We start from the raw sequence: 56,347 nt of genomic DNA on the forward strand, positions 1-56,347 counted from the left end.
CATCACCGTCGCCGACCACGCCGCCGCCAGCCTGTCCCACGTGGCGGACAACGAGGCGGAACGGATGGTGCTGGACGTGTCCGACCCGGCGGCGCTGCGGCGGGCCATCCCCGGCCATGCCATGGTGGTCTCGGCCCTGCCCTTCTACCTCAACGCCGCGGTGGCGGAAGCCGCGCGGGACGCGGGCGCCCATTACTTCGACCTGACCGAGGACGTCGCCACCACCCGCCGCGTGCGCGCGGTGGCGGATGGGGCCGGCACCGCCTTCGTCCCCCAATGCGGGCTGGCGCCGGGGTTCGTGTCCATCGCGGCGCACGATCTGGCGAAACGGTTCGACAGTCTGCGCGACGTGCAGATGCGGGTGGGGGCGCTGCCCATCTTCCCCACCAACGCGCTGAAATACAACCTGACCTGGAGTACAGACGGGCTGATCAACGAATATTGCAACCTGTGCGAGGCGATCCACGAAGGAGAGGTCCACGAGGTGCTGCCGCTCCAGGGGCTGGAGCGTTTCTCCCTGGACGGGGTGGAGTACGAGGCGTTCAACACGTCGGGCGGGCTGGGCACCCTGTGCGACACGCTGGCGGGGCGGGTGCGCACGCTGAACTACAAGACCGTGCGCTACCCCGGCCACCGCGACGCCATCAAGTTCCTCGCCCAGGATCTGCGGCTGGCGGAGCGACGCGACCTGTTCAAGGACGTGCTGGAAACCGCCGTGCCCATGACCAAGCAGGACGTGGTGCTGGTGTTCGTCACCGTCAGCGGCCACCAGGACGGGCGGCTGATGCAGGAAAGCGTCGCCCGCAAGATCTACAACGCCACCATCGCCGGCGTGCCGTGGAGCGCCATCCAGATCACCACGGCGGCGGGCATCTGCGCCATGATCGACCTTTTGCGGGACGGACGGCTGCCCCAGCGGGGCTTCGTGCGGCAGGAGGATGCAAACCTGAGCGATTTTCTGACGAACCGCTTCGGCCGCCACTATGCCGAGGCATGAGTCTGAGACCATCGCAGTATTGACCGGACACGCACCTCTTCGTCTCCTATCCTCCACCTAATGAAAAACCGGGAGGAATCGGAAAATGAAGCGGGTGTTCATGGCAACCATGGGTGCAATACTGGGGGCGGGGCTGCTGGCGGCCGGACCGGCGGCGGCGGTGGACGAGCCCGCGGGCTACCGCATGGACGGCTACCGCAGCCCGACCCCGGCGGGGCTGTCCGGCGCCACCACCGTGGACACCGCCGCCGCCCGCACCCTGATCGAAGGGGGGCAGGCCATCCCCATCAACGTGATGAAGCTGGACCGCTCCACCCTGCCCGGCGGCCCGTGGATCATGGCCAAGCCGTTCCACCAGATCCCCGGCAGCGTGTGGCTGCCCGGCGTGGGCGTGGGTGATCCGGGGCCGGAAATGACCGCGTGGTTCGCCCGCCACCTGGCCCGGCTGACCGGCGGGGACACCGGCCGGGGGGTGCTGTTCTATTGCCTGGCCGATTGCTGGATGTCGTGGAACGCCGCCAAGCGGGCGCTCAGCCTGGGCTATACCCGCGTCTACTGGTACCCGCTGGGGTCCGACGGCTGGATGGAAGCGGGCCTGCCGACCGAGGAGGGACGCCCGCTGCCCTTCGACTGATCCGCCGATGGCATGGCTCTTGCTGTAACAGCCGGGCTTAACGTTCCCCGGCGAAGACAGGATCGCGGCCATGCTTGGACTGATGCAGCAGAGCGGAAGCTCCTTCTTCCCCTTTGGTAACAAAGCAACGCAGGAGATCCTGGATTATGTCCCGGTGGCCGTCATGCTGTGCAGCCTGCCGGATTTCAGGATCTGCTACGCAAATCCGCGCTCCGTCGAACTCTTGGGCTCGATCCGCCATCTTCTGACGATCGATCCGCAGGCCATCGTCGGCACCAGCATCGATGTCTTCCACAAGGCCCCCGAACGCCAGCGCGCCCTGCTGTCCAACCCCGCCAACCTGCCGTTCTCCACCCAGATCGCGCTGGGGGACGAGGTGCTCGACCTGACCATCACGGCGGTGCACGAGGGCGGGGCCTACACCAAGGCCATGCTGACGTGGAACGTGGTCACCGCCCGCGTCCGCGCCGACCGCGAGACCAGGCGCCTGCTGCGCATGCTGGACGAGATGCCGACGGCGGTGATGGTCTGCGACCCCGCCGACGACTTCCGCATCACCTACATGAACCAGACCAGCCGCCGCACGCTGAAGGCGGTGGAACAGCATCTGCCGGTGCCGGTGGACGGCATCGTGGGGCAGTCGGTGGACATCTTCCACCGCAACCCGTCACACCAGCGCCGCATCCTGTCCGACCCGTCGCGCCTGCCGTTCCAGGCCGACATCCGCCTGGGGCCGGAGGTGCTGAACCTGCGGGTGTCCGCCATCCATGGCGAGAACGGCGCCTATGTGGCGGCCATGCTCACGTGGTCCATCGTCACCGCCGGGGTGCGCCTGACGGAATACGTGGCCACCGTGGCCGACGAAATGGGCAGTGCCGCCAACCGCATGCACGAAGCCGCCCGTGACATGGCCCGGTCGGTCAGGGTTGCCGACGAGATGGCCTTCGCCGCATCGTCCGCGGTGGAGGAGATCGAGGCGTCGGCGGGCGAGATCAGCCGCCAGATGGCGTCGGCGGCGTCCGCAGCGGCCACCGCGGTGCAGGAGACCGAAAGCTCCGAACGGCTGGTCGGCTCCTTGTCCGACAACGCCCAGTCCATCGGCACGATCGTCCAGACCATCAAGCGCATCGCCGCCCAGACCCATCTGCTGGCGCTCAATGCCACCATCGAGGCGGCGCGCGCCGGGGCCGCCGGCAAGGGCTTCACCGTGGTGGCGGGCGAGGTGAAGGCGCTGGCCACCCAGACCGCCGCCGCCACCGAACAGATCGCCGCCGAGGTGGAGGCCATCCAGACGGCCACCGGCAGCGCGGTCGGCGCCTTCCTGCGCGTGGGTCAGGTGATCCGCCAGATCAACGAGGCATCCCTGACCGTTTCATCCGCCATGGAGGAACAGGCCGCCGCCGCCAAGGAGATCGTGCGCAGCGTGGCCGGCGTGAACGACGCCACCCGCGCCACGGAAAACGCGGCGACCACGGTGCTCACCCTCTCGTCGCAGGTCCACGATCATCCCGAAAAGCTGAAGGAGGGCATGCGCAGCTTTGCCCGGTCCTGATGCCTGGGGACGGGACTCCCAGAATGCATGCGTATGGCAGCCTGGTTTGCAAAATGGGAATTCCGGTTGCCGTAAAGAGGTATTGGACGAAGGTAGGATGGCGCGTCTCCCGCCTCGGGGCCTAGGCTGAAGACCGGTCCGTACCATCGGGCCGCAACACGCAACAGATCATTTTAGGGAGACACTCCGATGAAGACCTGGCGCAAGCCCAAGACCACCGAAATCGCCGTGGGCACCGAAATCAACGCCTACGCCTGCGCCGCGCTCTAACCGGCGCTGACGGCGGCGGGCGCCGCGATCCCCCCTCGTGCCTCCCCGTACCCCAAGGGGTGCGGCGCCCGTCCGTTCTTCCCGCCAGCCCTTCTTCAGACGGTGGCCCCATGAAGATCCTGGTCCTGGGCTCCGCCGCCGGCGGCGGCTTCCCCCAATGGAATTGCGCCTGCGACGGGTGCCGCCGGGCACGCTCCGGCGATCCCGCCGCCCGTCCCCGCACCCAATCGTCCATCGCGGTCACCGCCGACGGCGAACGCTGGGTTCTGCTGAACGCCTCGCCCGATTTGGGGGCGCAGCTTCTGGCGTCTCCCCCGCTGCACCCGCCCGCCGGCCAGCGCCGCGGCAACCCGCTGGCGGCGGCGGTGCTGACCAACGCCGACATCGACCATGTGGCCGGTCTGCTCACCTTGCGGGAAAGCCACCCCTTCGCCGTCTATGCCACGGCGCGGGTTCAGGGGGTGCTGGACGGCAACAGCGTGTTCAACGTGCTGAACCGGGATCTGGTGCCGCGCCGGCCCATCGCGCTGGGCACGGCCTTTGCCCCCGCCGACGCCGCCGGCAACCCGCTGGGTGTCGAAATCGAAGCCTTCGCCGTTCCGGGCAAGGTGGCGCTCTATCTGGAGAACGCCGCCGCCGGGCCGAACTTCGGATCGGTGGCGGAGGACACGGTGGCGCTCCACGTCCGGTCCACCATCGACGGGTCGTCGTTCTTCTACATCCCCGGCTGCGCCGCCCTGCCCGGCTGGCTGGCGGACCGCGTGCGGGGGGCGGGGCTGGTGCTGTTCGACGGCACCACCTGGACCGACGACGAGATGGTGCGCAGCGGCACCGGCACCAAGACCGCCCAGCGCATGGGCCACATGGCCATGTCGGGGCCGGAGGGAAGCATCGCCGCCTTCGACGGGCTGGGGGTGGAACGCAAGGTCTTCATTCACATCAACAACACCAACCCCGTGCTGCTGGAGGATTCGCCCGAACGCCGGGCGGCGGAGGCCGCGGGGTGGCAGATCGCCCACGATGGGCTGGAGCTGACCCTATGACCGAGCTGTTGTCCCCCGCCGCGTTCGAGGCGGAACTGCGCGCCATCGGCGAACGGCAGTATCACGACCTTCACCCCTTCCACCAGCTTCTCCACGGCGGCAAGCTGGCCAAGGGGCAGATTCAGGCGTGGGCGCTGAACCGCTTCTATTATCAGGTGTCGATCCCGCGCAAGGATCTGTCGATCATGGCGCGCATGGACGATCCCGCCCTCCGCCGCACGTGGCTGCAGCGCGTGCTGGACCACGACGGGCTGGGCGTTGACGGGCAGGTGGACGAAAGCAAGGTCGGCGGCATCGAACGCTGGCTGCGCCTGACCGACGGGCTGGGGCTGGACCGCGATTACGTGATTTCGCTGGAAGGTCTGCTGCCCGCCACCCGCTACGCCGTGGACGCCTATGTCCATTTCGTGCGCGATCATTCGCTGCTGGAGGCGGTGGCCTCGTCCCTGACCGAGCTGTTCGCCCCGTCGATCCACCGCGAGCGCATCGCGGGGTTCGAGCAGAACTACAGCTTCGCCAACGACGCCACGCTGTCCTATTTCCGCAAGCGCCTGACCGAGGCACCGCGGGACGTGGAGTTCGGCCTGCAATACGTGCTGGACAACGCCCGCACCCGTGAGCAGCAGAACCAGTGCCTGCGCGCGCTGCGGTTCAAGACGGAACTGTTGTGGGCACAGCTCGATGCCCTGCATCATGCCTACGTCACCCCGGCGCTGATCCCGCCCGGCGCCTTCGTGCCGGCGGACATGGACGCGCCGCGCTACACCCGCTGATGGCAGACAGGCAACGATGACGGACTCCCCCACCCCCACCATTTCCGAAGACAGCCGCGTGCGGCTGGCACCCGGCGTGATGCTGCGTCACGACCGGGCGCGGGACGAATGGATGCTGCTGGCCCCGGAACGGGTGTTGGTGCTGGACGAGACGGCCCTGGCCGTCGTCCGCGCCACGACGGCCCGCGATGCCGGCACGGTGGGGGAGGCCATCACCCGTCTGGCCGCCGATTACGAAGCCCCGCGCGCCGACATCGCCGCCGACGTGCTGGAGATGCTGAACGACCTTCTGGCCAAGGGATACGTGGTGCCATGACCTGCATGCTCCCCGCCGCGGGCCGTACCAAGGATGAACCGGCCCCGCCGTTCGCGGTGCTGGCGGAACTGACCCACCGCTGCCCCCTGCGCTGCCCCTATTGCTCCAACCCCCTGGACCTGGACCCGTCCAGCCGGGAGATGGACACGGCGGCGTGGAAGCGCGTGCTGGATCAGGCGGTGGACGCCGGGGCGCTGCAGGTGCATTTCTCCGGCGGCGAACCCTGCGTGCGCAAGGATCTGGAAGAACTGGTCGCCCACGCCACCGATATCGGCCTCTACACCAACCTCATCACGTCGGCCGTGCTGATGGACGAGGAACGCCTGCTGCGTCTGCGCGACGCCGGGCTTCAGCATGTGCAGATCAGCCTTCAGGACACCGAGGCGGCGGGGGCCGACCGGGTGGGCGGCTTCAAGGGCGGCCACGCCCGCAAGCTGGCCGTGGCCGGGATGGTGACGCGGGCCGGGATGGCGCTGACCATCAACGCCGTGCTGCACCGGCACAACATCGAACGGGTGGATGATTTCATCGACCTCGCCCTGGATCTCAAGGCCGGGCGGATCGAGATCGCCAACGTGCAGTATTACGGCTGGGGTCTGGTCAACCGCGCCGCCCTGCTGCCGTCGCACGATCAGTTGATCGCCATGGACACGGCGGTGCGCGCCCGGCTGCCGTCGCTGAAGGGGCGGATCGTGGTGGATTACGTGGTGCCCGACTATTACGCCCGCCGGCCCAAGGCGTGCATGGGCGGCTGGGCGCGGCGGTTCATGAACGTCACCCCCTCGGGCCGGGTGCTGCCGTGCCACGCGGCGGAAACCATCCCCGGCATGAGCTTCGAGACGGTGCACGAGCGCACCCTGTCGGAAATCTGGCGCGACGGCCCGGCCTTCGTCCGCTACCGCGGCACCCACTGGATGCCCAAGCCCTGCCGCGATTGCGACCAGCAGGAGATCGACTGGGGCGGCTGCCGCTGTCAGGCCCTGGCCCTGGCCGGCGACGCCGACGCCGCCGACCCGGTGTGCGAGAAATCCAGCGCCCACGCCGCGGTCGCGGCGCTCCGCGATGCCGACGCCGCGGCCCTGGACACGCCGTTCCGCTACCGGGGAAGCCCCGCGGACTGACGGCTCAGCCGCCCGCGGCCATCAGCACCCCGTTGGCGGCCAGAAGGCCGGCGAACAGCATCCACGCCACGGCCAGCACCCAGCGGGGGGCGGCCAGCCGGCCCATCACGCCCCGGTCGCCGCTGACCAGGATCAGCGGCGCCAGGGCCGCCGGCAGCAGCAGGGCCAGGATCACCTGCGACCCTTCCAGCAGGTCGCCCACGCCCCCCTCCCCCAGCCACAGGATGCCGGCCAGCGCCGGCACCAGCGCCAGCCCGCGGGTGACCACCCGGCGTAGCCAGCAGGGGATCTTCAGTTCCAGGAAACCTTCCATCACCACCTGCCCGACGATGGTGCCGGTGAAGGTGGAACTGAGGCCCGAGGCCAGCAGCCCCAGGGCGAACAGGGTGGCCGCGACACGGGCAGCGGTGCCGCCGCCGGCCTCCCCGCCCGCGATGGTGTGGGTGGCCTCCTGAAGCCCGGCGATGTCGCCGATGCCGTTGGCGTGGAAGGCGGCGGCAGCGAGCGCCAGCAGGCCCAGGTTGACGAACACCGCCAGCCCCAGCGTCACCACCGTGTCGGCGGCGGCCCAGCGGGCGGTGCGCGCGGTGTCGCCCCCCTCGTCCCGCCGGGTGCCGACGACGGAGGAATGGAGGAACAGGTTGTGGGGCATCAGCGTCGCCCCGACGATGCCCAGCGCCAGGAACACGCCCTGCGGCGCCTGCAGCGCGTCCAGCGGGTGGGACGCCTGTTCCAGCGTCTCCCCCCACGGCCCGCCGATGAGGGCCAGATTGACCGCCAGCGCCCCCATGATCATGGCGATCAGCCCCAGGATGATCGCCTCCACCCGGCGGAAGCCGGCGCCCTTCAAACCCAGCACGAGGAAGACGTCCAGGCTGGTGACGATCACCCCCGCGGCCAGCGGCAGCCGGAACAGGATCTGAAGCGCCACCGCCGCCCCCAGCACCTCGGCCACGTCGGTGGCGATGATGGCGGCCTCCATGGCCAGCCACAGCGGCAGGGACACGGCCCGCCCCCACCGGCGGCGGATGGTGACCGCCAGATCGGTGCCGGCGGCGATGCCCAGCCGGGCGGCCAGGAGCTGGAAGCCGATGGCGACGAGGCCGGAGAGCACCACCACCGCGGCCAGCCCGCCGCCCAGCCGGGCGCCGCCCTGCAGGTTGGTGGTCCAGTTGCCGGGGTCCATATAGCCCACCGCCACCAGCAGGCCGGGGCCGAGCGACAGCCGCACCCGCTGCCAGAAGGTGGCCCCGCGGGGGGTGACCACCGTGCCGTTCACCTCGCTGGGGCAGAAGGGCGCGGTCGCCGTGACGGGAAGCCCGACACGGCGGGCGGCGGCAAGGATGGGGGCGACGGCAGCGTCAAACATCGGTGACCGTTATGGCGGCGGCAATGGACGGCGTGGTCCTCCACGATACCGCGTGCCCCGCGGAAATGCGAACACCCCGGCCATCCGGTCTTTCGCGGCATCATTTTCCATGGTACAGCGGGCCATCTCGAAATGAATAACGAGAAAACGTTGTAAATGACAGGATATAACCGCGTCCCGCTTGGGGATTTCATCCGTACCTGGGCACGGGTGGCGGGGTTGAGTTTCGGCGGGCCGGTGGGCCAGATCGCCGTCATGCACCGGATCCTTGTGGACGAGAAACGCTGGGTGGGGGAATCGCGGTTTCTCCACGCGCTCAACTGCTGCATGATCCTGCCGGGGCCGGAGGCGCAGCAGATGGCCACATACATCGGCTGGCTGCTGCGCGGGCCGGTGGGCGGGCTGATTGCCGGGGGGCTGTTCGTCCTGCCGGGCTTCATTGCCATCATGGCGCTGAGCTGGATCTACGCCCTCCACGGCGGGGCGGGACCGGTGCAGGCGCTGTTCGTCGGGCTGAAGGCGGCGGTGCTGGCGGTGGTGGTGGATGCGGTGATCCGCATCGGGCGGCGGGCCTTGACCGGGTGGTGGAAACGCGCCCTGGCCGCTGCGGCCTTTGCCGGGCTGTTCGTCTATGACCTGCCCTTTCCCCTGATCGTGGCCGCCGCCGGGCTGGTGGGGCTGGGGCTGGCGTGGATGGGGGCGCGGGGGATCGGCAACGGGCTGGGCCACGGGGGTGACGGAGCCGCCGGGGGCCTGGCCGATGCCGACAGCCTGATCGGGGCGGACACCCCGGACCATGCCCGGCCATCGCACGCCTGGACCCGGCGGGTGCTGCTGGTGGGGCTGCCGCTGTGGCTGGTGCCGGTGGCGGGGCTGGTGCTGGCGCTGGGGCCGCAGAACGTGTTCGCCGCGGTGGCGGTGTTCTTTTCCAAGATGGCGGTGGTGACCTTCGGCGGGGCGTACGCCGTGCTGGCCTATGTGGCGCAGCAGGCGGTGGATCATTACGGCTGGCTCCAGCCGGGGGAGATGCTGGACGGGCTGGGCATGGCCGAGACCACGCCGGGGCCGCTGATCATGGTGCTGCAGTTCGTGGGCTTCATGGCCGGGTTCCGCGATCCGGGCGGGCTGTCGCCGCTGTGGGCCGGGACGCTGGCCGGGTGTCTGGCGACCTGGGTCACCTTCGTCCCCTGCTTCCTGTGGATCTTCCTGGGCGGGCCGTACGCGGAGGCTCTGCGGCACAGCCGGGCGCTGTGGGGGGCGCTGTCGGCCATCACCGCGGCGGTGGTGGGGGTGGTGCTCAATCTGGCGCTGTGGTTCGCGCTCCACACCCTGTTCACCCGCCTGGACCCGGTGGCGGTGCTGGGCGGGCGGGTGGACGTGCCGGATGTGGGCAGCGTCAACGGCCCGGCGGCGGTGCTGACCGCGGTGGCGCTGGTGCTGACCTTCGGCTTCCGGCTGGGCACGGTGCCGGTGCTGGCGGTGTGCGCCGGGCTGGGCATGGCGTGGCACGGGGTGGCGGGTTAGAGCGTTTTCCGATTAGGTGGAATATCACGAATTTTTGATGCCGTTTGCGCATTCCTGTGGCGGGAAATTTCCAATAATCGCTCTAAGCAGGTTTGCAGAATTTCCGAGCCCGCCCATCTGTGGGCGGGGTTCGGAAATCCTGTTGAGACCCCGGTGAGCAATCCGATGGACAGCACCCCCCGAACCGGACGCGAGCCGGGCGGTCAGAGCGTCATATCGACCCGCACCGAAGCGGCCTGCCTGCTCGCCTCCAGCTCCTTGCGGGCCTGCTGCAGCTCGGACGCCTGGCCGCCGCCCTTGAAAAGGGTGATCTGGCCGATGTCCTTGACGTAGGAGCCGTCATGCACGGACGCCCAGGTTCCTTCGACCCCATGAATCCCCTTCACCAGCAGGTTGACGACCGGATCGCCGCTGTCGAGATTCTCCGCCGTCTCACCTGGATGATCCCGCTGCATCGACGATTCATAGCCGACCTGGGTGGCGGCGCGATTCACGCGCCAGTTGTCCGACGCCCGCTCTTCCGGGCTGGCGGCATCCAGGAAGCGGACCCCGTTCCTGAAGCCGGCCGCCGGATCGCTCATGAAGCTGCCCGTCTCCCCCAACCCCATCGCGGAGGCCTGCTGCTGCGACATGACGGTCTGGGCGAAGGCCTGCTCGTCGTCCGAGAACAGGCCGCCGCTGTTGCTGGCGATGGCATGGAGGGAGCGCCGGTCGAGGCCCTGGAACGCGGCGTCGATGTCCGCCTGGGTTCCCTGATTCTCCCCCATGCCCAGCGTGTGTCCCGCCTCCTTCATCCTGGCCAGATTGGCGTCGAGCGCCGACCGGGAGTCGGTGGTGACCTCGGCGAAGCTCCTTCCGACCGACGCCGCTTGGTTTGATGCGGCCGGCACGGCGCCGGAAAGCGTCACGACGACCGCCGGCTTGCCGATGGCCGCCGTGCCTGCGGTCTTGGGCGCCTCCGCCGGGGCCTTGCCGGCGATGAATGCCCGCGCCTGGTAAACGCCGGCATCACCGACAACCGAGCTGACAACGGCCATCACTCCACCCCCCTGCGATCGGGAAATTTTCGGAAAAAAATATCATAAGGTTGTGCGTGAGGCAACATAGACGTTGCGAAGTACATAAAGACTATAAACTTTCAGTAGCGATATCCCGCCAACCGCCTCCTACTGGCAGCGCCGCGATCGGATCGAAGCGCGCCGCCCGGGCGGCGGGATAGCTTCCAAAGGAAACGCCTCAATCCCGCAAGCCACGATGTCGAAAAATACAAATGGCGTCACCTCGTCGAAAATTTCTTCCAGAAACTCAAGGAATTCAAGCGGATTGCCATGCGGGCTTGCAAGACGGACGAGAGTTTCGCCGCCATGATCCATCTGGCCGCAACCGCGATCCGAACAAGGTGAACGTCAACAGACCCTAGAGCCGTTTTCGGTTGACCGGAAACGGCTCCGGCGGCGACCGCCGCCGCGCGGCACGTGCCGCGGAAGCCAAGCCGCGGATGCGGCGCCGGCGTTTGAGGAAGAGGCAGAGAGACGGCGTGTTTCCGGTCAACGGAAACACGCCCTAACAGGGCGCGGAAAAAGGCTATGCCCGGCTGGCCGGTCGTGATTCTCTCATTTCGTAGAGAATGAGGCCGGCGAGGGGGCGATGCGGGGTTCGGACGAACGCAGCGAGGGTCTGTTCAGCTACGTGAGCTGTGAGGCTCGGGTTCCGGCCAACCACCCGTTGCGGGCGATCCGGGCCATCGTGGATGAAGCGCTGGAGGTGATGTCGCCAGCCTTCGAGGGTCTGTACTCGAAGATCGGGCGGCCGTCGATCGCACCGGAGAAGCTGCTGCGGGCGCTGCTGCTCCAGGCCTTCTACTCGGTGCGCTCGGAACGCCAGTTGATGGAGCAGCTTGATTACAACCTGCTGTTCCGCTGGTTCGTCGGGCTGTCGATGGACGCCCCGGTGTGGGACGTGACGGTCTTCACCAAGAACCGTGAGCGTTTGCTGGCGGGGGATGTGGCGGCCACGTTCCTGGCCACCGTGCTGGATCAGCCGCGGGTCAAGGCGCTGCTGTCGGACGAGCACTTCTCGGTGGACGGCACGCTGATCGAGGCGTGGGCCAGCGTGAAGAGCTTCCGGCCCAAAGATGGCAGCGGTGAGCCGCCGGGGCCGGGCCGCAACGGCGAGCGCGACTTTCACGGTGAGAAACGGTCCAACGAAACGCATGCCTCCACAACCGATCCCGAGGCGCGTCTCTACCGCAAGGGCAACGGGCAGCCGGCGAAGCTGGCCTTCATGGGCCACGCGCTGATGGAGAACCGCCATGCTCTGGTGGTGGATGTCCGGCTGACGGCGGCTACGGGCTTGGCCGAACGCGAGGCGGCGGTGTCGATGGTCGAGGCCATCTCCGGCTGCCACCGCATCACGCTGGGCGCCGACAAGGCTTACGACACCAAGGATTTCGTGGCGAACATGCGCCGCCTGGGCGCCACCCCGCACGTTGCCCAGAACACCAGCAACCGCCGCTCAGCCATTGATGGCCGGACCACCCGTCACCCCGGCTATGCCGTGTCCTTGCGCATCCGCAAGCGGATCGAGGAGGTCTTCGGCTGGATCAAGGGGGCGGGGCTGCGCAAGACCCGTCACCGCGGCACCGCCCGCGTCGGTTGGATGTTCACGCTGACTGCCGCCGCCTATAACCTGATCCGTCTGCCCAAGCTGCTGACAACGGCATAATCATCCCGGAGTCCGCCTGAATGGCGGCTCCAGGAGCCTGAGGGCGCGGAAAAAGGCGCCATCCAGACCAAAACAGGCCCCGAAAACACCATTTCCAAGCTTCAGCGGAGACAATGCCACCGCATCGGTCCGTTTTTCCGCGCCCTGCTAACCCGCCTGCTCCGCCAGCCACGCGCGGAAGGCCAGCGCCGGGGCCGTGCGGGTGCCGGGGCCTTCGAGCAGGAAATACTGGCCGGTGCGCACCCGGCCCGCCGGCCCCAGCGGTTCGGCCAGCCGGCCCGCCGCCAGCGGGCGGTCCACGAACAGCCGCGGCACCACCGCCACCCCCACCCCGTCCTCCGCCGCCTGGATGGCGAAGAAGGTGTGGTCCACCTCCAGCCGGTGGGGGAAGGCGGCAGGCTCCAGCCCCTGGGCAGCGCACCACGCCGGCCACAGGTCGGGGCGGGCGCGGATGGTGATGACGGTGTGGCGGGCGAGATCCGCCGCCGACCGCGGCGCCTCCATCCCCGGACGGCCGATGGGCGCGCTGACCTCCTCCATCAGCGGCACCGGGGCCAAGCCGGCGAAGTGGGCGACGTCGCGGCGGATGGCGTAATCGACACGGGCGCTGCGGTCCACCGGCCCCGTCGCCGTGGTCAGCACCACCTCGATCCCCGGATGGCGGCGGCGGAAATCCGGCAGCCGCGGCAGCAGCCAATGCATGGCGAAGGTGGGGATCACGTCCAGCCGCACGCCGTCCGGCGGCTCCTGCCCGCGCGCGTCCTCCGTCGCCTCCTCCATCTGGGCGAACAGGGCGGCCATGCGGGTGAAATAGCGCGCCCCGGCGGGCGTCAACTGCACCTGCCGGCGGGAGCGGTCGAACAGCGGCACCCCCAGATGGGTTTCCAAGGCGCGGATCTGGCGGCTGACGGCGCCGGGGGTGACGCACAGCTCGTCCGCCGCCAGACGGAAGCTGACGTGGCGGGCGGCGGCGACGAAGGCGCGCAGCGCGTTCAGGGGCGGGAGACGGGACGGCATCTGTTGAGTTTTTCTCAATGATCGTGGGCGTACAAGTCGTTTTCGCCGTCCCCCGCCAAGCGCTACGGTAGGGGCCGCAAACACCATCCCGACCGGACAAACCGCCGCCATGATCGCACCAAGGCTCGTGCTGTGCCTGGGTCTGTCCCAACTCGTCTGTTGGGGAACCACCTTCTATCTCGTCGCCATCTTCGGGGACGCCATGGCCGCCGGGCTGGGGCTGGGGCTGTCGTGGATTCACGGCGGCTTCACGGTGGCGCTGGTGGCCATGGGGCTGGTCTCGGGGTGGGTCGGGCGCACCATCGACCGCCGCGGCGGGCGGGGCGTGATGGTGGCCGGGTCGCTGCTGGGGGCCGCCGGGTGTCTGATGCTGGCCGGGTGCGGCGGGGTGGCGGGGTATTACGCCGCCTGGGTGGTGCTGGGGGTGGCGATGCGCTGCTGCCTGTACGATGCCGCCTTCGCATCCCTGGCCCGGGTGGGCGGGGCGGCGGCGCGGCGGCCCATCTCCCACATCACGCTGCTGGGCGGGCTGGCGTCCTCGGCCTTCTGGCCCATCGGACAGGCCTTGATCGAGCGTGTGGGCTGGCGCTGGGCGCTGGTGGCCTATGCCGGGTTCCTGCTGGCGACGGTGCCGCTGCATATGAAAATTCCCGGCGGGGACAGGACGCCGGCCCCCGCCACCGCCGCCGCCGGGGCGGAGCCGCCGCGCGCTGCCGGGCGGCGGGCGGCGGTGCTCTATGCGGTGATCGTGGCGTCCACGGGCGCGCTCGCCTCGGCGCTGTCGGCGCACATGATCGGCATCTTCGCCGGCATGGGGCTGGGCATGGGGGTGGCTGTGGCGTTGTCGTCGCTGCGCGGGGTGGGCCAGTCGGCGGCCCGGCTGGCGGAGGTGCTGTTCGGCAAACGCCTGTCCCCCACCGGGCTGGCGGTGCTGGCGACAGCGTTGCTGCCGCTCAGCGCCGGGTTCGGTTTCGCGTCGGGCGTGTCGGTGGCGGCGGGGGCGGCGTTTTCCGTGCTGTTCGGGGCCGGCAACGGGCTGGCGACCATCGTGCGCGGCACGCTGCCGCTGGCGCTGTTCGACCCGCGCACCTATGGCGCCACGGTGGGGCGGCTGATCGCGCCGGGGTTCTATGTCTCCGCCGCCGCCCCGCTGGTGTTCGCGCTGGTGATGGAACGGTTCGGGGCAGCCGCCGCCCTGCCCCTGTCGGCGGTGCTGGGGGGATTGGCGCTGGGGGCGGCGGCGCTGCTGCCGCGGAATACCGGACGTGCCTGATTTCCGTTCGGGCCTGGGGGCCGGATGATGCTATCGACGGGGCCGCGCTTGTTGCTGGATAAGGTTGTTTGACGTGTTCGATTCCTCCGTCCTGTTCGCCATGGCCGCCCCGGCGGAATACGGTCCCTGCCTGAAGGCGCGCATCGCCCCCATCCTGATCGGCATCGGCCCGGTGGAGGCGGGGGTGAACCTGACGGCGGAACTGGCCCGGCGCGCCGCGAACGACGATCTGCCCACGCTGGTGGTCAGCCTGGGGTCCGCCGGGTCGCGCACCCTGCCCCAGACCGGCATCTTTCAGGTGACGGCCATCTCGTACCGCGACATGGACGTGTCGCCGCTGGGGTTCGAGAAGGGGTGTACCCCGCTGCTGGACCTGCCCGCGGTGGTCCCCCTGCCCCACCGCATCCCCGGCATCGCCGAGGCGACGCTCTCCACCGGGGCGAACATCGTGTCGGGGGCGGGGTACGACGGCATCGGCGCCGATATGGTCGATATGGAAACCTACGCCGTCTGGCGCGCCTGCCAGAAATACGGCGTGCCCATGGTCGGGCTGCGGGGCATCTCGGACGGCACGGAGGAGTTGACCCACATCACCGACTGGACGGAATACCTGCACGTCATCGACGAAAAGCTGGCGGACGCGCTGGAGCTTGTGAAGCGGGCGCTGGATGGGGGGATCATTGGGCGACCGCCCAAACCCGTTCGGGGCGATGCCCCGAACCCCCTTTGATTTTATTGATAAAAAGGGGGGAGGTTTGGAGGCGTCAGCCTCCAAGCGGGGCCGGGGCGGCAGCCCCGCTCTCCAACATCAGAACTCGATCCCGGCCTGAGCCTTCACCCCGGCCCGGAACGGGTGCTTGACCAGGGTCATGTCGGTGACCAGATCGGCGGCCTCGACCAGTTCGGGCTTGGCGTTGCGGCCCGTGACGATCACATGGGTGTCCGCCGGGCGGTTGCTCAGCACGGCGACCACCTCGTCCAGCGGCAGATGGTCGTTGCGCAGCACGATGTTGAGTTCGTCCAGCACCACCATGCGCACGTCCGGGTCGGCGATGGCGGCCTTGGCGGAGTTCCACGCCGCCGCCGCCGCCGCCATGTCGCGCTGACGGTCCTGGCTTTCCCACGAAAACCCCTCGCCGTGGGCGTGGATGGTGACCAGATCGGGGAAGGCTTCCAGCACCACCCGTTCGCCGGTGTCCCACTTGCCCTTCACGAACTGGATGATGGCAACCTTCATCCCGTGGCCGATGGCGCGCATCACCATGCCGAAGGCGGCGGTGGATTTGCCCTTGCCGGTGCCGGTGTGGACGATCAGCAGCCCCTTTTCGATGGTCTTGGTCGCCATCATGCGGTCGCGGGCGGCCTTGATCTTCGCCATTTTTTCGGCGTGCAGACGGTCTTGTTCGCTCATGCTGACGGCTCCGCCGCGATGATGTGGAAGAACGATCCCGACACCCGGCCCCGCACCCCGCCCAGCATCCCCAGATCGGTGCCGTCAGCGGCGGTGGCGGTGAACAGCGGCGCATCGGTGCCGGGATCGGTGACGGTGGCGTAGTGGAATTCATGCCCGCGCAGGGCATCCCCCGCCCGCCCCAGCGGCCCGTCGGCCTGCAGCACGGCGCGGCGGTAGCCCAGATGCATCCGCCGCCGGGCAAACGAGGTGCGGTGGGACAGCAGCCCGGTCATGGGGTGGATCACCCGCTCGGCATCCTCCAGCGTCTCCCCCAGCACCATGTACCCGCCGCACTCGCCATAGACGGTGCCGGTCCGGGCGAACACCGTCAGCCCGCCGCGGAAAGTGGCGCAGGCCGACAGGCGCCCGGCGTGAAGCTCCGGGTAGCCGCCGGGCAGATACACGGCGTCGGCATCCTCCGGCGGCGCCTCGTCGGCCAGGGGGGAGAAGAAGCGCAGCTCCGCCCCCTCCCGCCACCAGCCGTCCAGCAGGTGGGGATAGGCGAAGGTAAAGGCGGCATCCCGGGCCACGGCGATGCGCTGGCCGATGGGCGGCAGCGCCGGGTCGCCCGGCCCGCGGGCCGTGCGGGTGGGCTGGGCCAGATCCATCAGGGCGGCCACGTCCAGATGGGACATGACGAAATCGCCAAGCTCGCGCAGGTGGCGGTCAAGCTGCGGCGTCTCCCCCGCCTGCACCAGTCCCAGATGGCGTTCGGGCAGCGACAGGGAGGCGTCGCGCGGCAGGTTGCCCAGCACCGGGATGCCCAGCGCGCGGATGGCATCGCCGCACAGGCGGGCGTGGCGGGCGCTGCCCACGTTGTTCAGCACCACCCCGCCGATGCGCACGCCGTCACGGTAGGTGGCGAAGCCCTTGACCAATGCTGCGGCGGATTGCGACTGCCCCTTGGCATTCACCACCAGCACCACCGGCCAGCCGGTGCGGGCGGCGATGTCGGCGGTGGCCCCGCTGCCGAACGTGGGGAATCCGTCCGCCGCCGGCACGCCGTCGAACAGGCCCATCAGCCCTTCGCACACCACCAGATCCACCCCCTGCTCCACCCGGTGGACCAGGGTGTCCAGCAGAGCGGGCGCCATGGCCCAGCTGTCGAGGTTGAAGCTGGGCCGCCCGGTGGCCGCGGCGTGGAAGGCGGGGTCGATGTAGTCCGGCCCGGCCTTGGCCGCCCCCACCTTCACCCCGCGTGCCGACAGTGCCGCCAGCAGGCCCAGCGTCAGCGTGGTCTTGCCGGTGCCCGATGCCGGGGCGGCGATGATGATGCCGCGGGCCGGCCCCGTTCCCCCTTCACTCATGCCTCACCCCCGCCACGCCAGTTGCGACCGCAGGGCCACCACGTCGCCGACCAGGATGATGGCCGGCGGCTCCAGACCGCTGGCGGCCATGTCGGCGGCGCAGGTGCCGAGCGTGGTTTCCAACACCTTCTGCCGTTCCGTCGTCGCCTCGGCGATCACCGCGACGGGCGTGGCGGCGTCACGCCCGCCGGCCATCAGGTCCGCCGCGATGCCCGGCATGGCCCGCCATGCCATATAGAGCACCAGCGGCGCCCCCGTCGCCGCCAGCGCCCGCCAGTCCGGGCCGCCGCCCAGGGAATAGCCGGTGACGAAGATCACCGCCTGATTGTTGTCGCGGTGGGTGACCGGGATGCCGGCATAGGCCGGGCCGGCGATGCCCGAGGTGATGCCCGGCACGATGCGGAAGGGAATGCCGGCCTGGGCCAGCGTCAGCGCCTCCTCCCCCCCGCGCCCGAAGACGAAGGGGTCGCCGCCCTTCAGCCGCAGCACCCGCTTGTTCTCCTGCGCCAGTTCCACCAGCCGGCGGCTGATGTCGTCCTGCTGGGCCGACGGGCGCCCGCCGCGCTTGCCGGCGAATTCCAGCACCGCGTCCGGCCCGGCCAGGGCCAGGATGCGGGGATCGACCAGCGCGTCGTGGACGATCACGTCGGCATCGCGTAGACCTTGCAGGGCCAGCAGGGTCAACAGGCCGGGGTCGCCGGGGCCGGCCCCCGCCAGCCAGACGCTGCCCGGCGCGAAGGGAACCTGGATGCTCTCGGGAATGGGGGCCGCGTGGATCATGACGGAAGGCTCGACGGACAAGAACGGGGACGGGACGGACGGCGGGGACGGCACGGCGTTACGGCGCGGCTGGACCACCGGCACCTGTGCCACCGCGGCCACGCGGGCGGCGGTAGAGGCGCTGTTGACCGGGGCCTTCCCCGATCCGGTGACGGTCACCCTGCCCGGCGGCCAGCGCCCGGCCTTTACCCTGGCCTGGACGGACCGGGGAGAAGGTTGGGCGGCGGCGGGCGTGGTCAAGGACGCGGGCGACGATCCCGACGTGACCCACGGCGCGCTGATCCGCGCGCGGGTCTGGCGGGGGGAGCCCGGCAGCGGCCTGAGCTTCCGCGCCGGGACAGGTGTCGGCACCGTGACCCGTCCGGGGCTGCCGCTGCCGGTGGGCGAACCGGCCATCAACCCCGTGCCCCGCGCCATGATCGCCCGAACCATTCACGAGGCGGCGGGCAATCGCGGGGATTTCGTGGTGGAGATCTCCATCCCCAACGGCGAGGCGCTGGCGAGAAGCACCATGAACGGGCGGCTGGGCATCGTCGGCGGGCTGTCGATCCTGGGCACCACCGGCATCGTGGTGCCCTATTCCTGCTCCGCCTGGATCGCGTCGATCCAGCGCGGGGTGGACGTGGCCCGCGCCGCGGGTCTCTCCCATGTGGCGGCCAGCACCGGCGACCTGTCCGAACGCGCCGCAGCATCCCGCCACGGGCTGGACGAGGTGGCCTTGATCGACATGGGCGATTTCGCCGGGGGCACGTTGAAATACCTGCGCCGCCACCCGGTGCCGCGGCTGACGCTGGCCGGCGGCTTCGCCAAATTCTCCAAGCTGGCCCAGGGGCTGCTGGATCTGCATTCCAAGCGCAACAGCGTCGATCTGGACTGGATCGCCGGTCAACTGGCCGCCCTTGGCGCCGGCGAGGCTCTGGTCGCCGCCGCCCGCACCGCCAACACCGCCGCCCAAGTGCAGGCGATGGCCGAGGCCGCCGGCCTGCCGCTGGCGGACCGCATCGCCGCGCTGGCGCAGGATACGGCGCTGAACACGCTGGAGGGCGCGCCGGTGGCGGTGGAGGTGATCGTCACCGACCGCCAGGGGCGCGTCACCGGGGTGGCGGACTGGAAAGGCCCCCATCATTCCCCCACGGGGAACCCGCCCACCGGGTAACCGGGGCGATAGCGGCGGATATGCTCGGGGTCGTAGAGGGCGCTGCAGCGGAAATCCTCCGCCCCCAGCGCCGGGCCGACGAGGATCAGGGCGGTGCGCTCCATGGGTGCTTCGGCCACCAGGGCGGCGATGGTGGCGAGCGTGCCCTTGACCACCCGCTGGTCGGGCCAGGACGCGCGGTAGACCACCGCCGCGGGGCATCCGGCGCCGTACAGGGGCGTCAGCCGCGCCGCCACGTCATCCAGCACATGGATCGACAGGTGGATGGCCAGCGTGGCGCCCGACCGTCCCATCACCTCCAGCGTCTCGTTGGGCGGCATGGCCGAGGCGCGGCCCGAGGTGCGGGTGAGGATCAGCGACTGGCTGACCTCCGGCAACGTCAGCTCCCGGCCCAGCGCGGCGGCGGCGGCGGCGAAGGCCGGGACGCCGGGGGTGATGGTGTAGGGGATGTCCAGTTCCCGCAGGCGCCGGGTCTGTTCCCCCAGCGCGCTGTAGACCGACAGGTCGCCGGAATGAAGGCGCGCCACGTCCTGTCCCGCCTCGGTCGCGCGGACCATCTCGGCGATGATGTCGTCCAGCGCCATGGGCGCGGTGTCGATCACGCGGGCGTCGGCGGGCGCATAGGCGATGATCTCCCGCGGGACCAGCGACCCGGCGTAGAGGCACACCGGACAGGCAGCGATCAGGTCACGGCCCCGCAAGGTCAACAGGTCGGGGGCGCCCGGTCCGGCGCCGATGAAGTGGACGGTCATGGCCTAATACCCGATCAATGCTCTCAACCGAACGCAATAGCACAGGTGACGGCGGACGTGTTCATCCGCGTGACGGCCAGCCGCCCGTGCCACCCCACCGCGGCCAGCGCCGCCGCTTCCGCCACCGACGGCACGCCCACCAGCGCCGCCACCCGGGCCGAACGGGTGTGGGTGCGCCGCTGGGCCGCCGCCAGCGCGCCATCGCGGACGATGATCAGCGGCAGTGACAGCCGGCGCGCCGCCGCCCGGATGCCCGGCTCGTACCGCTTGCGCGCCGCGGTGGCGAGCACGGCCCGTCCCCATCCCGTGCGGGGCGGAAGGGCCGACAGGGCACGCCGCACCAGCGCCACGATGGCGGCGGCGGGGCAGCCCTTGCGGCAGCCGACACCGATGGCGATCATGGTGCGTCCCACGGTTTCTCCACCGTCCACAGGGTGATGGGCATCAGCGGTTTCCACCCCAGAAAGCTCCCCAGCGGCTGGGCGCGGGCCACCGACAGGCGCACCAGATCACCGCCCAGACGCTTCTTCCAGTCGGTCAGGGCCGCTTCGGTTTCCAGGGTCACGCCGTTGGCGGCCAGCCGCCCGCCGGGCTTCAACGCCGCCCAGCAGGCATCCACCACGCCGCCGTTGGTCAGGCCGCCGCCGATGAACACCGCGTCGGGCCGCGGCAGCCCGGCCAGCGCCTCCGGCGCCGAACCAACCACCAGCTCCAGCCCCGGCACGCCCAGCGCCGCGGCGTTGACGGGAATACGGCCCGAGCGGTCCCCCCGCCCCTCCACCGCGATGGCGCGGCACGTAGGGTCGCACAGCATCCATTCGATGCCCACCGACCCCGACCCGGCCCCCACGTCCCACAGCAGCGCCCCGCGGCGGGGCGCCAGGAACGACAGGGTCAGCGCACGGATTTCCCGCTTGGTGATCTGGCCGTCGTGGTCGAACCAGTCGTCGGGCAGGCCGGGGGCCAGCGGGATCACCCGCGCGCCCGGCTCCGCCGCCACCTCCACCGCGATGCTGTTGAGGTCGGCCACCGCGTCCGCCGGGGCCGCGGCGGCGGGGAAGGACGTGATCCGCTCCCGCGCGCCGCCCATGGCCTCCAGCACCGTCAGGCGGCTGGGGCCGAAGCCGCGGGCGGACAACAGTGCTGCCAGCTTGGCCGGCGTGGTGCCGTCCCAGCTCAGCACCAGCAGCCGGGCGCCGGGGTGCAGGTGGGGGATGACCAGTTCCAGCGGGCGGCCATGGACGGTCAGGCACACCGCATCCTGCAGCGGCCAGCCCAGCCGGGCGGCGGCAAGGCTGAAGGACGACGGGGCCGGCAGCACCCGCATCTCGTCCGCCGGGACCAGCCGCGACAGGGTGGCGCCGATGCCGTACCACGAGGGATCGCCGCTGCCCAGAACGCACACGTCCCGCCCCCGCCGGGCCAGCAGGCCGGGAAAGGCGTCCGCCAGGGGCGAGGGCCACGCCATGCGCTCCTGCCCGTCCTGGGGTGGGATGAGCGACAGGTGGCGCGCACCGCCGATCACCAGCGACGCCCCGGTGACGGCGGCGCGGGCAGCGGGGGACAGGCCGTCCCACCCGTCCTCGCCGATGCCGGCGATGGTCAGCCAGCGGGTCATGAGCGGCCCCCCGGCGGGCGGCTTTGTGCTATGCATCCCCATTCCCACCCCCAGCGGCGGTTACCAGCCCATGATGAAGGCCCTGATCCTTGGCGGCACCACCGAAGCCTCGGCCCTGGCGCGGCGCCTGAACGGCCATGCGGCCATCGACGCCCTGGTGTCGCTGGCCGGGCGCACGGCCCAGCCGGTGCTGCCCCCCCTGCCCACCCGCATCGGCGGGTTCGGCGGCGTGGCGGGCCTGCGCGCGTACCTGACCGCCAATGGCATCGGTGCGGTGGTGGACGCCACCCACCCGTTCGCCGCCCGCATCTCGGCCAACGCGGTCGCCGCCTGCCATGAGGCCGGCGTGCCGCTGCTGGTGCTGACCCGCGCGCCGTGGGAGGCCGGCGACGGCGACCGCTGGACCGGCGTGCCCACCATGGCCGCGGCGGCGGACGCCGTGCGCGGGGCCGCGGGCACCGTGTTCCTGACCGTGGGCCGGCAGGAACTGGCCCCGTTCGAAGCAGCACCCGACGTGCATTACCTGATCCGCGCGGTGGACCCCCCCGATCCCATGCCGGCCCTGCCCCACGCCACGGTGATTCTGGACCGCGGCCCCTTCACGGTGGAGGGGGAAGAGGCGCTGATCGGCGCCCACGGCATCACCGTGATCGTGTCCAAGAACAGCGGCGGCACCGCCACGGCGGCCAAGCTGGAGGCGGCCCGGCGCCGCGGCATCCCCGTGGTCATGGTCACCCGCCCGCCGCCGAGCGGGGCCGCGGTGGTCCACAGCCCGGCGGACGCCCTGGCGTGGCTGGAGGGGCTGGCCGGGCATCAGCCCCCCTTGTAGGAGCGCGGCGTGTAGACCCACGGCGTTTCCCCCTCCCCCCGCGGCACCAGCCGGGTGTGGGAGGCGCCGATGATGACCACGGTGCGCATGTCGGCCATGGCCGGGTCGCAATCGCCCAGCGGCACCACCGTCAGCCGTTCGTCCGGGCGCCCGACGGCCTGTCCCAGGATCACCGGCGTGTCGGGCGAACGGATCGCGCGCACCGCGTCGAACGCCGCCCCCAACTGCCACGGGCGGGCGCGGGAGATGGGGTTGTAGAGGGCGATGACGAAATCCGCCTCCGCCGCCAGCCGCAGCCGGCGCACCACCACATCCCACGGCTTCAGATTGTCCGACAGGGAGATGGCGCAGAAATCGTGCCCCAGCGGCGCCCCGGCCCGCGCGGCGGCGGCCTGCATGGCCGAGATGCCGGGGCACACGCGGATGGGCACGGCGGCCCAGCGCGGGTCGGTGCCGGCCTCCAGCGCTTCGAACACCGCGGCGGCCATGGCGAAGACGCCGGGGTCGCCCCCCGACACCACCGCCACCCGCCGCCCGTCGGCGGCCATGTCCAGCGCGTGGCGGGCGCGGTCGATCTCCACCCGGTTGTCCGACGCGTGGCGCACCTGGGGTCCGGGGGGAACCCGGTCCACATAGGGGCCGTAGCCGACGATATCGGTGGCCTGTTCCAACTCCCGCACCGCTTCCGGCGTCAGCCAGTCCGGCGTGCCCGGCCCCAGCCCGACGATGCTGATCCAGCCTTGGGTATCGCCGCTCATCCGCGGTTCCCCACGCCCGGCACCACGATCATGGAGAAATAGGGGGCCGTGTCCGGCACGTCGCGGAAGGGCATCACCCGCTGTTCCTCCATGGTCGCGCGCTCCACGTACCACGCGCGTTCGGCCAGGCCCGCGGCCTCCACCGCGCGGCGGACCTTGGGCAGGTTCTGGCCCAGCTTCATCACCACCGCGGCATCGGCGCGGGTCAGCGCCGCGGTCAGCGCCGCCTCGTTCAGCGAGCCGGGGATGATCGACAGCACGTCGTCGCGGATGTTGAGCGGGCGCGGCAGCAGCGACGCCGCCCCGGATACCGAGGTCACGCCCGGCACCACCTGCGTCGGGAACCGCCCCGACAGGCGGAAGAACAGGTGCATGAAGGAGCCGAAGAAGAACGGGTCGCCCTCGTTCAGCACCGCCACCGAGCGCCCGGCGGCCAGATGCCCGGCCAGCACCGCGGCGGAGTCGTCGAAGAAGGCTTCGATCCGGCGGCTGTAATCCGGGTGGTCGGGGGGCAGTTCCACCGTGACCGGATAGACCATCGGCACCTCGGTCTGCGTGCCGGTCATGTGGGCGTCCACCGTGCGGCGGGCGTTGCCGGACCCGCCGCGCTTGGTGAAATAGGCCACCACCGGGCAGGACCGCAGCACCCGCACCGCCTTCAGCGTCAACAGTTCGGGGTCGCCCGGCCCGGTGCCGATGCCGTACAAAGTGCCGGGGGAGGTAAGGGAGGTGCTCATTCCGCGTCGCTCGCCAGTGCGTTGACCGCCCCCGCCGCCATGGCCGACCCGCCACGCCGGCCCCGGATGGCCAGATAAGGAACCGAGAAGGGGTTTTCCGCCAGCGCGTCCTTGCTTTCCGCCGCGCCGACGAAGCCGACGGGGAAACCCAGGATCGCCGCCGGGCGCGGCGCGCCGTCGGCCAGCATCTCCAGCAGGCGGAACAGGGCCGTGGGCGCGTTGCCCACCGCCACCACCGCACCGGCCAGATGGGGCCGCCACAGCTCCAGCGCCGCCGCCGAGCGGGTGTTGCCGATCTCCTGCGCCAGACCCGGCACCTCGGGCTGGCGCAGGGTGCAGATGACAGGGTTGTCGGCGGGCAGGCGGGCACGGGTGATGCCGTGGGCCACCATCTCGCTGTCGCACAGGATCGGCGCCCCGGCGCGCAGGGCCGTGCGGGCGGATGCCCCCACGCCGGGGGAGAACATCATCTCCTCCGCCACCTCGACCATGCCGCAGGAATGGATGATGCGCACCACCACCGCCTTGAGGTCGTCGGGCAGATGGTCCAGGCGCGCCTCCGCCCGGATGGTGGCGAAGGACTGCCGGTAGATGGCGGCGCCGTCGCGGATGTAGTCGTAGGTGGGGGCTGACACGGGTGGTACGTCCTTGGTTTCTTCTTTTAGAGATCGGCGGGCGCCAGGGTTGCCAGGAACGCTTCCGCCCCCACCCCCGGTTCCGCTCTTTGACGGTAGAGAGCATCAAGAGCCGCCACCTTGTCCACGGCTTCCGCCGGGGACAGGTCCGGCCAGCGGGCGGCGCCGGACGCGGCGGCGTTGATGTCCACGCCGTAGCGCCCGGCCCTGGCGGTCAGGGTCACCGCCGCCGGGGCCGGGTGGGCACAGCCCTTGGAACAGCCCGACACATGCACCGCCCCCGCCGCCGCCGCCAGGGCCGGTGCCCGGCGCGCCAGGGCCAGCGCGTCGGCGTGGGTGTCGGTGGTGCCCACGTCGCACCCGCCGGCCCCGCTGCACGCGGTCAGCCGCAGCCGCACGTCGGCGGGGTCGAGCACGCCGCCCAGCGCCGCAATCTCGGTTCCATCCGCCACGCCGGGCAACAGCAGCGCGCGCCAGGGCGTCAGGCGGATCTCCCCACATCCCTGCCGCTCCGCCAGCCCGGCCAGGGCGTCGAGCCGGTCCACATCCAGCCGCCCGAAGGGGAAGGCCACGCCCAGCCAGCCGCTTTGCACGCCCAGCACCGCCCGCGGGGCGCGCACCGGCGGGGCCGCATCGGCCAGCGGCGTCAGTCCGGGCAGGGCTGCGAACGCCCCGGCGCCGGTTTCGCGCACCAGCCCGGCCATGCGCCGCGGTGCGCCGTCCCGCGCCGCACGCAGCGCGATGAAGGTGCGCGCGATGGCCGCCGCCACCGCGGGCAGCCCCGCCGGGGCGCACAGGCCGATGGGAACCGCCGTCGCCAGCGTGCCGCCCAGCGCCACGCGGAAGGCGAAACCGGCGCCGTCCGCCACGGCGTCGAACCGCACGTCGGTGGAACTGTCGGCCAGGTGCCCCACCCCGCCGCCGCACACCAGCCAGCCGAATTTCGGGGTCAGCCCCCGCACCGCCGCATCCGCCGCCAGCCGGGCATCCAGCGCCAATGCGGCGGCACGCACGTCGAACCCCTGCGGGTCCAGCCCGGCGGCAGGCGCGGTCAGCACGTTGCGCACCGCCTCGCTCTCCACATCCGCGGCCAGCAGGCCCAGGGATTCCAGGGCGGCGTACAGCGGCGGCAGCCCGTCCGCGTCCAGCCCGCGAAGCTGGAGATTGCCGCGGTGGCTGAGGTCCACCAGCCCGTTGCCCAGTTCCCGCCCCAGGGCGGCGATCCGCCGGGCCTGGGCCGCGGTCAGGATGCCGGCGGGCACGCGCACGCGCACCAAAAGCCCGTCGCCCACCTCCATGGGCGCCAGGACGCCGGGGCAATAGCCGCGGCGGCGGGGTTGGGCGGGGGATGCGGCCATCATCATGCGGCCTCCTCTCTCAAACGGCGCAGGTCGTCGCCCACGGCGTTGCGGCGGGGGTGCCACAGGCCCCGCGCCATGGCGTCGGCGAAGCGGTCGAGCATGGCGCGGGCGGCGGCAGGGTTGGCGGTGCGCAGGAAATCCAGCACCCGGTCATCCTCCACATAGGCATCATAGAGGATGTCGAAGTGATGCGCTTTGACCACGCGGGTGGAGGCGGCGAAGGCGAACAGGGTGTCCACCGCCGCGGCGATGTCCGCCGCCCCCGCCGGGCCGTGGCGCATCATGCCGGCGATCCAGCGCGGGTTGGCGGCGCGGCCCCGCAGCACGCGGGCCAGCTCCTCCCCCAGCGTGCGGACGGTTACCCGGTCGGGTTCGGCGCTGTCCAGGTGATAAAGCGCCGGATCGGCGCCCAGCGAGGCGGCGGCGGCGGCGAACCCGCCCTCGAACTGGGCATAGCCGTCGTGGGACAGCAGGTCGTGTTCCCGCTGGTCCTGATGGTGGACCAGCGCCTCCGCCCCGCCCACCCGGCGGCGGAACAGCGACGGCAGCGCCACCCCGTCCAGGCCGGGGCCATAGGCATGGCAGCCGCCGTCCAGATAGGCCCGCCCGAAATCCCCTTGGCCCGACCAGTCGCCCGAGGCCAGCAGCCCGGCCAGCGCCGTGCCGTAGCCCCCCGGTGCCGCGCCGAACACGCGGGCGGTGGCAAGCCGGCGGGCGTGCTCCGCCTCCATCCCCTGGGCCGTCAGTTCGGCCACGTCGCGGGCGACAGCAGAAACCAGCGGGTTGACGTCCGGTCCCTCGTCGGTCAGCCCGGCGATGGCGCGCACCGCCTGGTCGAACAGCGCCACCTGCTGCGGGAACACGTCGCGGAACAGGCCGGACAGGCGCAGCGTCACATCCACCCTCGGGCGGCCCAGCAGCCCCGCCGGCATGATCTCATAACCCGTGACGCGGCCCGATCCCCCCTCCCACACCGGGCGCACGCCCAGCAGCGCCAGGGCCTGGGCCAGCTCGTCGCCGCCGGTGCGCAGGGTCGGCGTGCCCCACACGTCCACCACCAGCGCACGGGGCCAATCACCGTGATCCTGCAAATGGCGGGTCAGCAGCGCGTCCGCCGCCTTCCACCCCAGCGCCCAGGCGGTGGGGGTCGGCACGGCGCGGGGATCGAGCGCGAACAGGTTGCGCCCGGTGGGCAGGGTGTCGGCGCGCCCGCGGGCCGGCGATCCCCCCGGCCCCGGCGGCACGAAGCGCCCGTCCAGCCCGGCCAGCAGGGCGGCCCGCTCGGCCGCCCCGCACCCGGCGATGGCCGGCAGCAGGGTGGTGCGCACCCGCTCCAGCACCGCCGCCGTGCGGATCCAGGCGGGATCAAGCGTTTCGGTTCCCGCCACCAGCGCCACCGCGCGGGCATCGAGGGCGGCGCGGTGTTCCGTCTCATCCAACGTGAGGTCGAGCGCCAGGGCGCGGGGCAGCGCCATGCCCGCCCCCTCCCCCCCGCCATGGGGGAAGCGGGCGACGGCGGCGGCGAGGCGGGCGATGGACTCCTCCGCCGGCGGTGTGCCGAAGACATGCAGCCCGTCGCGGATCTGCATCTCCTTCACGTCGCACAGATGGGCGTCCAGCCGGTTCAGCACCTCCGCCGGGTCGTCGGATGGCGTAAGGTTGCAGTCGGCGGCCACCCCGGTGCGCCACGCCAGATCGGTGATGCGCTCCTGCAGCAGCCCCAGCCGCCGCGGGTCCATGCCCGACGCTTGGGCGTATTCGTCGATGGCCGCTTCCAGATCGGCAAGGCCGCCGTGCAGCCCGGCCTGCATGGGCGGCGGGGTCAGGTGGCCGATCAGCACCGCCCCCAGCCGGCGGCGGGCCTGCGCCCCCTCCCCCGGATTGTTGACGATGAAGGGGTAGAGGATGGGCAGCGGCCCGGCCACGATCTCCGGCCAGCAGGTGGCCGACAGCGCCACCGCCTTGCCCGGCAGCCATTCCAGCGTGCCGTGGGCGCCGAGCTGCACCAGCGCGTGGATGCCCGCCACATGCCGCAGCCACAGGTGAAAGGCGTAATAGCCGTGGCTGGGCGGGGTATCGGGATCGTGGTGCTGGGCGGTGGTCAGGGGCCCATGGCCGCGGCTGGGCTGCACCGCCACGGTGACCGCCCCGCAGCGGCGCACACGGAAACGGAAGCCGCCGTCGTCGGCCAGCGGGTCGCCATCCGGTTCCCCCCACGCCGCGGTGATGCGGGCCAGCGCCTCCCCATCGGCAAGACGGCGGTAGGCCGACAGGCCGAGATAGACGCCCGCGTCCCCCGCCGGGGTCAGGGAGGCCAGCAGGTCCGCACCATGCACCGGCACGTCGGCGACGGCGTACCCCGCGTCCCGCAGGGTGTTGAGAATCCCCACCGCGCTGGCCGGGGTGTCCAGCCCCACCGCGCGGCCCACCCCGCCGCCGGGGCCGGGGTAGTCGGACAGCACCAGCGCCAGCCGCCGCTCCCCGCGCGGGGTGGCCGCCAGCCGCACCCACGCCGCGGCCAGATCGGCGGCCCACGCCACCCGGTCGGGCACCGGGCGGATCAGGGTGGGGGCGAATTCCAGATCGGGGTCGGTTTCGGCCTCGGCCTTGAAGGCGATGGCGCGGGTCAGGATGCGCCCGTCCATTTCCGGCAGCACCACGTTCATGGCCAGATCCGCCGGCCCCAGCCCGCGCACCGCCCCGGCCCACCCGGCCTCGGTGCCGGTGGACAGCACCACCTGAAGCACCGGCACACCCGCGGCGTCCAGCGGCGAGCCGGCGCCCCCCGGCGGCACGGCGGAAAAGCCGGTGGCGTTCAGCACCACCGCCGTCCCGGACTCGACCAGGGTCCGGGCCACCCACGCGGCGGCCTCCGGCTCCTTCAGGCTGGCGGCGAACAGCGGCAGCGGCGTCAGGCCGCGCTCCGCCAAGGCGTCGGCCAGGGCGTGGACCGGCGCCACGTCGCCGGCCAGCAGGTGGGAGCGGTAGAACACCACCGCCGCCACCGGCCCGCCATCCTCCACCCGGCCCGCCCAGCCCGCGTACCGGCCAAAGCGCGGCACCGGCGCCGGCTCGGCCCAGGGGGCGGGATGCCCGGCCAGCGTGGCGGCATAGCCCAAAAGCGAGGCGGCGTTGTCCGGCCCCCCCTCCACGAACAGGCGCCACAGCCGGGACACGGCATCCGCCGGCACCGTGCTCCACCCCTCCAGCGTCGGGTCGGGGCGGGCATCGCCGGGCAGCACGGCCAGCGGAATGCCTTGTTCCCGGCACACCGCCACCACCCGTTCCAGGCCATAGCGCCAATAGCCGGCCCCGCCCAGCAGCCGCAGCACCACGCCGCGGGCCGGGCGGATCACCCGGTCGATGAACAGGTCCACCGACAGCGGGTGCCCCAGCCGCGCCAGAGTGACCAGCCGCAGCGTGGGCAAGTCCGCCCGCCGGGTCCGCCACGCGGCGGCCAGCGCCGACAGGTCGCTGTCGGAAAAGGACAGCACCACCAGATCCGCCGGGGACAGTTCCAGGTCCACGGCCTGCGGTTCGGCGGTCAGGTCATCCTGCCGGGCGGCCAAAAGGTGCATGGGGTCTTATTCCACCAGCGCTTTGGTCACCGCGGCCACGTCCAGCCCGGTTTCCCCGATCACCACCAGCCGGCTGCGGCGTTCCTCCTCCGGCTTCCAGAAGCGGTCGAAATGGGTCTGCACCCGCACGCCCACCCCCTGGACCAGCAGCCGCATGGGCTTGCCCGGCACATGGACGAAGCCCTTGACCCGCAGCACCCCGTGGGCCGCCGCCACCACCGCCACGCGGGCGGCCAGCGCCTCGGCGTCCGTCTGGTCGGGGAGTTCGACCACGAAGCTGGTGAAGTCGTCGTGGTCGTGGTCCTCCTCCGTCTCATGATGGCTGGGACGGCTGGCGAGGTCGTCCTCCACCGCGGCACCGATGCCCAGCACCACGCGGGCGTCGGCACGCCCATGGGGGCCGTGAACGATCTTGGCGTCCCGCGGCAGGGTGGCGCGGATCAGCTCCTCCACCTTGGCCAGCCCGGCCCCGTCCACCAGATCGGTCTTGCTGACCACGATCAGGTCGGCGCACAGCAACTGATCCTCGAACACCTCCTCCACCGGGGTTTCGTGGTCCACGGTGCCGGCATCGGCGCGCTGGGCGGCCAGCGCCGCGGCGTCGGGGGCGAAGCGGCCCTCGGCCGCCGCCGCGGCATCCACCACCGCCACCACCCCATCGACGGTGACCCGGGTGCGCACGGCGGGCCAGTTGAACGCCTTCACCAGCGGCTTGGGCAGGGCGAGGCCCGAGGTTTCGATGATGATGTGTTCCGGCGGCTCGGCGCGGGCCAGCAGCTTTTCGATGGCCGGCACGAAATCGTCGGCCACGGTGCAGCACAGGCAGCCGTTGGCCAGCTCGATCACGTCGTCCTCGGTGCAGGCGGGCACGCCGCAGGCGCGCAGGATGCCGCCGTCCACGCCCACGTCACCGAATTCGTTGATGATCAGCGCCAGACGCCGCCCGCCGGCCTGTTCCAGCAGCGACCGGATCAGCGTGGTCTTGCCCGCCCCCAGAAAGCCGGTGATGACGGTGGCGGGAATCTTCGACGGCAAAGCCGGCATGGGTCTTATCCTTTGCAAGAAAAAGGGGGATCGGGCGGGGGAACGGCGCCCCCGGTCATGCCGTGCATCGCAAACCTTCCTTCCCCGCCCACCCGGCGGACAGATGTGATGGGTCCGGCCCCCGTTGGGCGGGACCGGTCCGGTGGCAGGTTTCCTGGCTTGCGGGTTATCGCCGGTCCCCCGCCTTCCCAGCCCCATCAGGGGACCAGTGGCATCCGGGGGATGGCTCGCCGCACACAGTTGCGGGGGCAGCCGCGGCCTTGGGGGGAGAAGACGCCCCGCACCGCGTTCCCTTTTACCCCCGCACCGTCCAGACCGGCGGATGGCGCGGGGCACCATCGGAAGGGCCGCAGCATCGCAGGGTCGTGAGCGATTTACAAGCCGCCACCCGCCCGCGTCATGCCCCGAAGGGAGGAGACGCCATCATCCCCCATAGCCCCGCCCCGCTCCACCCTACCGCACCGCCCAAACCCAAAGGTGAACGAACGGATGAGATGTCAATCCGCAGGCGTATTGGCCAAACACACCGTTTTTTGCCCCGTTCCCCCAGCCGGGCCAGCCTGAACATGGCTGTAAATCCTTCCTTCGCACAATAAGCGTTCTCGCACCGGCACACGAAGCCCACCAATGAGACCCAAGTCTTATTTGTAAACAACCGAATCATCCCTAGAGTCCGCCGCCGATCGCCGCAGAAAAAGGCGATTCTTTCGAGTCACGGACGAATCTTTAAAAAGAAGATTTTCCGGGAACGGGCAGGTTTTGCTTGAAGGAAACGGCGCCACACCGCCGGCCAACCAGGGGGAAGAATACCATGAATGCGCGTAACATCGTGATGCTGGGCAGCAGTGCTGTTGCCCTGACGCTGGCACTTGCCGCCCCGGCCCTGGCCGACACCACCGAGGATCTGCTGTCCCACCTGCGCGCCAAGGGCGTGCTGACCAACAGCGAATTCAACACGCTGAGCCAGCGCCATCAGGTGGAGACCGCCCGCGCCGCAGCCGATGCCAAGGCCCAGGCCGACGCCCAGGTGCAGGCGGCCAAGGCCGCGGCGGTTGCCGACGACAAGACCATCGTGCGCAAGGCCGACAAGGGTCTGGGGCTGAAGGTGGGGGATGTGAACATCCAGCTGTCCGGCTCCATCAACGGCTTCTACGTCCATGATTCCGGCGACAGCGGCCCCCGCACCGCGGTGACCGGCGGCGTGGTCAACACCAACGGCAACAGCTCGTCCGTGCGCAACGGCCTGCTGCCCGGCTATCTGAAGGTGGACGTCACCACCACCCAGGAAGGCTTCGACCTGGGCGCCCATTTCGGCATCTACCCCGGCATCAACAGCGTGACGTGGAACGGCGGCGCCAATTCCGCCGGCCAGCCCCAGGCGCTCACCACCTCCGGCGCCGATTTCCGCCAGACCTACCTGACCGTGGCGCACAAGAGCCTGGGTGAGCTGAAGGTGGGCCGCGACATCGGCCTGTTCGGGTCGGACGCCATCCTCAACGACATGACCCTGCTGGGCGTGGGCACGGCGTCGGCCAACAGCAACCCCAGCAACACCTCGCTGGGCCGCATCGGTCTGGGCTACATCTACACCGATTTCCAGCCGCAGATCACCTACACCACCCCCACCTTCGCCGGCTTTGCCGCCTCGGCGGGCGTGTTCACGCCCATGGTCACGGCGGGCAGCACGGAAGTGAACGATTCCCCCGGCTTCCAGGGCAAGCTGACCTATGATTTCACCGCGGGCGGGGCCACCGGCCACCTGTGGGGCGGCTTCATCACGCAAAAGCACGACCAGACCGGCGCCCAGGCCAGCTACACCGGCACCGGCTTCGACATGGGCGCCAAGCTGAGCTACGGCCCCGCCGCCCTGACCGGCTATTACTACACGGGTGAAGGCATCGGCACGACCGGCCTGTTCATCCTGTCGGCCACCGCCGCCGGCAAGAAGCGCGACAGCGACGGTTTCTATGTCCAGGGCACCGTGAAGCCCATCGACAAGCTGACGCTGGGCGTCAGCTACGGCGAGAGCAACCTGGATCTGGCCGGCGGCGAAGTGAACCCCACGCTGGTGAAGAAGAACAGCTCGTGGGCGTTCCAGACCAAATACGCCCTGACCGACTGGGTGTCGCTGGTGGGCGAATACACCAACACCACGTCAAAGGCCCACGGCGGCAACGAGGCCAACTCCGACGCCATCGCGCTGGGTGCCATCCTGTTCTTCTGAGTGCGGCGGGCGTCTCCATCCGACGGCACGAAAAACTGGGGGGCGGCAGCAATGCCGGCCCCCCTTTTTTTCGCGTCGGGGCGACCGCCCCGGACCCTTCAGTCTTTTTACATGACCCGCTTTTCGACCAGGACCGACAGGGAGCCGGCGGAGGCCACCACGGCTTCGCGGGTGCCGTAGGAGGTCTCGGCCACGGTCAGCACCGACTCCGGCGCCACCGTGGACAAGGCCGCGTCCAGGGAGCGGACGTAGGCATAGGGCACCGTCGCCCCCTCCAGCCGCGACGCCACGGCGAGGCCGTATTCCCGTTCCGCCAGCCGCCGGCCCACCAGCAACAGGCAGGTGTCGCCCGCCGCCATGCCGACACAGTCGGGATCGCCCGACTCCGTCACCGAAAAGCCCATGGCGCTCCACCGCGCCACCGCCTCACCAATCTCGGGCAGAACCATCATGGGCGACACCCGCAACGCTTCCGTCGTCATCCACCGAACTCCCGATGTGAATATAACGGGAACAGGATACACCGCTTTTCCGGGAGCGCCATGAAAAAACCCTCCCCCGGAATGAGGGGGAGGGTTTTTCACCACGCGGCGTACCGCCGCGGGATCAGCGTCGCCGCAGGTCCAGCGTCATGGGGAACTGCGGGTTGCGTTCCTCCGGCGGCACGGTCATCGGGCCGGGGGTGTGGCCGAAGGGGTAGAAACGGGCCAGACGCCGGCCTTCCGCCTCGTTGGCGTTGACGGGGAAGGTGTCGTAGCTGCGCCCGCCGGGGTGCATGACGTGATAGGTGCAGCCCCCCACCGACCGCCCGACCCAGGTGTCCAGCACGTCGATCACCAGCGGCGTGTGCACCGGGATGGTCGGGTGCAGGCAGGACGGCGGCTGCCACGCGCGGTACCGCACGCCGCCGACGAACTCGCCCTCGGTCCCCGTGGGGATCAGCGGCACCCGGCGGCCGTTGCAGGTGACCACGTAGCGGTCGCCCACCAGCCCGGCCAGACGCACCTGCACCCGTTCCACCGACGAATCCACATAGCGCACGGTGCCGCCGCCGCCCGGCTCCTCGCCCAGCACGTGCCACGGCTCCAGCGCCATGCGCAATTCCACCGTGATGCCCCGCTGGACGATGTGGCCATAGACGGGGAAACGGAAGTTGGTGTGCGGCTTGAACCACGCCTCGTCGAACGGGAACCCATGCTCGCGCAGGTCGGCCAGCACGTCGGCCAGATCCTGTTCGACGAAATAGGGCAGCATGAAGCGGTCGTGCAGGTCGGTACCCCACCGCACCAGCTTGCCCTTGTACGGGTGCTTCCAGAACCGCGCGATCAGCGCGCGGATCAGAAGCTGCTGGGTCAGGCTCATCTCCGCGTGCGGCGGCATTTCGAACGCGCGGAACTCCAGCAGCCCCAGCCGGCCGGTGGAGCTGTCGGGGGAATAGAGCTTGTCGATGCAGAATTCCGCCCGGTGGGTGTTGCCCTGCACGTCCACCATCAGGTGGCGCAGCACCCGGTCCACCAGCCACGGCGGGCACTGGCCCATCGCCGCCGCCTCGTCCAGCTTGCCGAAGGCGATGTCCAGTTCATAGAGGGAATCGTCCCGCGCCTCGTCCACCCGCGGGGCCTGGCTGGTCGGGCCGATGAACAGGCCGGAGAAGACGTAGGACAGCGACGGGTGGTTCTGCCAGTAGGTGATCATGCTGCGCAGCAGGTCGGGCCGGCGCAGGAACGGGCTGTCGGCGGCGGTGGCCGCCCCCATCACCACGTGGTTGCCGCCGCCGGTGCCGCAATGGCGACCGTCGATCATGAACTTCTCGGTGCCCAGCCGCGCCTGCCGCGCCTCTTCATAAAGGTCGGTGGTGTTGCGCACCAACTCGTCCCACGAATGGGCGGGGTGGATGTTCACCTCGATCACGCCGGGGTCGGGGGTGACCGCCAACTGGCTGATGCGCGGGTCGCGGGGGGGCTGATACCCCTCGATCACCACCGGCATGTCCAACTCCAGCGCCGTCGCCTCGATCTCCTGGACCATGGCGATGTAGTCTTCCAGCAGCCCCATGGGCGGCATGAACAGATAGATGCGGCCCTGGCGCGCCTCGCACGTCAGCGCCGTGCGCACCACCCACCACGCCGACTTGCCGTGCTCGGGGATCTCGGTGCGCACCTCGGCCATGGCCTGACGCACGCGCATTTCGCGCGGGCCGGGCTTCGGCCCCTCGAACGGACGCTGGCGCAGCGGCACCTGGTTGGGCGGCAGCGGCGGGCGCTCGTCAAAGGGGTCTTGTTCGACCACATAGGGGTAATCGGATTCCGACACCCACGGCAGCGACCCCAGCGGCAGGCGGAAGCCCATGGAGCTGTCGCCGGGGATCAGCAGCAGCCGTTCCTGGCGCAGCGGCCATGTGCTGGACAGCCACACCGGCCCCTGGGTGGTCATGCGGCGGTTGATGGGCATGGCGAAGCCCACCGGCTCGCTCAGGCCACGGCTGAACACGCGGGCCAGCCGCGCCCGCTCCTCCGCGTCCTCCAGCTTGCTGTCCAGCGGATCGACGTTGACGGGAAGCTCCTGCTCGCGGCGCAGGTAGTGCCAGGGGTCTTCATAAGCCGCCAGCACCAGCGCCGGGTCGATGCCCAGCCGCTTGGCCAGCGAGACCAGGAACAGCCCGGCATCCTCGGTGGTGTGGCCGTAGTCGGTGTCCTCGCGGGCCAGCAGGTCGGCGTTGTTCCACAGCGCCTGCCCGTCCTTGCGCCAATAGGCGGTGAAGGCCCAGCGGGGCAGCGATTCGCCAGGGTACCACTTGCCCTGCCCGTGGTGCAGCAGCCCGCCGGGGGCGAAGCGGCGCATCAGCCGCTGGACCAGATCGGCGGCCAGCGTGCGCTTGTGGGTGCCGTTGGCCGCGGTGTTCCATTCGGCCCCGTCCATGTCGTCGATGGACACGAAGGTCGGCTCGCCGCCCATGGTCAGCCGCACGTCGCCGGCGGTCAGTTCCCCATCGATGGCGTGGCCCAGGGATTCGATGGCCGCCCACTGCTGCGGGGTGTAGGGCCGGGTGACCCGCGGCGCCTCGTAGATGCGGGTCACCGACATCTCGTGGCTGAAGTCCACCGCGCACTCGTCCACCGCACCGGTGATGGGGGCGGCGGAGGAGGCGTCGGGGGTGCAGGCCAGCGGGATGTGCCCCTCCCCCGCCAGCAGGCCCGAGGTGGGGTCCAGCCCGACCCAGCCGGCGCCGGGCAGGAACACTTCGGTCCAGGCGTGCAGGTCGGTGAAATCGGATTCCGGCCCCGACGGGCCGTCCAGCGCCTTCTGATCGGCGGTCAACTGGATCAGGTACCCGGACACGAAACGGGCCGCCAGCCCCATGTGCCGCAGGATCTGCACCAGCAGCCACGCCGAATCGCGGCACGAGCCGGTGCGCTTGCCCAGCGTCTGCTCGCAGGTCTGGATGCCCGGCTCCAGCCGGATGACATAGCCGATGTCCTGCTGAAGCCGCTGGTTGACCGCCACCAGGAAATTGATGGACGGGGTGGGCGTGCGGTCGATGGCATCGATGTACTGCCGAAGCAGCGGCCCCACCGGTTCCGTTTCCAGATAGGGCTTCAGCTCCTTTTCCAGCCACGGTTCATAGGAAAAGGGAATGGTCTGCGCTTTTTCCTCAAGAAAGAAATCGAACGGGTTGATGGCGGCGATCTCCGCCACCAGATCGACCTCCACCACCAGTTCGCGGGTCTTTTCCGGAAAGACGAAGCGGGCCTGATAATTGGACTGGGGATCCTGCTGCCAGTTCAGAAAATGCTTCTTCGGCGTCACCTTCAGCGAGTAGCTGAGGATCGGCGTGCGGCAATGGGGGGCTGGCCGCAGCCGGACGATGTGCGGCGACAGGGACACCAGCCGGTCATATCGGTAGATGGTCTTATGATTGAGGGCGACATGAATCGCCATGGCCGATACCCCTCTCGGATAATCTGCGAAACCGACAATAACGTTAGCATTACACCGCGGGCCGGCACAGGGGGGGCTTGCGCGGTCCCGCCACCCGTTGCTGCGTTGCAACAGGTGAGGGCACGAAAGCAGCCACAACGGGCGGTAAGCCAACGTCCACACTTTTTCCGTCGGATTCCTCTGTCTTCTAAGCTATTGCCCCGATAGAGAAGGAATGATCCGATAGAGAGATCGGGGTAGCCGGTCTGATGGTCACGGCCATGCTGCGCGAAAGCATGCACCAGGGGAGTATGGGGATGGAGGCCGGCGCCACAGGGCGCGGGGTGGTCATCGGCAAGTATTTCAACCTGAACCCCCTCCCCCCCACCAACGACGTTCTGGGCAGCCCGCTGGTGGTTGCCGACCTGCCCACCCACAAGCTGCCCAAGGAAGGGTGGCGCAGCCGGCTGGGCCGGATCATGGCCGGCCTGCACCTGGGCCGCCAGCCGGCGCAGATGCGGCTGCGCTGGAAGATTCATGACACCATCGGGGTGGTGCTCGCCTCCATCTCGCCCGCCACCACCCTGGCCTCCAACCAGCCGGGCGCGCGCAAGAAGGGGGGGCGGACGGTGGTCGTGCGCCATCCCTATCATCTGCGCTCCGTCTTCGACTTCATCCCCCAGATCCCCGAGGAACTGGCGCCCGAACGCCGCTTCCTGGAACTGCTGATGAGCCGCGTGCTGCGCAAGTACGGCGAGCAGCTTGGGCAGAACCGCGGCGTCCCTTTCTCGTTCGAGAACGAGGCCAAGGAATATTTCTATTCCGGCTATAAGATGGAGCGCCAGATCAAGCGCATCAGCGCCCCGGACGAGCGGTTTACGGCGCTGCAGGCGATCTACGACGCCTATTTTCACGGGCGGAATTACTACTACTATGCCCTTCTGCGGCGGGAGCGCATGAATCCGGAGAACAAATTGTTCATGCTGTTCGCGCGGGCCTGCTATTTCATGGCCCGCATCGACTGGAGCGGGCAGCTCGCCGACAAGCCCAACATCCGCCAGCTTCCCCGCCGCGCCGACATGATGTTCTATGTCCAGCGCGACAAATCGGTGCTGGAACGCTACCGCACCGACCCCGATTTCCAGAAATCGGTGAAGAGCGTGCTGGATGCGTTTCCCGAGTAGCAGGCCCGAACCGCAGGAATACGGGCTGGGCCGGGTTCGCGCTTGCACACCTGTTGGGCGGTCCTTATAGTCTTTTCCTCCCATTCGGTTCCGGAGTTGGTGTGGTATGGCCCGCGTTACCGTCGAAGATTGCGTTCTGAAGATCCCCAACCGTTTCGAGCTGGTCATGATGGCCGCCCAGCGGGCGCGGGAAGTGGCGTCCGGCGCTCCGCTGTCCATCGACCGCGACAACGACAAGAACCCCGTCGTGGCGCTGCGTGAGATCGCCGATGAAACCGTCAGCCTGGACGGCCTGCGCGACTCCCTGATCAAGGGCCACCAGAAGATGGCCGAGACCGAGGAGCCGGAAGAGGAAATCGTCGAGCTGATGGCCGGCGAAAACGACTGGGCCCGCGGCAACGACGGCATCGGCGATGAAGACGGCATGTCGGAAGAAGGCGGCGAGGACGATCTGGGCGCCGAGGCCGGTGACGCCTTCGACGGCGATGATGAGGGGCTGTAAGCGTACGGCCCCGCTTTCCCGGATGATGCGGGGCGCCCTTTCCTCCTCCCCGGGCCGCCCCACATCTGATCCTATGAACACCCCGCAGCAGGTGCCCTGCGCACCGGGCCGGTGCCTGTGATCCGGCAATACGAACTTGTCGAGCGCGTGAAGGCGTATGATCCCTCGGCCGACGAGGACATGCTGAACCGCGCCTATGTCTTCTCCATGAAGGCGCACGGATCGCAGACCCGCGCCTCGGGCGATCCCTATTTCCTCCACCCGCTGGAGGTTGCCGGCATCCTGACCCAGATGAAGCTGGACACCGCGACCATCGTCACGGCGCTGCTTCACGACACGGTGGAAGACACGGTCGCTACCCAGGAAGACATCGAACGGGTCTTCGGCAAGGAAATCGGGCGGCTGGTGGACGGCGTGACCAAGCTGTCGCGCCTGGAAATGAACAGCGAGCAGTCGAAGCAGGCGGAAAACTTCCGCAAGCTGGTGCTGGCCATGTCCGAGGACATCCGCGTCCTGCTGGTCAAGCTGGCCGACCGGCTGCACAACATGCGCACGCTGCATTTCATCGGCAAGCCGGAAAAGCGCAAGCGCATCGCCCGCGAAACCATCGAGATCTATGCGCCGCTGGCCGAACGCATCGGCATGCACCGCATCAAGGACGAGCTTGAGGATCTGGCCTTCACCGAGCTGAATGGTGAGGCCCGCGAATCGATCCTGGCCCAGCTCGCCCGCCTCCGGTCCGAGGGTGAAGGCCGGGTCGAGACCATCATCAAGGAACTGACCGATACCCTGTCGAAGGACGGCGTGCCCGACGCCCAGATCACGGGGCGGGAAAAGACCCCCTATTCGATCTGGCGCAAGCTGCACAACAAGAACGTCAGCTTCGAACAGTTGTCGGACATCATGGCCTTCCGCGTCATCGTGGAAACGGTGGGCGAATGCTATCAGGCGCTGGGGGTGATCCACAGCCATTACCCGGTCGTCATGGGCCGGTTCAAGGATTACATCTCCACACCCAAGCCCAACGGCTACCGCTCCATCCACACGGGCGTGATCGGGCCGGGCCGCAACCGCATCGAGGTGCAGATCCGCACCCGCGACATGCACGAGGTCTGCGAACTGGGGGTGGCCGCCCACTGGGCCTACAAGCAGGGGATGCCGCGCGAGGGCGCGCGCGAATACCGTTGGCTGAGCGAGATCCTGGACATCCTGGAGCACGCCCAGAAGCCGGAAGAGTTCCTGGAGCACACCAAGCTGGAGCTGTTCCAGGATCAGGTGTTCTGCTTCACGCCCAAGGGCGACCTGATCGCGTTGCCCCGCGGGGCGACGCCGGTGGATTTCGCCTATGCGGTTCATTCGCAGGTGGGCGACCATTGCGTCGGCGCCAAGATCAACGGGCGGATGCTGCCGCTGCGCACCGAGCTGCAGAACGGCGATCAGGTCGAGATCATCACGTCGAAGGCGCAGACGCCGGTGCCGGGGTGGGAACGCTTCGTCGTCACCGGCAAGGCGCGTGCCCGCATCCGCCGTTTCCTGCGCACCCAGCAGCGCGCCCAGTACATGGAACTGGGCCGCGCCATCCTGCAGCGGCAATTCCGCCAGGAAGGGTACGATTTCAGCGAAAAGGCGCTGGATGGGGTCATCAAGATCTTCCAGCAGCCGACATCCGACGATCTGATGGCGGCGGTGGGGTCGGGGCTTTTGTCGGGGCGCGAGGTGTTCCTGGCCGTCTTCCCCGGCCACAAGCCCCACGCCCAGCAGCAGGCGCTGACACCGGGGGAGGCCATGGACAGGGCCGCCTCCACCCTGCCCAAGCCGCCCAAGCCCAAGCCGCGGGGCAAGGAACAGCCGCTGCCCATCCGCGGCCTGATCCCCGGCATGGCGGTGCATTACGCCCGCTGCTGCCATCCCCTGCCCGGCGACCGCATCGTCGGCATCGTCACCACCGGCAAGGGCGTGACCATCCACACCATCGACTGCGAGACGCTGGAAAGCTTCCACGAATCGCCGGAGCGCTGGATCGACGTGGCGTGGGACGTGGGGCCGGATTCGCCCGAGGAGCATGTGGGCCGTGTCGCCCTGGTGGTCGCCAACGAACCGGGCAGCCTGGGCACCCTGTCCACGGTGATCGGCAAGAACGGCGGCAACATCACCAACCTGAAGATCACCAACCGCAACACCGACTTCTTCGAACTGATGATCGACATCGAGGTCAAGGACGCCAAGCACCTGACCAACATCGTGGCGGCGCTGCGCGCCATGCCGGTCATAAACTCGGTGGAGCGGTCGCGGGGGCGGTAGCATCGTTTGGGCTACCGCCCAAGCCCGTTTGGGGCGATGCCCCAAACCCCCTTTTCTTTTATCCCTAAAAAAAGCGGAGGTTTGGAGGCGTCCGCCTCCAAGCGGGGCCGGGGATGCTGCCCCGCGCTTTACTTCGTCTCGATCAGTTCGATCTTGTAGCCGTCGGGATCTTCGATGAAGGCGATGACGGTGGAGCCATGCTTCATCGGACCCGGCGGGCGGGGAATCGTCACGCCTTCCGCCGCCAGCTTTTCACACGCTCCATAGATGTCGGGAACGCCGAGCGCGATGTGGCCGAACGCGGTGCCCAGAGCATAGGGTTCGGCCTGATCCCAGTTGTGGGTCAGTTCGATCACCGTGTTGTGCGCCTCGTCGCCGTACCCGACGAAGGCCAGGGTGAAGCGCCCGCTGTCGTAATCGGTCTTGCGCAGCAGTTTCATGCCCAGCAGGCGGGTGTAGAAGTCGATCGACTTGTCCAGGTCGAACACCCGGATCATGGTGTGCAGCATACGGAAGCTGCCGGCGGTCTCGCTCATCCTTCGTCTCCTCGTGGGGCCGGCACCGCGTCGAGGATGACGCGGGCGGCGCGTTCGCTGGGGGGCGGGCCGCCGCGGCCAAGCCACGCGGCCACGTCCGCCACGCCGTCGGTCTGTTCCTGCCGCGCCGCCGGATCGTCCAGCAGCCGCGCCAGGGCCGCGGCCAGAGTGCCGGGACGGCAGTCCTGCTGCAACAGTTCCGGCACCAGCATCCGGTCGAGCATCAGATTGACCAGATTGACGTATTTCACCCGGATCAGCCGCCGCACCAGCGCCGCCGTCACCGGGTTGACGCGGTAGGCGATGACCGAGGGCAGCCCGGACAGCGCCAGTTCCAGCGCCACCGTGCCCGACGCCGCCACCGCCAGCTCCGCCGCGGCGAACGCATCATATTTGGCGGCATCCCCCTCCACGACAAGGGTGCGCAGCGGCCAATCGGCCACCGCGGCGCGCACGGTGCCGGCCACCGTCGCCACCGTCGGCACCACCGCCACCAGGCCGGGGCGGGTGGCCGCCACCTGTTCCAGCGCCGCGCGGAACACCGGCAGCAGCCGCGTCACCTCCCCCCGCCGGCTGCCGGGCAGCACGGCCAGCACCCGGTCGCCATCGGACAGGCCGTGATCCCGGCGGAACCGCGCGGCATCCCCCTGCCCCGCCCCGCTTTCCACCACCGAATGGCCGACGAAGGTGCAGGGCAGCCCTTCCCGCTCGAAATAGGGCGGCTCGAACGGCAGCACCGCCAGCAGATGGTCGTACAGGGCGGCGTACTTGGCCGCCCGCTTGGGCTTCCACGCCCACACGGTGGGGGCGACATAATGGACCAGCGGGATTTCCGGCGCCCGGTCCCGCACCTTGCGCGCCACCCGCACGGTGAAGCCCGGCGCGTCGATGCCCACCACCACGTCCGGTTTCATGGCGATGATGGCCGAGGCGGTCTGGTCGATGCGGCGCAGCAGGGCCGGGATGCGCGGCAGCAGCTCGAACAGCCCCATCACCGCCAGTTCGCCCATGGGCACCAGCGACTCCAGCCCCTCCGCCGCCATGCGCTCGCCGCCGATGCCGGCGAAGCGCACCCGCCCGCCGGTCAGCCGCCGCAGCGCCGCCATCAGCCGGGCGCCGAGGGCGTCACCGGACGGTTCCCCCGCCATCAGAAAAATCAGCGGCCCCTGATCGGCGTGATCGCTCACGACGGCACCTCCACCCCCACGACGAACAGACCCAGCCGGTCGGCGGCGGCAGCCACGCCCGCGCGGTCCACCATCAGGGTGCCGCCCGCCTCCACCGCGATGCCGGCCAAGCCCGCAGCCGCCGCCTTTTCCACCGTGCGCACGCCGATGGTGGGCAGGTCGAGGCGGGTGTCCTGTTGCGGCTTCTTCACCTTGACCAGCACCCCGCCGGATCCTGGACGGCGCAGGGGGCCGCAGCGGTCGAGCATGGCGTCGGTGCCCTCCACCGCCTCCACCGCCAGGACGATGCCCTGCTGCACCACGCAGCCCTGGCCCACGTCCAGCAGGCCCAGACCGCGGGCGACCTCGATCCCCCGCGCGATGTCGCCGCGGGCGGCCTCGTCCGGCTCCAGCGTCCCCACGCGTCCGGGCAGGGTGGGCAGGTCGTTCAGGATGTCATGAAGCCCGACCACGCGGAATCCCTCGTCCTCCAGCGCGCCGGCCACCGCCCGCAGCAGCCCGTCGTCGCCGAGTGCGCGCGCGCCGACCCGCGCCAGAAAGCGCGCCGTCCACCAATCGGGAAGAAGATCGCCCAGCGAGGGGCGCCGCACCGGGCCGGCGAACACCAGTTCGCTCACCCCTTCGGCCTTCAGCCGGGAAATGATGGCGCCGGCGGCGCCGAAGCGGCTCCACAGATGGGGCAATCCCACCACCGACGCCGGGTCGGTGTGGCCGTCGAAGGCGACGACGAACACCTCGCGCCCGTTGGCGCGGACGGCCGCCGCCAGCCGGGCCGGCAGGTCGCCGCCCCCGGCCAGGATGCCGAGCTTAGGCGCCATTCTCCACGCGCGGCTGGCAGAGCGGGCGGGAATTCTTGGTGCGGATGAAGCCCAGAATGTCGGCCACCAGGATCTGGGCGCCGAACTGCCGGTCCACTTCCTCCAGCCGGTCGGCGAAGGTACCTTCCGACGCGAACAGCATGCGGTACGCCGCCCGCAGCCCGCGGATGTCGTCGCGCCCGAAGCCGCGGCGTTCCAGCCCCACCAGATTGAGGCCGGCCAGACGCGCCCGGTCGCCCATGACCAGACCGAAGGGGATGACGTCGTTCTCCACCCCCGACATGCCGCCGATCATGGCGTGCGGGCCGATGCGCACGAACTGGTGCGCCGCCGACAGCCCGCCCATCACCACATAGTCGCCCACCGTCACATGGCCCGCCAGCGTGGCGTTGTTGGCCAGGATGACGCCGTTGCCGACCACGCAGTCGTGAGCCACGTGGCTGCTCATCATGAACAGACAATTGTCGCCCACGCGCGTCACCATGCCGCCCCCCTCGGTGCCGGGGTTCATGGTCACGTGCTCGCGGATGGTGTTGTTGCAGCCGATGATCAGTTCCGACGGCTCGCCGCGGTATTTCAGATCCTGCGGCGGGTGGCCGATGGACGCGAAGGGATAGATGACCGTCCCCGCCCCGATCCGCGTGCGCCCCTCCACCACCACATGGGAGACCAGCCGGACACCATCGCCCAGTTCGACGTTGGGGCCGACCAGACAGAAGGGGCCGACGGTGACCCCGGCACCCAGACGGGCGGCGGGATCGACGACGGCTGTCGGGTGGATGCCGACCGGGGAAAGGGGTGCGGTCATTTCTCGTCCAGGATCATGGCGGAATAGATGGCCTCGGCGCACAGCACGCCGTTGACCTTGGCTTCGCCCTTGAACTTCCAGACGTTGCCGCGGCTGCGCTGCTTGGTCACATGCACGTGGAGCTGGTCGCCCGGCATCACCGGCTTGCGGAACCGGGCCTCGTCCACGGTCATGAAGTAGACGAGCTTGCCTTCGGATTCCTTGCCCAGGGTGGCGACCACCAGCACGGCGGAGGTCTGGGCCATGGATTCGATGATCAGCACGCCGGGCATGACCGGGCGCGACGGGAAATGGCCCTGGAAGAACGGTTCGTTGACCGACACGTTCTTGATGCCGACGGCGCTTTCGCCCAGCGTGATATCGACCACCCGGTCGATCATCAGCATGGGGTAGCGGTGCGGGATCATTTCCATGATCCGCATGATGTCGAGGTCGGCCATCGTCTTGTCGTTGCCGTTGTCGTCCGCCGTCACGTCCATGTCGCTTTATCCGCTGTCGCTTTGTCCGCTCGTCACCGATGAAAAAGTCCCCGCCGGGGCGGGGACATCATTTCGCTGGACGTTGTGCCCGATTTCCCCGCCCCGATCAACAGCCGGAGACGGCGGTGACCGCCCCCGGACGGGTTGGGGTTACTGCTTGGGAATGGTGACCGCAACCTTGGGCAGCTTCTTGTTCAGCCGGTCCAGCACCACGTCGGTCACGTCCAGGTTGGTTTCGACCAGCACCACCTGATGGCGGGCCAGGACCACGTTGGCCCCCTGCTCCTTGGCCACCTCGGTGATCAGATCGACCATGGTCTTCTGCACCTGGTTCATGGAATCGGTCATGGCGGTGTCCAGCGCCCGCTTGCGGGTCTGCACCGTGCGCTGCACGTCGGAGACCTGCTTTTCGAAGTCGCGGCGCTTGCCGGCGAAGGCGTCCGCCGACAAGACCGTCTGCTGCTTGCGCAGTTCGGCTTCGGCGGTGCGCAGCTTCTCTTCCAGGGCCGAGATTTCCTTTTGATAGGTCTCGCGCTGGGCTTCGATGGCCTTCTGCACGCCCTGGGCGGCGGTGGATTCCTGCAGAATCTTCTGCACGTCCACGACGGCGATGGTGGGCGCCTTCAGCTCGGCGCGCGCCGGCTGGGGCACGGCCAACGCCAGCCCGGTGGTGAGCACCGTTGCGGCGAGCAAGGCGCCAAACGTTTTCCCGAAGGATTTCTTCATCATGGTTTTAGAACCTGGTTCCGAAGCTGAACCGGAAGACTTCCCGCCGGTCATAGCTTTCTTTCTTCAGCGGCATGGCCAGATCGACGCGGATCGGGCCGAACGGCGATTTCCATGACACGCCCGTGCCCATGGACACGCGGATCGACGTATCGTCGGTGACCATGGAGTCGTTCTTGATATCGCTTTCCGTCAGGACACCGGCGTCGGTGAAGGCGTGCCCCTTCAGACCGAATTCTTCCGGCAGGCCCAGCGGGAACGAAAGCTCGACGCTGCCGCGGGCGTACTCGCGGCCGCCGAGTGCATCGCTGGTGCGCAGGTCGCGCGGGCCGACACCGGCGGTGCGGAAGCCGCGCAGGGTGTCGCCGCCCAGGAAGAAGCGGTCGGAGACCCGCACATCCTTGCCGTTCAGCCCGACGATGTAGCCGATTTCGCCCGTCGTGCTCAGCACCACGTCGTCGGAGGCCAGCGGCAGGTAATAGCCGGCCCCGAATCGGGTGCGGAAGAACTTGGACGTGCCGCCGACACCGGCGAAATCGGTCACAAGGCGCACATAATAGCCGTCGGTGGGCGCCAGACGGCTGTTGCGCCGGTCATAGGTCAGCTCCTGCCCGATCAGCGAGGTGACGTGCGACCCTTCCTCGTTGCGGATGTAGATGGAGGCGGTGTCGGGCACGTTCTCGATGCGCGTGCTGGTCAACTGGTAATAGACGCGCTGGCGCAGGTGCTCGGTCAGGGGGAAGCCCAGACGCAGCGAGAAGCCGGTGTTGTGCTCGTTGTACGACGCTTCGTCCTGATAGTTCCGGCTGATGCGGAACAGGTCCACACCCGCGGACAGATCGCGGTCGAGGAAGTACGGCTCGGTGAAGCTCAGGTCGTATTCCTGGCGCCGCGTGGACAGGGTGGCCCCCAGACGCAGATCCTGGCCGCGGCCGAGGAAATTGCGTTCGCGGATCGAGAAATCGCCCAGCACGCCGTCGGAGGTGGAGAAGCCGGCCCCCAGCGCGATTTCGCCGGTGGACTGCTCCTTCACGTCCACGTTGACCACCGTGCGGTCAGGCGCCGAGCCGTCCGCCGTGGTGATCTGCGCGGTTTCGAAGAAGCCCAGATCCTTGATGCGCTGTTCCGACCGTCGCAGCTTGGTGGCGTTGAAGGGGTCGCCTTCGGCCACCAGCACCTCGCGGCGGATCACCTTGTCCAGCGTGCGGACGTTGCCGTTGATGTCGATCCGCTCGACGAAGACGCGCGGGCCTTCGTTGATCTCGTACGTGACGTCGATGGTCAGGTTGTCGCGGTTGCGCGTGATGCGCGGGCGGATATCGACGAAGGCGTACTGCAGATCGCCGACGGCGGCGGTCAGCTTGGTGATGGTGTCTTCCACCGACTGGGCGTTGTACCAGTCGCCTTCGGACGCGTTGATCACCCCCTTCAGCACCTCGGGGTCGAGGGCCTTCAGGTTGCTCTTGATGTCGATCTTGCCGAACTTGTACCGCTCGCCTTCCTCGATGGTGACGGTGATGAGGAAGTCCTCGCGCTCCGGCGTCAGCTCGGCCACCGCCGACACCACGCGGAAGTCGGCGTAGCCTTCGCGCAGGTAATAGCGGCGCAGCAGTTCGCGGTCGTAGGTGATGCGGTCGGGATCGTAGCTGTCGTCGGACGACAGGAACCGCCACCACGTGCTCTCCTTGGTGGAGATCTCGCTGCGCAGGGTGCCGTCGCTGAAATGCTCGTTGCCGATGAAGGTGATGGAGCGCACGCCGGTGCGCGGGCCTTCGTTGATCTCGAACACCAGATCGACGCGGTTCTGGTCGAGCTTGATGATCTTCGGCTCGATGGTGACGGCGAAGCGGCCCTGGCGGCGGTAGATGTCCATGATGCGCTGGACATCGGTCTGCACGCGGGTGCGGGTGTAGACGACGCGCGGGCGGAGCTGGATTTCCGCCTGCAGCTTGTCGTCCTCGATCCGCTTGTTCCCCTCGAACGCGATGCGGTTGATGATGGGGTTTTCCTGGACCTTCACCACCAGAACGTCGCCGGAGCGGTCCAGCGACACGTCGGCGAACAGGCCGGTGGCGTACAGCGCCTTCAGCGACTGGTCCACCCGGTCGGGGTCGAACGGATCGCCGGGGGCGACCGACAGGTACGACCGCACCGTCGCCGGCTCGATGCGCTGAGCGCCATCGACCCGGATATCCCGGATCGTGCCGCCGCCGAGCTGGGCCACCTGAATGGCCGCGCCGGACGCACCCTGCTGCGCGTGGGCCATGCCGGCCGAAACCGCTGTCATGGCGCAGCCGGCCATCAGGCCCCACGCCAGAACCTTGAACGACACCCGCAAATCAGCCCCCCAAGGCTTCCGAAACGCGTCTTTAAGACATGAGTCCCCTGACGAAATCGACCACGCGCAGTTGCACAAGGTCGTTCCACGTCGCAAAGACCATGAGCGTTAATACCAGAGCCAACCCGATGCGGAAACCGTATTCTTGCGCCCGCGGCGGCAAGGGTTTTCCCCGCACCGCTTCGAAGGCGTAGAACAGCAGGTGCCCGCCGTCCAGCAGCGGGACGGGGAACAGGTTGATCATGCCCAGATTGACCGACAGGAAGGCCATGAACCAGATCAAGGCGTAGGGGCCGGTCTGGGCCACTTCCCCCGACATCTGGGCGATGCGCAGCGGCCCGCCCAGCTCCTCGGTGCCGCGGTCGCCGCGGATCATCTGGCCCAGTGCCGTGAAGGTGCCGCCCACCATGCCCGCCACCTCGCGCCCCGCCTGCCACACGGCGGTGAGGGGGTCGTGGCGGGTGTAGTCCATACCGGCGCGCGAAATGCCCAGCAGACCCACCCGGTGTACGTTGCCGAATCGGTCGGTCAGTTCCGAGACCTCCGGCGTGGCGGTCAGGGCGACGGTCTGCCCCCCGCGCTCCACCGTCAGGGCCAGCGGCAGGCCGGGCTTGAGCGACACGATCTGGCGGATTTCCTCGAACCGCTGGATGGCGGTGCCGTCGATGGTGCGGATCACGTCGCCGGGCATCAGCCCCGCCCGCTCCGCCGCACTGCCCGGCTGCACACCCCCCACGTCGGGGGGGGTGAAGGGCTGGCCGGCGGTGGCGTAGAGCAACCCGAGGGCCACGATGGCAAAGGCGAAATTGGCCAGCGGCCCGGCGGCCACCACCGCGGCCCGCTGCCCCACCCGCTTGTGGTGGAACGACACCGCCTTCTCCGCCTCGGTCATCTCCACCACATGGGCCGAGGGGGTGCTGGCGGGGTCGGCATCGCCGAACATCTTCACGAATCCGCCCAGCGGCAGCAGGCTGACCTTCCACCGGGTGCCGGCGCGGTCGGTCCAGCCGAACAGCTCCGGCCCGAAGCCGATGGAGAAGGTTTCGACCCGCACGCCGTTGCGCCGCGCGATATAATAGTGGCCGAACTCGTGCACGAAGACGAGAACGGACAGAACCACCAGGAACGACAGCAGCGACGTTCCGAAACCACCCAGAATCGACATCAGGACCAGCCTTTATCCAGCCTCTTGCCCGGCGAGTGCGGCCACCCGCTCCGAAGCGGCCCGGCGGGCCTCCTCATCGACGGCCCGTACATCGGCAAGGCAGGATGGCACCCGGTGCGGCAGCGCCGCCAGGGTGTCTTCCACCACCCGCTCGATGTGCAGGAAGCCGATGCGGCGCTCCAGGAAAGCGGACACGGCGACCTCGTTCGCGGCACTGAGGATAGTGGGCGCGCCGCCCCCGCTTTGCAAGGCGGCCCGCGCCAGCCGCAAGGCCGGAAAACGCACCGGATCGGGCGCTTCGAACGTCAGCGACGCCGCCCGCACCAGATCCAGCCGCTGGGCCGGGGTTTCCATGCGGTCGGGCCACGCCAGGGCATAGGCGATGGGCGTGCGCATGTCGGGCGTGCCCAACTGCGCCAGCACCGATCCGTCCACATACTCCACCAGCGAATGGATCACCGACTGGGGATGGACCAGAACGTCGATCCGCTCTTCGGGAACGTCGAACAGGAAATGGGCCTCGATCAGCTCCAGCCCCTTGTTCATCATGGTGGCGCTGTCCACCGAGATCTTGGCGCCCATGTCCCAGGTGGGATGCGCCACCGCCTGTTCCGGCGTGACCGCGGCCATGAAGGCGCGGTCCCGTTCGCGGAACGGCCCGCCCGAGGCGGTCAGCACCAGCCGCGACACCCGTTCGGGATGCTGGAAATCGAAGCACTGGTAGATGGCGCTGTGCTCGCTGTCCACCGGCAGCAGGGTGGCGCCGTGGGCGCGCACCTCGTCCATCATCAAGGCACCGGCGCAGACCAGCGTTTCCTTGTTGGCGAAGGCCACGTGGACGCCGCGGCGCACCGCCGCCAGGGTGGGCTCCAGCCCCGCCGCCCCGACGATGGCCGACATCACCCAGTCGGCGGGGCGGGCCGCCGCCGCGGCCACCGCCGCGGCACCGGCAGCAACCTCGATGCCGGTGCCGGACAGGGCATCCTTCAGGGCGCCATAGCGGGATTCATCGGCCACCACCGCCAGCTTGGCCCCCAGCTCGCGGGCCTGCCGCGCCAGCAGCGGCACGTTGCGGTTGGCGGTCAGCGCCTCCACCGAAAAGGACTCGGGCGATCGGGCGATCAGGTCCACCGTCTGGGTGCCCACCGATCCGGTGGACCCCAGAATCGTCACCGGGCGGCGGGTGCCCGCCGCCGCTGCCGTCACCACCATGCGATCCTCTCTCCCGCGGCGGCATGGAACAGGGCAAGCGCCGCCGCCGCGGTCAGCAGCCCGTCGATGCGGTCCAGCAGCCCGCCGTGGCCGGGGATCAGCGTGCCGCTGTCCTTCACCCCGTACCGCCGCTTGACCGCCGATTCGAACAGGTCGCCCGCCTGGGCCACCACCGCCAGCACGCCCCCGGTCAGGGCCGCCACGCCGGGCCGGGCAGCCCCCACGGCCAGCGCCACCAGCGCCCCCGTCAGCGCCGACGCCGCCACCCCGCCCAGCAGTCCGGCCCAGGTCTTCTTGGGCGACAGGCGCGGGGCCAGCTTCGGCCCGCCGATGGTCCGCCCGGCGGCATAGGCGCCGATGTCGGTGGCCCACACCGCCAGCATCACGAACAGCAAAAGCCCGAGCCCCCCCTGGGGCGACTCGCGCAGCCAGTCCAGCCCCACGGCGCCGAAGGCCACATAGGGCAGACCCGCCGCCATCCACCCGCGGTCGCAGCCCGCCGCCGACCAGCCCACCGCCGCCGCCAGAACCACCGCCACACCGGCACCGGCCAGCGGCCCCGCCGCCACCGCCGCGGCCAGCGACACCGCCACCGCGGCCAGCGCCAGCGGCAGCACCGCCGGGCGCCGGGCCGGGCCGCCGACGATCACCACCCATTCGCGCATGGCAATCAGGGCCGCCGCGGCCAGCAGCAGCCGGAACGGCCAGCCGCCCAGCCACACCAGCGCCAGGACGGCCGGCCCCAGCACCAGGGACGACAGGATGCGCGCCTTCAGCTCGCTGGTTTTCTTAACGGCTGCTGGCGGTGGCGCCGAAGCGCCGGTCGCGTCGCTGGAATTCGGCAATGGCGGCCTCCAGATCGCTCTTGGTGAAATCGGGCCAGAGCGTGTCCGTGAACACCAGCTCCGTATAAGCCGTCTGCCAGAGCAGGAAATTGCTCAGGCGCAGTTCTCCGCTGGTGCGGATCAGCAGGTCGGGGTCGGGGATGCCGTCGGTGTGAAGCCGGGCGGCCAGCGCCCCCTCGTCCACATCGGCGGGGCTGATGCGGCCGGCGGCCACATCTTCGGCCAGACGCCGGGCGGCCAGCGTGATTTCCTGCCGCCCGCCGTAGCTGAGCGCGATCACCACGGTCAGTGCCGTGTTGCCGGCGGTCAGCGTTTCCCCATGCTCGATCAGGGACACGATGTCGGGGGACAGCCGGGCACGGTCGCCGATCACCCGCAGCCGTACCCCGGCCTTATGAAGTTCCGCCACTTCGCTGCGCAGGTAGAAGCGCAGCAGACCCATCAGGTCCGACACCTCTTGCTCGGGCCGGCGCCAGTTTTCCGAGGAAAAGCTGAACAGGGTCAGGTACGCGATGCCCAACTCGCGCGCCGCCGTGATCGAGCGCCGCACCGCATCCACGCCTTTTTTGTGGCCGGCGGTGCGGGGCAGACCGCGCGCCTTGGCCCAGCGTCCGTTCCCGTCCATGATGATGGCCACATGGACGGGCGGATCCGCCGGGCGGCTCGATTGGGCATCGTGCATTCCGGTCAGACCTGCAGAATTTCCTTTTCCTTGGACGTCACGATCTCGTCGATCTGCTTGATGTGCTGATCGGTCACGGTCTGCACCTTGTCGGCCAGCCCCTTGTGCTCGTCCTGGCTGATCTCGTTGGCCTTTTCCGCCTTCTTCAGGGCGTCCATGCCGTCGCGGCGCACGTTGCGCACGGCGACACGGGCCTGTTCGGCGTACTTGTGGGCCACCTTCACCAGTTCCTGGCGGCGTTCCTGCGACAGGTCGGGGATCGGCACACGGATGGTCTGACCCTCGGTCTGGGGGTTGAGGCCCAGGCCGGAATCACGGATGGCCTTTTCCACCGCCTTGATCATCGAGCGGTCCCACACCTGCACCGACAGCAGGCGCGGTTCGGGCACCGACACGTTGGCCACTTCCTTCAGATGGACGCGGCTGCCGTAGGCCTCGACCGTCACCGGCTCCAGCAGGTTGGTGGAGGCGCGGCCGGTGCGCAGACCGGACAGTTCCTTCTTGAGAGCATCAAGCGCGCCATCCATACGCCGCTTGAGGTCGGAGACATCAGGGACCACGGGTCACTCCCTTTCTTCGTCCGTAATGATGGTGAATTTGCCCTTCCCCGCCATCACCTCGGCGAACATGCCGGGGGTATGGATGGAGAAGACGAGAATCGGAATGTGATTCTCCCGCGCCAGCGCAATGGCCGAGGCGTCCATCACCTGGAGATCCTTGGACAGAACCTCCAGATAGCTCAGCCGCTCGTACCGGGTGGCGTTGGGATCTTTCTTGGGGTCGGCGGTGTACACGCCATCCACCTGCGTGGCCTTCAAAAGCCCGTCGCAGCCCATTTCGGACGCGCGCAGGGCAGCCGCGGTGTCGGTGGTGAAGAAGGGGTTGCCGGTGCCGGCGGCGAAGATCACCACCCGGCTCTTTTCCATGTGGCGGATGGCGCGGCGGCGGATGTACGGCTCGCACACCGACGACATGGGGATGGCCGACTGCACGCGGGTGCTGACCCCCATGCGCTCCAGCGCGCTCTGCATGGACAGGGCGTTGATGACGGTCGCCAGCATGCCCATGTAGTCGGCGCTGGCCCGTTCCATACCCGACGCCGCACCCTTGATGCCGCGGAAGATGTTGCCGCCGCCGATGACCAGGCACACCTGCACGCCCATGCGCACGACGGTGCGGACCTCTTCGGCCACCTGGCGGATCATGTCGGGGTCCAGGCCATAGTCGCGCTGGCCCATCAGGGCCTCGCCCGACACCTTCAGCAGAACCCGCTTGTACCGGGCGCCGCCCTCCGGCGCCGCCCCGGAAGTGTCAACCGCCGCGTTTTCCGCCATGGACCGCCCCCTGTGATGCGTTCATAAACCGTTGGACGAGGTTGCCGGCGGGATGGCCGCAACGGCACCCCCTTCATATGGGGCTGGCCGTCCGGCAGCGCTCCGGCAAACGCACGGATCCGCCAAGAGAAGCCGTTTCCGGCCCGCCGCCACAGGGGCGCGGGCCGGAAACGGATCACACGCGGCTTGCGTGGATCAGGCGTTGCCGCCGGCCGCCGCGGCCACTTCCGCCGCGAAGTCCGACTGCGCCTTCTCGATGCCTTCGCCCAGCGCGTAGCGGACGAAGCCGGTCAGCTTCACCGGGGCGCCCAGCTCCTTGGCGGCCTTTTCGACCACGGCGCGGACCTTGGTCTCGCCGTCGATCACATAGATCTGCTCCAGCAGGCAGACCTCTTCGTAGTACTTGCGCAGGCGGCCTTCGACCATCTTCTCGATGATGGCTTCGGGCTTGCCCGAGGCGCGGGCCTGGTCGGCCAGCACGCTCTTCTCACGCTCCAGGGCGGAGACGTCCACGTCGGCGATGTCGAGCGCGTCCGGGCGGGCGGCGGCCACGTGCATGGCGATCGACTTGCCCAGCTCGGTCAGCTTGGCGGCGTCGCCGGTGGACTCCAGGGCCACCAGAACGCCGATCTTGCCCAGGCCCGGCGCGATGGCCGAGTGAATGTAGGACACGACCACGCCCGACGACACCGACAGCTTGGCGACGCGGCGCAGGTTCATGTTCTCGCCGATGGTGGCGATCAGGTGGGTCAGCTCTTCGCCGACATTGCGGCCGGTGCCGGGGAAGGCAACGGTCTTCAGCGCCTCGACATCGGCCTCGCCGGTCACGGCCAGCTTGGCGACCGACGCGGCGAAGCCCTGGAAGGTTTCGTTGCGGGCCACGAAGTCGGTTTCGGCGTTCACCTCGACCGCGGCACCCGAGGTGCCTTCGGTGGCGACGGCCACCAGACCTTCGGCGGCCACGCGGCCCGACTTCTTGGCGGCGGCGGCAAGGCCCTTCTTGCGCAGCCAGTCAACGGCACCTTCGAGGTCGCCGGCGGTCTCCGCCAGCGCCTTCTTGCAGTCCATCATGCCGGCGCCGGTCTTCTCGCGCAGTTCCTTGACGAGCGAGGCGGTAATCTCGGCCATGGTCAGCCCTTTCTCCCGAAAACGGTCAAAATCGAAACAGGTCGGTACAAAAAAGGCAGCCGGGGCCACGGCCGTGGCCCGGCTGCCCCATGCGGCGGATCAGGCCTGGGCCGGAGCCTCTTCAGCCTCACCACCTTCCGGCAGAGCTTCTTCCGGGGCTTCTTCCTGGGCGCCCACGTCGATGCCGGCGGCGCTCATTTCAGCCTGCAGGCCGTCGAGCACGGCGCCCTGCACCAGCTCGCAGTACAGGTCGATGGCGCGCAGCGCGTCGTCGTTGCCGGGGATGGGGAAGGCCACGCCGTCCGGGTCGGAGTTGGAGTCGAGAACCGCGATGACCGGGATGCCCAGCTTGTTGGCTTCCTTGACCGCGATCGATTCCTTGTTGGTGTCGATGATGAACAGGATGTCGGGCAGGCCGCCCATCTCCTTGATGCCGCCCAGCGCGCGGTCCAGCTTTTCCTTTTCGCGGGTCAGCATCAGGATTTCCTTCTTGGTCAATCCCGACGTGTCGCCCGACAGGCGCTCTTCCATCTCGCGCAGGCGCTTGATCGACTGGGAGATGGTCTTCCAGTTGGTCAGCATGCCGCCGAGCCAGCGGTGGTTCACATAGTACTGGCCGCACTTGGAGGCGGCTTCGGCAACCCGTTCCTGGGCCTGACGCTTGGTGCCCACCAGCAGGACGCGGCCGCCGCCGGCCACCACGTCGCGCACGGCCTGAAGCGCACGGTGCAGCATCGGAACGCTCTGTTCCAGATCGATGATGTGCACGCCGTTGCGGACGCCGAACAGGTACGGCGCCATCTTGGGGTTCCAGCGGCGGGTGTGGTGGCCGAAGTGGACGCCGGCTTCCAGCAGCTGGCGCATGGAGAAGGTCGGGATAGCCATGATATCTGGTCCTTACAGGTCCGGTTGTTTCCGCCGCGGGCGTGGCCTGAACATGCGCCGATTCGGCGCACGCGCAAACACCGGAGGGGGATGTCCAGGGACAGCCCGGTCACCCGCCAGCCCGCGTGTGGTTTTGACGACGGCGCTTTCATAGCCCGCCCCGCCCGGTTTGGCAACAGCCCCTGTTGTGAAAATGCAGCGGGTCTGCCCACAAAACAGTGTCACAGGCTTTCATCTGGTCAGGGTGCCCCGTTTGGGGTAGTAATTCCGCTGTCCACTTCCCGCTCCCTGGACTTTCCCATCATGAGCCGCACCGACGTTCTCCGGCCGGTCCTGCAGGCAGTCGCCTCGCCCGGCCGTCTGTTCGTGCCTGTCTTCTGCCTTCTGCTGCTGGCCGCCGCCGCCCCCGTCTTCACCGACGAGATCCCGCCGCTGGCCGATTACGTCAACCATCTGGGCCGGATGCGGGTCATCGCCGGGATCGGCGGCGACCCGATGCTGGCCCGCCTGTACGAGATCGACTGGGCCATCATCCCCAATCTGGTGATGGATATCCTGGTGCCGCGGCTGATGCGCGTCACCGACATCTACACGGCGGGACAGTTGTTCGTCTTTGCCACGCTGGCGCTGATGGCCACCGGGCCGATGGCGGTCCACCGGGCGCTGTACGGACGGGTGTCTCCCTGGCCGATGGTGGTGTTCCCGTTCCTTTATAATGGGATCTTTCTGTTCGGCTTCATGAACTACCTGTTCGGGGTGGGTGTTGCCACCTGGGCGCTGGCCGGCTGGATCGCGTGGCGGGACCGTTCGCCGCTGTTCCGCGGCACGGTGTCGGCGGTGGCGGTGCTGGTGCTGTTCGCCTGCCACCTGTTCGCCGTCGGGCTGTACGGGCTGGCGCTGCTGAGCGTGGAGGGGTGGCTGCTGTCGCGGTCGTGGCACCTGACGCGCACGCCCGCCGGGCGGCGGCGGATCATCGCCGACGTCCTGGCCTTCGGCCTGCCGTTCCTGCCGGTGATCCCGCTGATGCTGGCCAGCCCGACGCTGGGCCTGTCCACCGAAAACATCTGGGAATCGTCGGGCAAGCTCGACGGGCTGATGTTCATCATCCAGGGTTATTGGGACACCTTCGACCTGACGGTGGCGGGGCTGGTGGCCGCGGGCGGCATCTGGGCCGTGCGCCGCAACCTTCTGTCGCTGCACCCCATGGGGCTGGTGTTCCTGGTGCTGGGCACGGCGGTGTTCATGGCCATGCCGCGCATGCTGTTCGGGTCGTGGGTGGCCGACACCCGGCTGCCGGTGGCGCTGTTGTTCCTGATCGTCGGCTTCGCCCGATTCGATGCCGGCGACCGGGCGGTGCGCACCGCCTTCTACGCCTTCCTGGTGGGGGTGGCGCTGGTGCGCTTCGTCGATGTGCAGGTGAACTGGCAGGCGCTGCGCCACGTCAACACCGACAT

General features: G+C 69.5%; 51 protein-coding genes, 1 pseudogene and 1 riboswitch (2 of these 53 running past the window's edge). Of the genes and pseudogenes, 20 read left to right on the forward strand and 32 right to left on the reverse strand.

Going from position 1 to position 56,347, the window contains the following annotated elements:
• From M2352_RS23945 to pqqE, 8 genes are all read left to right on the forward strand, one after another.
• Positions 1-997 carry the 3' portion of a saccharopine dehydrogenase family protein gene (locus M2352_RS23945; protein WP_264667046.1) on the forward strand. It extends 80 nt beyond the left edge of the window, so only the last 997 of its 1,077 coding nucleotides appear in the window; its start codon lies off the left edge, out of view; its stop codon occupies positions 995-997.
• An 85-nt stretch (positions 998-1,082) separates the two neighbouring features.
• Positions 1,083-1,631, forward strand: coding sequence for a rhodanese-like domain-containing protein (locus M2352_RS23950; RefSeq protein ID WP_264667047.1), 549 nt, complete (start codon positions 1,083-1,085; stop codon positions 1,629-1,631).
• A 70-nt stretch (positions 1,632-1,701) separates the two neighbouring features.
• On the forward strand, positions 1,702-3,183 hold the full coding sequence (locus M2352_RS23955; RefSeq protein ID WP_264667048.1) for a methyl-accepting chemotaxis protein: 1,482 nt from the start codon (positions 1,702-1,704) through the stop codon (positions 3,181-3,183).
• Positions 3,184-3,372: 189 nt separating this feature from the next.
• Complete coding sequence (gene pqqA / locus M2352_RS23960) at positions 3,373-3,453, forward strand: pyrroloquinoline quinone precursor peptide PqqA (protein WP_085553804.1); 81 nt, start codon at positions 3,373-3,375, stop codon at positions 3,451-3,453.
• Positions 3,454-3,563: 110 nt separating this feature from the next.
• On the forward strand, positions 3,564-4,496 hold the full coding sequence (gene pqqB / locus M2352_RS23965) for a pyrroloquinoline quinone biosynthesis protein PqqB (protein WP_264667049.1): 933 nt from the start codon (positions 3,564-3,566) through the stop codon (positions 4,494-4,496).
• Positions 4,493-5,269, forward strand: a complete 777-nt coding sequence (gene pqqC / locus M2352_RS23970) for a pyrroloquinoline-quinone synthase PqqC (protein WP_264667050.1) — start codon at positions 4,493-4,495, stop codon at positions 5,267-5,269. The genes pqqB and pqqC overlap by 4 nt, the downstream gene beginning before the upstream one ends.
• Positions 5,270-5,285: 16 nt before the next feature.
• Positions 5,286-5,585, forward strand: coding sequence for a pyrroloquinoline quinone biosynthesis peptide chaperone PqqD (pqqD, locus tag M2352_RS23975; protein WP_264667051.1), 300 nt, complete (start codon positions 5,286-5,288; stop codon positions 5,583-5,585).
• Positions 5,582-6,706 carry a pyrroloquinoline quinone biosynthesis protein PqqE gene (pqqE, locus tag M2352_RS23980; RefSeq protein ID WP_264667052.1) on the forward strand — a complete coding sequence of 375 codons (1,125 nt, stop codon included), beginning with the start codon at positions 5,582-5,584 and terminating at the stop codon, positions 6,704-6,706. Before pqqD ends, pqqE begins: the two co-directional genes overlap by 4 nt.
• Before the next feature lie 4 nt (positions 6,707-6,710).
• Here pqqE and M2352_RS23985 read toward each other — a convergent pair whose 3' ends face one another.
• Positions 6,711-8,075 (reverse strand): Nramp family divalent metal transporter, encoded by a 1,365-nt coding sequence (locus M2352_RS23985; protein ID WP_264667053.1) that lies wholly within the window; start codon positions 8,073-8,075, stop codon positions 6,711-6,713.
• Positions 8,076-8,231: 156 nt separating this feature from the next.
• Here M2352_RS23985 and chrA point away from each other — a divergent pair, with 156 nt between their 5' ends.
• Entirely contained in the window at positions 8,232-9,599 is a 1,368-nt protein-coding gene (gene chrA / locus M2352_RS23990) for a chromate efflux transporter (RefSeq protein WP_264667054.1), read from the forward strand.
• Positions 9,600-9,802: 203 nt separating this feature from the next.
• On the opposite strand, the gene M2352_RS23995 is transcribed toward chrA, so the two are convergent.
• Complete coding sequence (locus tag M2352_RS23995) at positions 9,803-10,636, reverse strand: hypothetical protein (protein WP_264667055.1); 834 nt, start codon at positions 10,634-10,636, stop codon at positions 9,803-9,805.
• A gap of 195 nt (positions 10,637-10,831) precedes the next feature.
• Here M2352_RS23995 and M2352_RS24000 point away from each other — a divergent pair.
• Both M2352_RS24000 and M2352_RS24005 read left to right on the forward strand, forming a co-directional pair.
• Positions 10,832-11,002: pseudogene (locus M2352_RS24000) on the forward strand (IS5/IS1182 family transposase); the annotation flags it as partial.
• Positions 11,003-11,246: 244 nt separating this feature from the next.
• On the forward strand, positions 11,247-12,323 hold the full coding sequence (locus M2352_RS24005) for an IS5 family transposase (RefSeq protein ID WP_264662801.1): 1,077 nt from the start codon (positions 11,247-11,249) through the stop codon (positions 12,321-12,323).
• Between the two features lie 147 nt (positions 12,324-12,470).
• On the opposite strand, the gene M2352_RS24010 is transcribed toward M2352_RS24005, so the two are convergent.
• The gene (locus M2352_RS24010; protein ID WP_264667056.1) at positions 12,471-13,340 is read right to left on the reverse strand and encodes a LysR substrate-binding domain-containing protein; all 870 of its coding nucleotides are present in this window, start codon (positions 13,338-13,340) and stop codon (positions 12,471-12,473) included.
• A 109-nt stretch (positions 13,341-13,449) separates the two neighbouring features.
• On the opposite strand from M2352_RS24010, the gene M2352_RS24015 reads away from it, so the two are divergent.
• Positions 13,450-14,613 (forward strand): MFS transporter, encoded by a 1,164-nt coding sequence (locus M2352_RS24015; RefSeq protein ID WP_264667057.1) that lies wholly within the window; start codon positions 13,450-13,452, stop codon positions 14,611-14,613.
• A gap of 73 nt (positions 14,614-14,686) precedes the next feature.
• The gene (locus M2352_RS24020; RefSeq protein WP_264667058.1) at positions 14,687-15,343 is read left to right on the forward strand and encodes a 5'-methylthioadenosine/S-adenosylhomocysteine nucleosidase; all 657 of its coding nucleotides are present in this window, start codon (positions 14,687-14,689) and stop codon (positions 15,341-15,343) included.
• Between the two features lie 78 nt (positions 15,344-15,421).
• Here M2352_RS24020 and cobO read toward each other — a convergent pair whose 3' ends face one another.
• Genes cobO through cobA form a run of 3 tightly spaced genes read right to left on the reverse strand, consistent with a single transcriptional unit; the run spans position 15,422 to position 18,153 of the window.
• On the reverse strand, positions 15,422-16,024 hold the full coding sequence (gene cobO / locus M2352_RS24025; RefSeq protein WP_264667059.1) for a cob(I)yrinic acid a,c-diamide adenosyltransferase: 603 nt from the start codon (positions 16,022-16,024) through the stop codon (positions 15,422-15,424).
• The gene (locus M2352_RS24030) at positions 16,021-17,373 is read right to left on the reverse strand and encodes a cobyrinate a,c-diamide synthase (RefSeq protein ID WP_264667060.1); all 1,353 of its coding nucleotides are present in this window, start codon (positions 17,371-17,373) and stop codon (positions 16,021-16,023) included. Before M2352_RS24030 ends, cobO begins: the two co-directional genes overlap by 4 nt.
• 3 nt (positions 17,374-17,376) lie before the next feature.
• Complete coding sequence (gene cobA / locus M2352_RS24035) at positions 17,377-18,153, reverse strand: uroporphyrinogen-III C-methyltransferase (RefSeq protein ID WP_264667061.1); 777 nt, start codon at positions 18,151-18,153, stop codon at positions 17,377-17,379.
• On the opposite strand from cobA, the gene M2352_RS24040 reads away from it, so the two are divergent.
• Positions 18,152-19,309, forward strand: a complete 1,158-nt coding sequence (locus tag M2352_RS24040; RefSeq protein ID WP_264667357.1) for a cobalt-precorrin-5B (C(1))-methyltransferase — start codon at positions 18,152-18,154, stop codon at positions 19,307-19,309. The two genes, cobA and M2352_RS24040, sit on opposite strands and share 2 nt — an antisense overlap.
• Here M2352_RS24040 and cobM read toward each other — a convergent pair.
• The 3 genes from cobM to cbiE are packed head-to-tail and all read right to left on the reverse strand — an operon-like array spanning position 19,276 to position 21,679.
• Positions 19,276-20,061, reverse strand: a complete 786-nt coding sequence (gene cobM, locus M2352_RS24045; RefSeq protein WP_264667062.1) for a precorrin-4 C(11)-methyltransferase — start codon at positions 20,059-20,061, stop codon at positions 19,276-19,278. The two genes, M2352_RS24040 and cobM, sit on opposite strands and share 34 nt — an antisense overlap.
• Before the next feature lie 23 nt (positions 20,062-20,084).
• Positions 20,085-20,474, reverse strand: coding sequence for a cobalamin biosynthesis protein (locus tag M2352_RS24050; RefSeq protein WP_264667063.1), 390 nt, complete (start codon positions 20,472-20,474; stop codon positions 20,085-20,087).
• Positions 20,459-21,679 carry a precorrin-6y C5,15-methyltransferase (decarboxylating) subunit CbiE gene (gene cbiE / locus M2352_RS24055; protein WP_264667064.1) on the reverse strand — a complete coding sequence of 407 codons (1,221 nt, stop codon included), beginning with the start codon at positions 21,677-21,679 and terminating at the stop codon, positions 20,459-20,461. Before cbiE ends, M2352_RS24050 begins: the two co-directional genes overlap by 16 nt.
• On the opposite strand from cbiE, the gene M2352_RS24060 reads away from it, so the two are divergent.
• Positions 21,678-22,508: a cobalt-precorrin-6A reductase gene (locus M2352_RS24060; RefSeq protein ID WP_319802066.1), complete on the forward strand. Its 831-nt coding sequence runs from the start codon at positions 21,678-21,680 to the stop codon at positions 22,506-22,508. The two genes, cbiE and M2352_RS24060, sit on opposite strands and share 2 nt — an antisense overlap.
• Here M2352_RS24060 and cobJ read toward each other — a convergent pair.
• The 6 genes from cobJ to cobW are packed head-to-tail and all read right to left on the reverse strand — an operon-like array spanning position 22,493 to position 30,621.
• Positions 22,493-23,266, reverse strand: a complete 774-nt coding sequence (cobJ, locus tag M2352_RS24065) for a precorrin-3B C(17)-methyltransferase (protein WP_264667065.1) — start codon at positions 23,264-23,266, stop codon at positions 22,493-22,495. The genes M2352_RS24060 and cobJ overlap by 16 nt on opposite strands.
• Entirely contained in the window at positions 23,263-24,003 is a 741-nt protein-coding gene (locus M2352_RS24070; RefSeq protein ID WP_264667066.1) for a precorrin-2 C(20)-methyltransferase, read from the reverse strand. Before M2352_RS24070 ends, cobJ begins: the two co-directional genes overlap by 4 nt.
• On the reverse strand, positions 24,000-24,638 hold the full coding sequence (locus M2352_RS24075) for a precorrin-8X methylmutase (RefSeq protein ID WP_264667067.1): 639 nt from the start codon (positions 24,636-24,638) through the stop codon (positions 24,000-24,002). Before M2352_RS24075 ends, M2352_RS24070 begins: the two co-directional genes overlap by 4 nt.
• 26 nt (positions 24,639-24,664) lie before the next feature.
• Complete coding sequence (cobG, locus tag M2352_RS24080; RefSeq protein WP_264667068.1) at positions 24,665-26,002, reverse strand: precorrin-3B synthase; 1,338 nt, start codon at positions 26,000-26,002, stop codon at positions 24,665-24,667.
• The gene (cobN, locus tag M2352_RS24085; RefSeq protein WP_264667069.1) at positions 25,999-29,577 is read right to left on the reverse strand and encodes a cobaltochelatase subunit CobN; all 3,579 of its coding nucleotides are present in this window, start codon (positions 29,575-29,577) and stop codon (positions 25,999-26,001) included. The genes cobG and cobN overlap by 4 nt, the downstream gene beginning before the upstream one ends.
• Positions 29,578-29,583: 6 nt before the next feature.
• Positions 29,584-30,621, reverse strand: coding sequence for a cobalamin biosynthesis protein CobW (gene cobW / locus M2352_RS24090; RefSeq protein ID WP_264667070.1), 1,038 nt, complete (start codon positions 30,619-30,621; stop codon positions 29,584-29,586).
• A gap of 127 nt (positions 30,622-30,748) precedes the next feature.
• Positions 30,749-30,976: riboswitch (cobalamin riboswitch) on the reverse strand.
• Between the two features lie 456 nt (positions 30,977-31,432).
• On the opposite strand from cobW, the gene M2352_RS24095 reads away from it, so the two are divergent.
• Positions 31,433-32,845, forward strand: a complete 1,413-nt coding sequence (locus M2352_RS24095) for a porin (RefSeq protein WP_264667071.1) — start codon at positions 31,433-31,435, stop codon at positions 32,843-32,845.
• Between the two features lie 107 nt (positions 32,846-32,952).
• On the opposite strand, the gene M2352_RS24100 is transcribed toward M2352_RS24095, so the two are convergent.
• Together M2352_RS24100 and M2352_RS24105 are read right to left on the reverse strand one after the other, a co-directional pair.
• On the reverse strand, positions 32,953-33,327 hold the full coding sequence (locus M2352_RS24100; protein WP_264667072.1) for a hypothetical protein: 375 nt from the start codon (positions 33,325-33,327) through the stop codon (positions 32,953-32,955).
• A 124-nt stretch (positions 33,328-33,451) separates the two neighbouring features.
• Positions 33,452-36,784, reverse strand: coding sequence for a transglutaminase family protein (locus tag M2352_RS24105; protein WP_264667073.1), 3,333 nt, complete (start codon positions 36,782-36,784; stop codon positions 33,452-33,454).
• A 248-nt stretch (positions 36,785-37,032) separates the two neighbouring features.
• Between M2352_RS24105 and M2352_RS24110 the strand changes: the two genes are divergently transcribed.
• The 3 genes from M2352_RS24110 (at position 37,033) to M2352_RS24120 (ending at position 40,750) form a co-directional block, all read left to right on the forward strand.
• Positions 37,033-37,947, forward strand: a complete 915-nt coding sequence (locus M2352_RS24110) for a hypothetical protein (protein WP_264667074.1) — start codon at positions 37,033-37,035, stop codon at positions 37,945-37,947.
• A 106-nt stretch (positions 37,948-38,053) separates the two neighbouring features.
• Positions 38,054-38,449 (forward strand): DNA-directed RNA polymerase subunit omega, encoded by a 396-nt coding sequence (rpoZ, locus tag M2352_RS24115; RefSeq protein ID WP_264667075.1) that lies wholly within the window; start codon positions 38,054-38,056, stop codon positions 38,447-38,449.
• 117 nt (positions 38,450-38,566) lie between these two features.
• Entirely contained in the window at positions 38,567-40,750 is a 2,184-nt protein-coding gene (locus M2352_RS24120; protein WP_264667076.1) for a RelA/SpoT family protein, read from the forward strand.
• 128 nt (positions 40,751-40,878) lie between these two features.
• Here the strand turns inward: M2352_RS24120 and gloA are convergent, their stop codons facing one another.
• From gloA to rpsB, 15 genes are all read right to left on the reverse strand, one after another.
• Positions 40,879-41,286, reverse strand: a complete 408-nt coding sequence (gloA, locus tag M2352_RS24125; RefSeq protein ID WP_264667077.1) for a lactoylglutathione lyase — start codon at positions 41,284-41,286, stop codon at positions 40,879-40,881.
• A complete protein-coding gene (lpxB, locus tag M2352_RS24130; RefSeq protein ID WP_264667359.1) occupies positions 41,283-42,434 on the reverse strand; it encodes a lipid-A-disaccharide synthase in 1,152 nt (383 codons plus the stop codon). Before lpxB ends, gloA begins: the two co-directional genes overlap by 4 nt.
• Before the next feature lie 35 nt (positions 42,435-42,469).
• Positions 42,470-43,291: an LpxI family protein gene (locus M2352_RS24135; RefSeq protein WP_264667078.1), complete on the reverse strand. Its 822-nt coding sequence runs from the start codon at positions 43,289-43,291 to the stop codon at positions 42,470-42,472.
• Positions 43,281-44,099: an acyl-ACP--UDP-N-acetylglucosamine O-acyltransferase gene (gene lpxA, locus M2352_RS24140; RefSeq protein ID WP_264667079.1), complete on the reverse strand. Its 819-nt coding sequence runs from the start codon at positions 44,097-44,099 to the stop codon at positions 43,281-43,283. Before lpxA ends, M2352_RS24135 begins: the two co-directional genes overlap by 11 nt.
• Complete coding sequence (gene fabZ / locus M2352_RS24145) at positions 44,096-44,578, reverse strand: 3-hydroxyacyl-ACP dehydratase FabZ (protein WP_264667080.1); 483 nt, start codon at positions 44,576-44,578, stop codon at positions 44,096-44,098. The genes lpxA and fabZ overlap by 4 nt, the downstream gene beginning before the upstream one ends.
• Before the next feature lie 150 nt (positions 44,579-44,728).
• Positions 44,729-45,271 carry an OmpH family outer membrane protein gene (locus tag M2352_RS24150; RefSeq protein ID WP_264667081.1) on the reverse strand — a complete coding sequence of 181 codons (543 nt, stop codon included), beginning with the start codon at positions 45,269-45,271 and terminating at the stop codon, positions 44,729-44,731.
• A 40-nt stretch (positions 45,272-45,311) separates the two neighbouring features.
• Positions 45,312-47,591 carry an outer membrane protein assembly factor BamA gene (gene bamA, locus M2352_RS24155; RefSeq protein WP_406567322.1) on the reverse strand — a complete coding sequence of 760 codons (2,280 nt, stop codon included), beginning with the start codon at positions 47,589-47,591 and terminating at the stop codon, positions 45,312-45,314.
• An 82-nt stretch (positions 47,592-47,673) separates the two neighbouring features.
• Complete coding sequence (gene rseP, locus M2352_RS24160; protein WP_264667083.1) at positions 47,674-48,807, reverse strand: RIP metalloprotease RseP; 1,134 nt, start codon at positions 48,805-48,807, stop codon at positions 47,674-47,676.
• Between the two features lie 12 nt (positions 48,808-48,819).
• Positions 48,820-50,019 carry a 1-deoxy-D-xylulose-5-phosphate reductoisomerase gene (locus M2352_RS24165; protein ID WP_264667084.1) on the reverse strand — a complete coding sequence of 400 codons (1,200 nt, stop codon included), beginning with the start codon at positions 50,017-50,019 and terminating at the stop codon, positions 48,820-48,822.
• A complete protein-coding gene (locus M2352_RS24170) occupies positions 50,010-50,864 on the reverse strand; it encodes a phosphatidate cytidylyltransferase (RefSeq protein WP_264667085.1) in 855 nt (284 codons plus the stop codon). Before M2352_RS24170 ends, M2352_RS24165 begins: the two co-directional genes overlap by 10 nt.
• Positions 50,809-51,546, reverse strand: a complete 738-nt coding sequence (locus M2352_RS24175; RefSeq protein ID WP_264667086.1) for an isoprenyl transferase — start codon at positions 51,544-51,546, stop codon at positions 50,809-50,811. The genes M2352_RS24170 and M2352_RS24175 overlap by 56 nt, the downstream gene beginning before the upstream one ends.
• 5 nt (positions 51,547-51,551) lie before the next feature.
• On the reverse strand, positions 51,552-52,073 hold the full coding sequence (gene frr / locus M2352_RS24180; protein WP_264667360.1) for a ribosome recycling factor: 522 nt from the start codon (positions 52,071-52,073) through the stop codon (positions 51,552-51,554).
• A 36-nt stretch (positions 52,074-52,109) separates the two neighbouring features.
• Positions 52,110-52,880, reverse strand: coding sequence for a UMP kinase (gene pyrH, locus M2352_RS24185; RefSeq protein ID WP_264667087.1), 771 nt, complete (start codon positions 52,878-52,880; stop codon positions 52,110-52,112).
• A 195-nt stretch (positions 52,881-53,075) separates the two neighbouring features.
• The gene (gene tsf / locus M2352_RS24190; RefSeq protein WP_264667088.1) at positions 53,076-54,008 is read right to left on the reverse strand and encodes a translation elongation factor Ts; all 933 of its coding nucleotides are present in this window, start codon (positions 54,006-54,008) and stop codon (positions 53,076-53,078) included.
• A gap of 99 nt (positions 54,009-54,107) precedes the next feature.
• A complete protein-coding gene (gene rpsB / locus M2352_RS24195; RefSeq protein ID WP_264667089.1) occupies positions 54,108-54,893 on the reverse strand; it encodes a 30S ribosomal protein S2 in 786 nt (261 codons plus the stop codon).
• A gap of 303 nt (positions 54,894-55,196) precedes the next feature.
• Between rpsB and M2352_RS24200 the strand changes: the two genes are divergently transcribed.
• Positions 55,197-56,347, forward strand: the 5' portion of a protein-coding gene (locus tag M2352_RS24200) for a hypothetical protein (protein WP_264667090.1). The gene runs 445 nt beyond the window's last position; 1,151 of the gene's 1,596 nt are visible here — the first part of the coding sequence; the start codon lies at positions 55,197-55,199; the stop codon falls past the right edge of the window.

It is taken from the genome of Azospirillum fermentarium (assembly GCF_025961205.1).
Lineage (GTDB): Bacteria > Pseudomonadota > Alphaproteobacteria > Azospirillales > Azospirillaceae > Azospirillum > Azospirillum fermentarium.

Bases quoted from the DNA above. Each gene is read 5' to 3' on its own strand.
- cbiE (WP_264667064.1), bottom strand. From the start codon at position 21,679: ATGACCCGCTGGCTGACCATCGCCGGCATCGGCGAGGACGGGTGGGAC.
- M2352_RS24040 (WP_264667357.1), top strand. From the start codon at position 18,152: ATGACGGAAGGCTCGACGGACAAGAACGGGGACGGGACGGACGGCGGG.
- M2352_RS24100 (WP_264667072.1), bottom strand. From the start codon at position 33,327: ATGACGACGGAAGCGTTGCGGGTGTCGCCCATGATGGTTCTGCCCGAG.
- M2352_RS24030 (WP_264667060.1), bottom strand. From the start codon at position 17,373: ATGAGTGAAGGGGGAACGGGGCCGGCCCGCGGCATCATCATCGCCGCC.
- pqqC (WP_264667050.1), top strand. From the start codon at position 4,493: ATGACCGAGCTGTTGTCCCCCGCCGCGTTCGAGGCGGAACTGCGCGCC.
- M2352_RS23995 (WP_264667055.1), bottom strand. From the start codon at position 10,636: ATGGCCGTTGTCAGCTCGGTTGTCGGTGATGCCGGCGTTTACCAGGCG.
- rpoZ (WP_264667075.1), top strand. From the start codon at position 38,054: ATGGCCCGCGTTACCGTCGAAGATTGCGTTCTGAAGATCCCCAACCGT.
- cobA (WP_264667061.1), bottom strand. From the start codon at position 18,153: ATGATCCACGCGGCCCCCATTCCCGAGAGCATCCAGGTTCCCTTCGCG.
- M2352_RS24010 (WP_264667056.1), bottom strand. From the start codon at position 13,340: ATGCCGTCCCGTCTCCCGCCCCTGAACGCGCTGCGCGCCTTCGTCGCC.
- cobN (WP_264667069.1), bottom strand. From the start codon at position 29,577: ATGCACCTTTTGGCCGCCCGGCAGGATGACCTGACCGCCGAACCGCAG.
- M2352_RS23985 (WP_264667053.1), bottom strand. From the start codon at position 8,075: ATGTTTGACGCTGCCGTCGCCCCCATCCTTGCCGCCGCCCGCCGTGTC.
- rpsB (WP_264667089.1), bottom strand. From the start codon at position 54,893: ATGGCTATCCCGACCTTCTCCATGCGCCAGCTGCTGGAAGCCGGCGTC.
- M2352_RS24015 (WP_264667057.1), top strand. From the start codon at position 13,450: ATGATCGCACCAAGGCTCGTGCTGTGCCTGGGTCTGTCCCAACTCGTC.
- M2352_RS23950 (WP_264667047.1), top strand. From the start codon at position 1,083: ATGAAGCGGGTGTTCATGGCAACCATGGGTGCAATACTGGGGGCGGGG.
- cobM (WP_264667062.1), bottom strand. From the start codon at position 20,061: ATGACCGTCCACTTCATCGGCGCCGGACCGGGCGCCCCCGACCTGTTG.
- M2352_RS24165 (WP_264667084.1), bottom strand. From the start codon at position 50,019: ATGGTGGTGACGGCAGCGGCGGCGGGCACCCGCCGCCCGGTGACGATT.
- M2352_RS24175 (WP_264667086.1), bottom strand. From the start codon at position 51,546: ATGCACGATGCCCAATCGAGCCGCCCGGCGGATCCGCCCGTCCATGTG.
- M2352_RS23955 (WP_264667048.1), top strand. From the start codon at position 1,702: ATGCTTGGACTGATGCAGCAGAGCGGAAGCTCCTTCTTCCCCTTTGGT.
- M2352_RS24110 (WP_264667074.1), top strand. From the start codon at position 37,033: ATGGTCACGGCCATGCTGCGCGAAAGCATGCACCAGGGGAGTATGGGG.
- cobJ (WP_264667065.1), bottom strand. From the start codon at position 23,266: ATGAGCGGCGATACCCAAGGCTGGATCAGCATCGTCGGGCTGGGGCCG.
- fabZ (WP_264667080.1), bottom strand. From the start codon at position 44,578: ATGGACGTGACGGCGGACGACAACGGCAACGACAAGACGATGGCCGAC.
- cobW (WP_264667070.1), bottom strand. From the start codon at position 30,621: ATGCCGGCTTTGCCGTCGAAGATTCCCGCCACCGTCATCACCGGCTTT.
- cobG (WP_264667068.1), bottom strand. From the start codon at position 26,002: ATGATGATGGCCGCATCCCCCGCCCAACCCCGCCGCCGCGGCTATTGC.
- frr (WP_264667360.1), bottom strand. From the start codon at position 52,073: ATGGATGGCGCGCTTGATGCTCTCAAGAAGGAACTGTCCGGTCTGCGC.
- M2352_RS24095 (WP_264667071.1), top strand. From the start codon at position 31,433: ATGAATGCGCGTAACATCGTGATGCTGGGCAGCAGTGCTGTTGCCCTG.
- pqqE (WP_264667052.1), top strand. From the start codon at position 5,582: ATGACCTGCATGCTCCCCGCCGCGGGCCGTACCAAGGATGAACCGGCC.
- M2352_RS24060 (WP_319802066.1), top strand. From the start codon at position 21,678: ATGAGCGGCCCCCCGGCGGGCGGCTTTGTGCTATGCATCCCCATTCCC.
- pqqD (WP_264667051.1), top strand. From the start codon at position 5,286: ATGACGGACTCCCCCACCCCCACCATTTCCGAAGACAGCCGCGTGCGG.
- M2352_RS24105 (WP_264667073.1), bottom strand. From the start codon at position 36,784: ATGGCGATTCATGTCGCCCTCAATCATAAGACCATCTACCGATATGAC.
- pyrH (WP_264667087.1), bottom strand. From the start codon at position 52,880: ATGGCGGAAAACGCGGCGGTTGACACTTCCGGGGCGGCGCCGGAGGGC.
- lpxA (WP_264667079.1), bottom strand. From the start codon at position 44,099: ATGACCGCACCCCTTTCCCCGGTCGGCATCCACCCGACAGCCGTCGTC.
- M2352_RS24005 (WP_264662801.1), top strand. From the start codon at position 11,247: ATGCGGGGTTCGGACGAACGCAGCGAGGGTCTGTTCAGCTACGTGAGC.
- pqqA (WP_085553804.1), top strand. From the start codon at position 3,373: ATGAAGACCTGGCGCAAGCCCAAGACCACCGAAATCGCCGTGGGCACC.
- M2352_RS24070 (WP_264667066.1), bottom strand. From the start codon at position 24,003: ATGAGCACCTCCCTTACCTCCCCCGGCACTTTGTACGGCATCGGCACC.
- chrA (WP_264667054.1), top strand. From the start codon at position 8,232: ATGACAGGATATAACCGCGTCCCGCTTGGGGATTTCATCCGTACCTGG.
- cobO (WP_264667059.1), bottom strand. From the start codon at position 16,024: ATGAGCGAACAAGACCGTCTGCACGCCGAAAAAATGGCGAAGATCAAG.
- pqqB (WP_264667049.1), top strand. From the start codon at position 3,564: ATGAAGATCCTGGTCCTGGGCTCCGCCGCCGGCGGCGGCTTCCCCCAA.
- M2352_RS24135 (WP_264667078.1), bottom strand. From the start codon at position 43,291: ATGGCGCCTAAGCTCGGCATCCTGGCCGGGGGCGGCGACCTGCCGGCC.
- tsf (WP_264667088.1), bottom strand. From the start codon at position 54,008: ATGGCCGAGATTACCGCCTCGCTCGTCAAGGAACTGCGCGAGAAGACC.
- rseP (WP_264667083.1), bottom strand. From the start codon at position 48,807: ATGTCGATTCTGGGTGGTTTCGGAACGTCGCTGCTGTCGTTCCTGGTG.
- bamA (WP_406567322.1), bottom strand. From the start codon at position 47,591: ATGACAGCGGTTTCGGCCGGCATGGCCCACGCGCAGCAGGGTGCGTCC.
- gloA (WP_264667077.1), bottom strand. From the start codon at position 41,286: ATGAGCGAGACCGCCGGCAGCTTCCGTATGCTGCACACCATGATCCGG.
- lpxB (WP_264667359.1), bottom strand. From the start codon at position 42,434: ATGGCGGGGGAACCGTCCGGTGACGCCCTCGGCGCCCGGCTGATGGCG.